We start from the raw sequence: 57671 nt of genomic DNA on the forward strand, positions 1-57671 counted from the left end.
GCTTCAACCCACCGAGCCTGGGTAGAGCCGTGATTGTTTCGAAGACGACCAAAAATGGATCCGTAATTCGAATTTCCGCTTCTCGCTGCGCTACGTCGGAAGCCGTCGATCGGGTAGGAGCCCTGGTTTTGCCGTCCGCCCCAGCGGAGAAAACCTCAGGTATTACCTACTTGGTGAGAAACTTGGCTCACAACGCTTGGCACGATCCTGATCGGAAGGCGGGAAGTAGAACTCCGCCAGTGGCGATTTATTCAGCGACCGCGTGGATGGAATGCGAGCAAGAGCATGCAAGCAATGAAGGCCGCGGAGAATCAAGCCACCAACCAAGGGTGTTCAAGGCCGAATGTCAGAACACCAAGGAGAAAGAACGTAAGGATGATAGCTCTCCAAGTCATGCCAAGACTTTTAGTTGATGGTCCGGATTTCGCAATCGCAGCATGAAAAAGAGGTCGAAGAAGTGAAGAACGATGATGTTTTTGCTACGGTTTTTGCTACGGGGCTGCGCCGCGCATGAAAAATATTAGTATGTGAAATCAAATATTTAGAGCGCAGTCGCGTAAATTTTGGCGGATGTCCGGAGATGTGTTCACGCGAGTCTCCGAGCGTGGATCGATATCTTGAGACGTCCTGAAACACCATGGGACGCGTGGCGAAGTCACGGCATCGCTGCGGACTGCCGCAATGTTTGTTGGCGGTCGCTGAATGGCGCTTGCCCCTTGCTGCAAATACTGCTGCAAAAACTGCCGCAGGGTGAAATTTTTCTTTCTTAAAAATCAATCACTTACGGTGGATGTACTGTTGGCGAAACGGACACCCTCTCCGCCATCATGTTTTTTAATTGTTAGTCTTCGCAATATTGTTTGACCTAGGAAGGCAGTCCGCCCTCCTATCGCTTCACATTCGTCCATGGCTTGGATCTTGATTTGTTCGTCAAGACGAGTTGTCGATCAGTCTATCTCCTGCTTGCTGGTGTAAGTGCGCGAGATCTGGGGCCGCCCTGAATTTGGCTGCCGCGACTCTTGGGATCGTCATCGCAAATCCGGAACTATTCCGCTGCAGACCGCGTTCATATCGACATACTTGTCGCGCGGGCGAGGCACATGAATATTCATAGTCAGGCTAAACGGCGTTCGAACTCGGACGCCGAGATTATCGATTCGAAATCACCTATTCGAACCAGTTTTCAGACTGCAGACGAGCTCGCCGTCCTTGGCCGCCAGCTCGCGTCACAGAAACAGACCACGCTGATTGGCTTCTTTGGATTGCGTTATCCAGGCCGCCTGGCCGAGAACGAGCGGGCTATCCTCGAAAACTACGAGGCCATTGCCGAAGCCTCCCGGCGCAAGGAGTTGATCACGCCAGCGGCAGAATGGCTGCTCGATCACCATCACACCGTCAAGGAAACCTTTCGGCAGGTCAGGCGAGACCTGCCGGTGAAGTTCTTTCGGCAGCTTCCCGAAATGGAAGTGGAAAACGGCGGGCACCTTCCCAGGACGTTCGCGCTGACATGGGACTATGCAGCGCACACCGACAGCACCTTCACACCTGACACGCTCACCGCAATTGTGGAGGGCTTCCAGGAAATCGAGACGCTTACGATCGGGGAGATCTGGGCCATCCCGGCCATCCTCCGCTACGTACTCCTCGAAAACCTTCGCCGTCTTTCCGACCGGGTCGATGTGTCGCGGCGCATGCGGGACAAGGCCAGCCGGTTTGCCGATTTTCTCTCTTCGGATCGCAAGGAAGCAAATCTTCACACTGCTCTTCAAAATCATCGGCAATATACGGCCGACGACAGTTTCTCCGCACAGTTGCTCTACCGTCTTCGGGAAGACTCCGGAGCAGCTTCCGAAGCGTTGAGCTGGCTCGAGGAAGCCCTGGAAGACCGGAACTGCGACGCCGAAGAGGTCATCGTGCTCGAGCACACCAGGATCTCGACCGGGAACCTGACCGTCGGCAATATCATTCGCAGCCTCAAGCGCATCGACGACTTCGATTGGGCCGTGTGGTTCGAGGATATTTCGAAGGTTGATGTCGCGCTTCGTGACGCGTCCGACTTTGCCGATCTCGATCCGCGAACACGAAACTATTATCGAACGGAGATCGAGCGTATTGCCCGTCGTTCTCCGAAGTCGGAACTGGAGGTCGCCAATCTCGCCCTGGAGATGTCCGTCGGTAGCAGATCGGGCGATGCTCGTCGGGATAATGTCGGCTTCTATCTCGCCGGCAAAGGCATTCCTCAATTGGAGGAAGCCGCTTCCTATCGCAGAAAACTTGCCGACCGGCTTTATCGCGGCATCCGAAGTGCAGGGCTTGCTGCACTGGTCCTGCCCATTCTCGCCCTGACGGCGCTCATCCTGATTTCGGTTGGGTGGGTCCTGTCGACGACGCTCTTGGGAGCGACGGGGATCGCCTTCATGATCGTGGCGCTGGTCCTGCCTGCGTGGGAAGCCTCGACTGCGCTCTACCGCGCAGTCATGAATTCTGTGCTGCCGCCCTCATACCTGCCCGGATATGAATTCAAGTCGGGAGTCCCAGCGGAAGCCAGGGCACTTGTCGCAATTCCCTGCCTGATCTCGAACCGCGATACGATCAGCGCATTGGTGCGAAACCTTGAAGTTCATTATCTTGCCAATCCCGACCAGGAGATTTTTTTCGCGCTGGTGACCGATTGGGCAGATAGTCCCACCGAGGAGGCACCAAACGATCGTGAGCTGCTCAACTTTGCCCAGTCGGAAATCGATGAGGTGGCCCTGAAATATGCGGCGGCGGGTCCGCGGCGCTTCTTCCTGGTTCATCGCCGCAGGCTCTACAATCCATCAGAAGCGTGCTGGATGGGCTGGGAGCGCAAGCGGGGCAAACTTCATGAGCTCAATCTTCTCTTGCGCGGCGACCATGACACGACGTTCTTCGATCCCGCCGCGCCATTGCCAGAGAACATCCAGTATGTGCTGACGCTGGATTCCGACACGCGGTTGCCGCGCGACTCGGCGCGGACACTGATCGGCAAACTCGCGCATCCGCTGAATGCTCCAGTGTTCGATCCCGTCACCCATCGCGTTGCCGAAGGTTACGGCATTCTTCAACCCCGCATCACGCCGTCGCTGACGACGGGTGACGAGGCGTCCGTCTTCCAGCGCATCTTCTCCCGCGACCGGGGATTGGACCCTTACGTCTTCGCGGTTTCCGATATCTACCAGGATCTGTTCGACGAGGGCTCGTTTACCGGGAAAGGCCTCTATCATGTTGACGCGTTCGAAGCAGCGCTTGAGGGACGAATCGAGGAAAACACCGTACTCAGCCACGACCTGCTCGAAGGCTCTTTCGCGCGTAGCGCCCTGGTGACGGATATTGCCTTCGTCGAGGATTTCCCCGTGCGCTACGAAGTCGAAGCCTCGCGGCAACATCGGTGGACGCGCGGCGACTGGCAGCTCCTGCCCTTTATCATCGGCTTGAACGCGGGCGTGACATCCTTGTCGCGCTTCAAGATGATGGACAATCTCCGCCGCTCACTGACGCCCGCTGCATGGATCGTCGCATCACTTCTGGGCTGGTGCCTTCTTGGGCCGGGTCACGCCGCCGCGTGGCAACTCATCCTGATCGCCACAATGTTCGTCGCGCCGGTCGTTTCGATGATCAGCGGTGTCGTCCCGAGGCAGGTGGGCGTTGCACCCGACAGCCACGCGCGCGCCGTGCTCGAAGACTTTACCGGCATGATGGCTCAGATCGCCCTGAGTGTTGCCTTCATGGCCCATACCGCGGGGCTAATGCTCGATGCCATCGGCCGCAGCTTGCATCGCATGTATGTCAGCCGGGCGAGCCTGCTCGAATGGCGGACAGCCCAGCAGGTCGGCGCGGCGAATACAAGCGGGTTCGGCCGGCACTTTGGCCTAATGTGGGTGTCTCCCATCATAGGCCTTGGTTTCATTGCGATCGTTCTGATCTCCAATCCGGCCAACGCATATTCCGCCGCAGTCATTGGCCTGATCTGGATCATCGCGCCGGCGCTTGCGTGGTGGACGAGCCAGACATTGGAGAATGAAGACCGTCTCCATGTCTCCGAATCTGATGCCCTGGCCTTGCGGGTCGTGGGCCGTCGCACCTGGCGCTTTTTCGAAAGCTTTGTGACCGCCGAGCACAACTTTCTACCCCCCGACAATTTCCAGGAACGTCCGGAGCCGTTTGTGGCGGCTCGGACGTCTCCGACGAATATCGGCCTCTACATGCTCTCCACGGTTACGGCGCGTGACATGGGATGGATTGGCTTTCTCGATTGCGTCGATCGGCTGCAGCGCACCATCGAAACGGTCGAGAAGATGGAGAAATTCCGGGGCCATCTCTTCAACTGGTATGACACCCGGGACCTGAGGGTGATGCATCCGCAATATGTCTCCGCGGTCGACAGTGGCAATCTCGCGGGTCATCTCATTGTCGTTTCGTCGACCTTGAAGGAGTGGTCTGCAGGTGTCGCCACCCACCTGATTGGCGACGTTCGTGGAATTGGCGACTCCGCGCGCGTCGTGCGCGAAACGCTTGCGGAGATTCCCGACGACCGTCGCAGCATCCGTCCCTTGAGGCGCCGCCTCGAGGAGCGCGTCGAGGGCTTTGATAAAACCCTGAACAGCTATCTGGCCGAGCCGGAATTGGCACCCGTGCGCACAATCGGTCTCTCGGTCGTTGCCAGTGAGATCGAAGGCTTTGCCGGGGACTTGGACAGGGAGATCGGAAGCGCCTCCACCGCCCTCCTGGTGGAATGGTCTCAGCACCTGCACAAGAATTGTGAAGCCCATTTCGCGGATGCTGTCTTCGATCGGGCCGGTCAGGACGCCTTGTGTGCTCGTCTGGCTGCTCTCGGAGAGCGCGCCCGGGCGCTCGCATTCGGGATGGACTTTGGATTTCTCTTCAATAGGGAACGGCGGCTGTTCTCGATCGGCTATCGTGCGGACGAGAACAAGATGGATGAATCCTGCTACGACCTGCTTGCTTCCGAGGCGCGGCTGACCAGCCTGTTTGCCATCGCCAAGGGCGATGTTCCGAGCGAGCATTGGTTCCGACTGGGCCGGCCGGTCACCGTGGTTGGCGGCAGGGCAACGCTCGTATCGTGGTCAGGTTCGATGTTCGAATATCTGATGCCACCGGTCGTCATGCATGAGCGGCAGGGTGGCATTCTCAACCAGTCCGACAATCTCTCGATCGAGCGGCAGATCAGCTATGGGAAATCGCTTGGCATTCCGTGGGGTGTCTCTGAATCCGCCTATCACGCGCGCGACAGGGAGATGAACTACCAGTACCACAATTTCGGCGTCCCCGGTTTGGGCCTGAAGCGCGACCTCGGCAACAATGTCGTCATCGCCCCCTATGCCAGCCTGCTCGCCAGCCAGTTCAAGCCACGCGAGGCGGTGGTCAATCTGGCAAGGCTAAACGCCTTCGGCGCGCTGGGCGTCTATGGCTACTACGATGCCGTGGATTTCACGGGATCGCGTCTCCCCGAAGGCAAGTCTTACGCCGTGGTGCATAACTATATGGCCCATCACCAGGGCATGTCGATCACCGCGATTGGCAACGCCATCCTCAATGGCAGGCTCCGAGACCGCTTTCATGCCGATCCCGTCATCGAGGCGGCCGAACTGCTGCTGCAGGAGAAGGCTCCTCGCGCTGCCATCCCGGTTCGTACGCCGGATGCAGGGGAGCCATTGACCGAAGTGACCGAGCGCCTCGGCGCGCAGAAATACAGGGTGATCGATGACCCGCTGCGCCGACCGCGCTCGATCTCCGTCATGTCGAACGGCCATTATTCGATCATGCTCACGGCGGCAGGTTCGGGATATGCGATGTGGAACGGCCTTGCCGTAACGCGATGGCGCGCCGACCCCACTGTCGATGATTGGGGCACGCATATCTTCCTCCGCGATACCAAGTCCGGCGAATGGTGGTCTGCCGCGCCGGGGCCTAGACCCCTCGCTGGAGAGGAGGCCCGCGCTGTTCTGACCGACGAGAAGGCGGAATTCGTCAAGTCGGCCGGGACGATCAGGACCAAGCTCGAATGTATTGTGGCCACCGAGGCCGATGCCGAGGGGCGTCGGCTGACGATCACGAATACAGGTCCTATCGATCGCCAGATCGAAGTAACGTCCTACGGTGAATTTGTGCTGTCTTCGGCCGACAGCGACACCGCGCATCCTGCCTTCTCGAAAATGTTCATCAAGACGGAAATTGGCGAGCGTGGCGACGTCATCTTCGCGCGCCGCAACAAGCGCAATCACGATGAGCCGGACATCGAGGTTGCCCATCTTATCGTCGGAGGCGCCAGTCGGGCGCCCATCCAGGCCGAGACAGATCGACGGGCCTTTATCGGCCGCGGCCGGCAGCTTTGCGATGCCCGCGCTTTCGATCGCGGTGCCAGGCTGGAAGGCAACCAGGGTTTCACGCTCGATCCGATCTTTTCGCTTCGCAAGACAATCCGGGTTCCCGCCGGCAAGGAAGCAACGATCATCTATTGGACGATCGCCGCGCCGAACCGTACCGTGCTGGAAGACCAGGTTGCGCGCTATCGGCATGCCGAGAACTTCGATCACGAAGCACAGCATGCCTGGACGCGATCACAGGTGCAGATGCGCCATCTCGACACGACCCATGCCGAAGCACTGCTCTTTCAAAGGGTTGCATCATATCTGGTCTATCCTGACACGCGGCTGCGGCAGACGCAGACGCCCGGCAATGTCGTGACCGCACCGCAGTCCTCATTGTGGCCGATGTCTATCTCGGGCGACTTCCCGATCTTTGCCCTGCGCATCGACGACGAAGGGGATCTTGCCATCATCCAGAAGGCATTCCGCATGCAGGAATATTTGCGCGCGCGAGGTGTGATCTCCGATCTCGTCATCATAAACGAACGCGCATCGTCCTACGCACAGGATGTCCAGCACGCGATCGACTTCATGTGCGACAACGCGCGCCGGCGCGGCTTGGCCTCGGGGCCTGCGCAGCACATATTCTCGGTTCGACGGGACTTGATGGAGCCCGCGACTTATGAGGCTCTTGTCAGCGCCGCGCGCATCGTTCTTCACACCAGGAACGGCTCGATATCGGAACAGATCGACCGTCTCGAGCGCATGACACAGGACGACGCGGAAAATCTCGATCGTATCAAGGTGGGCGGGGCTTCCTCGAGGTCCAAGCCGGTTGCCAGGACGGCCGGGGTTGCGGCCAATCAGAATGATATCTTCCCGATCGATGGCTCCGATCTCCTGTTCTGGAATGGCTATGGCGGCTTTGATCCCGCAAGCCGCGACTATGTCATCCGGCTTCGCGCCGGCACATCGACGCCTCATCCGTGGATCAACGTCATTTCGAATGGCTCATTCGGCTTCCATATTTCCGCCGAGGGTGCCGCCTTTACCTGGAGCTCCAATTCGAGAGACTACCAACTGACCCCGTGGTCAAACGACACTGTGGTCAACCGACCCAGCGAGGCGTTCTATGTCCATGACATCGGCAGTCATGAGGTCTTCTCGCCTTTTGCCGCCTTGGCGAAGAACGGGGAAGCGACCTATGAGGTCCGTCATGGTCCCGGTCGCTCCGTCTTCCGCAGTGAGGACAGGGGGCTTGAACTGGAAATGACGCAAATCGTGGCGGCAAAGGATCCCGCCAAGTTGATGCGGCTGCGGATTACCAACAAGACCGAGCAAGAGCGCAGACTGCGTGTCTACGCCTACGCCGAATGGGTGCTTGGCAACAACAGGGCAAGAACCGCGCCCTATGTCAGAAATTGGCATGAGCCTGCCATCAACGGTCTCATGGCCCAGAATCCGTTCTCCATCGACAACAGCAATCGCACGTCCTTCCTGGCGGTCAACCGACCCCTCCAGTCCTACACCGCTGCGCGAGGGGAATTTCTGTCAGGGCAAAGCGACACGTTTGAGCCGTCCGCCGTGATGTTCGGACACGGACTTTCCAATTCGGTCGAGAGTTCGGGCGATCCCTGTGCCGCACTCGCCGTGGATATCACCGTCAAGAGTGGCGGGACCGAGGAAGTCACATTTGTGCTCGGCGATGTCGAAACTGAGATGGATGCAGTGCCACTGATCAAGGCCCTCCTCGACGGTGGCTTCGAGCGGGAAAAGGAGCAAGCACAAGAGGAGTGGGAAAAGTTCCTCGGTACGCTCCAAGTGTCGACCCCGGACCCGGCCTTCGACCGAATGGTCAATACATGGCTGCCCTATCAGAACCTCGCCTGCCGCATCCGGGCGCGCAGTGCCTTCTATCAGGCATCGGGTGCGTTCGGTTTCCGCGACCAGCTGCAGGATACTTTGGCCTTGATGCTGCACGATCCGAGCCTGGCCCGCGCGCAGATCATCAATGCCGCCAGCCGGCAGTTTCCCGAGGGGGATGTCCAGCATTGGTGGCTGCCGAAATCGGGAGCGGGCGTCCGCACGCTGATTTCGGATGATGTTGTCTGGCTGGGCTACGCCATATCGCTCTACCTCTCGGTGACCGGCGATGCGACTTTGCTCGACGAGGAAATCGCCTTCCTCAAGGGGCCTGAGCTCGGAGACAAGCACGAGTCCTTCTTCCCGCCGGAAATTTCCGAGGAGAAGGTGAGCCTGTATGAGCATTGCGCGAAGGCATTGGACCTGGCAGTCGCCCGTACTGGTGAGCACGGCCTGCCACTCATCCTTGGTGGCGACTGGAACGATGGAATGAACAGGGTCGGCACGGAGGGCAAGGGCGAGAGCACCTGGCTCGGCTGGTTCCTGGCATTGACCTTGGATAGGATGATCCCGATTGCGGAGGGGCGGAACGATGCCTCGCACGCAAAGACATGGGCCAAGCATCGAAGGGAACTGGGCGCCGCACTGGAAGCAAATGCCTGGGATGGTGAATGGTATCGCCGCGGCTATTTCGACGACGGCTCGCCCCTCGGATCGAAGGACAGCGAGGAGTGCCAGATCGACTCCATTGCCCAGAGCTGGAGCGTGATCTCCGGCGCGGGCGATCCCGGCCGGCGCGAGATCGCGATGGCCAGTGTTGCGGAGAAGCTAATTGACGAGGAGGCGAAGATCATTCGACTCTTCACGCCGCCATTCGAGAACTCCGACAAGGATCCCGGCTATATCAAGAGCTATCCGCCGGGCGTTCGAGAGAATGGCGGGCAATATACCCATGCTGCGATCTGGGTCGCCTATGCCTTGGCCCGCATGGGTCGCGGCAATGAGGCTTATCGAGCCTTCTCGCTTCTCAACCCGATCAACCATGCACTCACGCAAGACGATGCCGAGCAGTACCGGGTCGAGCCCTATGTCGTTGCGGCCGACATCTATGGCGCTGCGGATCGAACGGGCAGGGGTGGCTGGACATGGTATACTGGGTCTGCAGGCTGGCTCTACCGGACGGCCGTGGAAGCAATTCTCGGCATCAGGAAGCAGGGCGACCGGATCGTGGTGGAGCCGGTATTGCCGGATGCCTGGCCTGGATTTGAAGCCGTCATCAATGTTGATGATCATCGCTACGAAATCAAAGTCGAGCGCGGCGACGCGGGCAGTTTCAAGATCTTCGCCAACGGCCAGTTGACGGAGAATGGCAGCATATCGCTGGGCGGACAGGATCGATCCTTGCCGGGTTAATCTTGGGACCGTCATCCGGATCCCCTGGTAATCCCCTGCGCGTTTCGATCGGATCCTGGCTACGGGTGACGATGGCGACGTCGTTCCTGGATTTCTGGCCGTGCCAGTTCGCCTCGGATTCGTCGTCGCAAACGACGAACGCATCGAGGTCGAGCTGCGTGGCGATGATTTCGCCGATATGGGCGATGCCGAGATCGCTCTTCGCGCAGAGGCATCGATGAGCAGCGCCGGTGGCACCGAACTCGATGCCCTAATTGACGAGGCCGGGTCGACCAGACACTGGATCAGCCGTAAGGCGAGTGCGCAGCAGAGGCGGAAATGCCCGAGCGCTTGCGTAGTTCGCTGCAGGACGGCATTCAACGCGCCGGCGACCGCGCCTGGATTTCCTTCAGATGCTCCTCGGCCTCGCTCGCTTCCCTCTGCCGGCTCCACATCGAGGCATAGAGCCCGCCCAGCACCAGCAGTTCGTCATGCCTGCCGCGCTCTGCGATCAATCCGTCCTTGAGCACGATGATCTCATCCGCGTTGACCACGGTCGACAGGCGGTGGGCGATGACCAGGGTGGTGCGGTTTTTCGAGACTTCATCGAGAGCGGTCTGGATCTCCTGTTCGGTGCGGGTGTCGAGCGCCGAGGTTGCTTCGTCGAGGATCAGGATCGGTGGGGATTTGAGGATGGTGCGGGCGATGGCGACGCGTTGCTTCTCGCCGCCGGAGAGTTTCAGGCCGCGCTCGCCGACAGTTGCGTTGTAGCCGTCCGGCAGGCTGCGGATGAAGCTGTCGACCTGGGCGATACGGGCGGCCGCCTCGATGTCTTCCTGTGCGGCGCCCGGTCGGCCGTAGCGGATGTTGTAGGCGATCGTGTCGTTGAACAGCACCGTGTCCTGGGGGACCATGCCGATGGCAGCGCGGAGGCTTTTCTGGGTAACGCTGCGCACGTCCTGGCCGTCGATGGTGATGGCGCCCTCCTGGATGTCGTAGAAACGGTAGAGCAGGCGGGAGATGGTCGATTTGCCGGCGCCGGAGGGGCCGACGACGGCGACGGTATGGCCGGCGGGGACGTCGAAGCTGATGCCTTTCAGGATCGGACGCTTCGGGTCGTAGGCGAAGTGGACGTCCTTGAAGGCGATGGCGGCTGAAGTGACGATGAGGTCGGTGGCACCTGATGTGTCCGATATCTCGGCGTCCATGTCGAGCAGGTCGAACATCTGCTCGATATTGGCGATGCCCTGGCGGACTTCGCTATAGATGAAGCCGACGACGGCGAGGGGAGCGGCGAGCTGCATCAGCAGCACATTGATGAAGACGAAGTCGCCGACCGTCTGGGTGCCCGTGCGGATCGCCAGCGCCGACATGATCATCATCGCCATCATGCCGAGGCTGAAGATCACCATCTGGCCGAAATTCAGCAGACCCTGCGAGGTCCAGACCTTGGTCGCGGATTTCTCATAAGCCGCCATCGACTGGTCGAAGCGCCGCGCCTCCATCTCCTCGTTGCCGAAATATTTGACGGTTTCGAAATTGAGCAGCGAGTCGATCGCCTTGTAATTGGCCTCGGCGTCCGACGCATTCATACTGCGGCGGATGTCGATGCGCCAGTGGCTGGCGCGGATGGTGAACCAGACATAGGCCATGACCGTCAGCGCGGCGACGGCGAGATAGGCCCAGCCATAGGTCCAGGCGAGGATGGCCGCGGTCATGGCGAATTCGATGATCGTCGGGACGGTGTTGAGAATGACGAAGCGGACGATCGACTCGATGCCCTTGGTGCCACGCTCGATGACGCGCGTCAGGCCGCCCGTGCGGCGTTCGAGATGAAAGCGTAGCGACAGCTGGTGCAGATGCAGGAAGGTCTTGAGCGAGAGCTGGCGGACGGCATGCTGGCCGACACTGGCAAAGAGCGTGTCGCGCAACTGGTTGAAGCCGGCCTGGATGATGCGGGCGATGTTGTAGGCGGCGACCAGCGTCAGTACGGCCATGGCGAAGGCGGCCACGCTGTCGCCGGCGTCGAGCTTGCCGCTCAGCGCATCGGTCGACCATTTGAAGAAATATGGGACCGAGAGCAGCACGATCTTGGAAAGAACAAGAAAGACCGTCGCCCAGAGCACGCGCAGCTTCAGATCCGTCCGGTCCGCCGGCCACATATAGGGCCAGAGGTTGCGGATGGTCTGGATGATCCGTCCGGACTCGGCCGAGACGGTCTTTTTCTGATCTGCCATGCTTGCTCCCGCGGCGCAGACGGCCATGCGTCCGCCCAACTCCCGGGATAGAGTCTCCCGCTGGTTTGCGCAATTGCAGGCGGATCGAGCGGTATTGTGGCGCCTGGACCGTGCCACTTGATTTCCTATCGGCTTTTGCGCATGCATATTGCGGTGCGGTATCACGCCTTGGCGATCCGCTTTTCCCGAAACTGTGGCAGCGGTCAATGAAGCCTAGCAGTCTCAACGTGCTGGTTATCGACGAGAACCGAATCCGCGCCTCGATCATCGAGGAAGGATTACGCGAGGCGGGCCATGAGAATGTGACCGTCGTGCACGAGGTCCATGGTATCGCGCGCATTATCGAGGCCACCGAGCCGGATGTCATCGTCATCGATCTCGAAAATCCGAACCGCGACATGATGGAGCATCTCTTCCAGCTGACGCGCACGGTGGCGCGGCCGATCGCGATGTTCGTCGATCGCTCCGATACGGCCTCGATCGAGGCTGCCGTCGAGGCAGGCGTTTCGGCCTATGTGGTCGACGGCTTGAGGAAGGAGCGGGTGAAGCCCATCCTGGATATGGCCGTCAGCCGCTTCAACGCCTTCAGCAAGCTGCGGCAGGAACTGGCCGAGGCGAAATCGGCGCTCGAGGAGCGCAAGACGATCGAGCGGGCCAAGGGAATATTGATGAAGATGCGAGGCCTGTCGGAGGAGGAGGCGTTCACGCTGCTCCGCCAGACGGCGATGAACGAGAAGAAGAAAATATCCGAAATCGCGCAAAGCGTCGTCACGGCGGCCGGCTTGTTGATGCGCTGAGAGGGCGGGGTGGATCCGATGGTAAAAGCAGAAATGATCGCGTCCGGCAAGGCCGATCTCGGCGCACCCGCAATGGTGCAATCCGAGGGCGCACGGACGATCCGTGCCGGCTTCATCCCGCTGGTCGATGCGTCGGTGCTGATCGCGGCGGCCGAATTCGGTTTCGCAGCGCGCGAGGGGCTGGCACTCACTCTGGTCAAGGATGTCTCCTGGGCCAATGTCCGCGACCGTCTCGCTTTCCGGCAGTTCGATATCGCGCATATGCTGTCGCCGATGCCTGTGGCGGCGATGCTGGAGCTCGGCTCAAACCCATCACCGACGATCACCCCGTTTTCGCTCGGTCGGGGTGGCAATGCGATCACGCTCGCGACGCGGCTTTACACGCGGATGCGTGATGCGGCGGGGTTGGAGGTCCATGCCGGTGCGCTGGAGAATGCCAAGGCCTTGGCGCTGGTGCTCCGAGAGATGCGCGCTGCCGGCGAGCCGATGCCGACTCTCGGCATGACCTATCCCTTCTCCTCGCACAATTACGAGTTCCGCTACTGGCTGGCGGCTGGCGGCATCGATCCGGATCGGGACGTCAAGCTGGTGGTGGTGCCGCCACCGATGACGTCGGATGCCCTGGCGGCCGGTGCGATCGACGGCTTCTGTGTCGGTGCGCCGTGGAACATGGTGGCGTCTGAGCGCGGCGTCGGCCGCATCGTCGCCGCCAAGCAGGATATCTGGCCCGCGGCGCCGGAGAAGGTTATCGGCATGCGGCCCGAATGGGCGGCCACACATCCCGAAACGGTTTCGCGGCTGATCGTGGCACTCGACGCGGCGGCGCGTTGGTGCGACCTGCCCGAAAACCACGACGCACTGGCCGGGATGATGGCGGAGAGCCGCTACCTCGCGGCTCCGGTGCATATCATCCGCAACGTCCTGTCGGGTGAATTCGGCCTGGATGCATCAGGCAACCGCCGGATCATCGAGCACTATTTCCGTTTCCATGAAGGCCACGCCAATTATCCCGATCCCGATCAGGCACTCTGGATCTACAGCCAGATGATCCGCTGGGGGCAGGTAGCCTATTCCGAGGACGGGATGATGAAGGCGGCATCAGCCTATCGCCCCGATCTCTATCGGCAGGCCTTGGGCGATGGCGCGATGCCGGCGCCAGCGGTGGCGAAGGATCAGCGTGCACACGATCAGTTCATGGACGGCCTTGGTTTCGACCCATCCACCATCCCTGCCTATGTCGATGCTTTTCCGGTCAAGAGCGCCTCTTCTGTCCGCCTTCCGGCCGGCGAAGCGTAAGCGGCTGCTTGCTGCTCTGCACAAATTCTCGCCTTTGATATCGCTGCATGGCACAAAGTTCGTGCAAAAATTCGGCATGATGAAAATCAGAGCAACTCGCGCTTCTCCGAAATAGGCGAACATATTCCGTAATTTAGCGATCCATTTGGAAACTGGCACGCCTATTGCATAGCAGTCGGTGCCCGGTCAATGGCGATCAGGCAGTAGAGCGCGCCATAGGCGCTTCACACAGACAACGACGTCGCAAGGTTATTGCAGCCGGGATCCTCCCATTCCCGAGGCGCAATCTCCGAGCGGCGTTTTTTTGTTTTCGGGCCAGGCCCGCAACGACAGGGGATGCTTGATGACCAATATTACGACCGCCGGCCTCACGCGCCGCAGCCTTCTCAAGACCAGCGCCACGGTGGCACTTCTTGGCGCGGTGAAGGCTGCTTTCCCATCGGGTGCATTTGCGGCGGCCTCGGGCCCCGAAGTCACCGGCGCCAAGCTCGGCTTCATCGCGCTGACGGACTCCGCAGCCCTCATCATCGCCAAGGAGAAGGGCCTGTTCGAAAAGCACGGCATGCCTGACGTGGAAGTCGGCAAGCAAGCCTCCTGGGGTGCCACGCGCGACAATCTCGTGCTGGGCGGCGAGGCAAACGGCATCGACGGCGCGCATATCCTGACCCCGATGCCCTATCTCATGCAGACCGGCAAGGTGACGCAGAACAACGTGCCGGTGCCGATGTCGATCCTCGCTCGACTCAACCTCGACAGCCAGGCGATTTCGGTTGCCAAGGAATATGCGGAGGTCGGCGCCGGTCTCGATTCCTCCAAGCTGAAGGCCGCCTTCGCGGCCAAGAAGGCCGCAGGCGGCGAGGTCAAGGTTGCCGTCACCTTCCCCGGCGGCACGCATGACCTCTGGATGCGCTACTGGCTCGCTGCCGGCGGCATCGATCCGGACAAGGACGTCTCGGTCATCGTCGTACCGCCGCCGCAGATGGTCGCCAACATGAAGGTCGGCAACATGGACGCCTTCTGCGTCGGCGAGCCGTGGAACGAGCAGCTCGTCAACCAGGGCATCGGCTTCACCGCCTGTTCGACCGGCGAAATCTGGAAGCGCCACCCGGAAAAGGCCTTCTCGATGCGCACGGACTGGGTCGAGAAGAACCCCAACGCCGCCAAGGCGATCCTCATGGCCATCATGGAAGCCCAGCAATGGTGCGACAAGATGGAGAACAAAGAGGAGATGGCCAAGCTCGTCGGCAAGCGCCAGTGGTTCAACGTGCCGCCGAAGGACATCCTCGGCCGCCTCAAGGGCGACATCAACTACGGCAACGGCCGGGTCGAAACCGGCACCGACCTCTACATGAAGTTTTGGGAGGATCACGCGTCCTACCCCTTCAAGAGCCACGACCTGTGGTTCCTCGCCGAGAACATCCGCTGGGGTAAGTTCACGCCGGACACCGATATCAAGGGTCTTGTCGACAAGGTGAATCGCGAGGACATCTGGCGCGGCGCGGCCAAGGATCTTGGCGTCGCAGCCGCCGACATCCCGGCCTCGGCTTCGCGCGGCAAGGAGACCTTCTTCGACGGCAAGGTCTTCGACCCCGAAAACCCCGCCACCTATCTTGAGAGCCTCACGATCAAGGCCTCGTCCTGATATCGCGCGGCCGGCGTCTTCCCGCGCCGGCCGACTGAAACATCTGGAGTGAATGATGACTGCACTCGCCCGCAAGGAAAAGCCTGTTTTGGCCGCTAAGCCGCAGACGCAAGGCAAGGTGTTGGCGCTGGCGCCACGGCCGGCCCGGAAATTCGATGCCATGGCCATGGCCACCGGTGTCGCAAAGGCGGTTCTGCCGCCGCTCGTCGTCCTCGCCATCCTGCTGGGCGTCTGGCAGATGCTCTGTTCGGCGCCCGGCTCGTCTTTGCCGCCGCCATCGCAGGTCTGGGAAGAGAGCTACGATCTGATCGCCTCTCCCTTCTTCGATCTGGGCTCGCAGGATATCGGGCTCGGCTGGCGGGTGCTGGTCTCGCTCCAGCGCGTGGCTTACGGCTTCGGTCTTGCGGCCGTCGTCGGCGTGCTTGTCGGCGCGGTCATCGGCCAGTCGGTCTGGGTGATGCGCGGGCTTGACCCGATCTTCCAGGTGCTGCGTACCGTGCCGCCGCTTGCCTGGCTGCCGCTCTCGCTCGCAGCCTTCCAGGACTCCAATCCCTCGGCGATCTTCGTGATCTTCATCACTTCGATCTGGCCCGTGATCATCAACACCGCCGTCGGCGTCCGCAATATTCCGCAAGACTACCGCAACGTCGCGCAGGTGCTGAGGCTCAACCACCTCGAATTCTTCTGGAAGATCATGCTGCCCTCGGCGGCGCCCTACATCTTCACCGGCCTGCGCATCGGCATCGGCCTCTCTTGGCTCGCGATCGTTGCGGCTGAAATGCTCACCGGCGGCGTCGGCATCGGCTTCTTCATCTGGGATGCGTGGAATTCCTCGCGCCTGCCCGACATCATCGTGGCGCTCGCCTATATCGGCATCACCGGCTTCATCCTCGACAAGCTGGTCTCGGCCGTTGGCAGGTTCATCACCCGCGGCGCAGCGACCAACTAAAGGAGGCGATCATGCAGGCCTATCTCAAGCTCGACCATATCGCCAAGCATTTCGATCGCGGCGGCAGCCGTTCCGAAGTCCTTCGCGACATCAACCTCACCATCGGCAAGGGCGAATTCGTCTCGATCATCGGCCATTCCGGCTGCGGCAAGTCCACGCTGCTCAATCTGATCGCTGGCCTGATCCGTGTCTCGACCGGCGCAGTGCTGCTCGAAAACCGCGAGGTCAACGCGCCGGGGCCGGAACGCGCGGTGGTGTTCCAGAACCACAGCCTGCTGCCTTGGCTGACGGTCTATGAGAATGTCAACATTGCCGTCACCAAGGTGTTCGGCTCGAAGAAATCCAAAGCCGAGCGGCATGACTGGATCATGCACAATCTCGACCTGGTGCAGATGGGCCATGCCAAGGACAAGCGCCCGGCGGAGATATCCGGCGGCATGAAGCAGCGTGTCGGCATCGCCCGGGCGCTCGCCATGGAGCCGAAGATCCTGTTGCTCGACGAGCCCTTCGGCGCGCTCGACGCGCTGACCCGCGCCCATCTCCAGGACGCGGTGATGGAGATCCACCATCGCCTCGGCAACACGATGGTCATGGTCACCCATGATGTCGATGAGGCGGTGCTGCTTTCCGACCGGATCGTGATGATGACCAACGGCCCGGCCGCCCATATCGGCGAGGTGCTGGACATCCCGCTCGCCCGACCCCGCAACCGGATCGAGCTCGCCTCGGACCGCACCTACCTCAAATGCCGCGAAGCCGTGCTCAAGTTCCTCTACGAGCGCCACCGCTTCGTCGAAGCCGCGGAGTAACCCATGACCGAGAAACTCGTCATCATCGGTAACGGCATGGCGCCGGGCCGCATGCTGGAAAACCTCTTCGAAAAGGCACCGGGCCAGTACCAGGTCACGATCTTCAACGCCGAGCCGCGGGTCAATTACGACCGCATCATGCTCTCCCCGGTGCTGTCGGGCGAGAAGACCTATGAGGAAATCGTCATCCACGGCGATGGCTGGTACATCGAAAACAACGTGACCCTCTACAAGGGCCACAAGGTGGTTTCGATCGACCGGGACAAGCGGACGGTGACCTCGGATCACGGCGTCACGGAAAGCTACGACAAGCTGGTGATCGCTACCGGTTCGGTTCCCTTCATCATCCCGGTTCCGGGCCACGACATGCCGGGCGTGCTCAGCTATCGCGATCTCGACGACGTCCAGGCCATGCTGCTGGCAGCTCAATCCCGCGCAAAGGCGGTGGTGATTGGCGGCGGCTTGCTGGGCCTCGAAGCGGCGGCCGGCCTCAATGCCCGTGGCATGGACGTCACCCTGCTGCATGTCATGCCGACGCTGATGGAACGCCAGCTCGACCCTGCCGCCGGTTATCTGCTGCAGAAGGCGGTCGAGGAACGCGGCATCACGGTAATGACCAAGGCGAACACCAAGGCGATCGTCGGCGACGGCAAGGTCGAAGGTGTCGAGCTCGCCGATGGCACGATCATTCCGGCGTCGCTGGTCGTCATGGCGGTCGGCATCCGTCCCAATGTCGGGCTCGCCCGCGACGCGGGTCTCGCCGTCAACCGAGGCATCGTCGTCGATGATGGCATGTCCACGTCGGACGGCCGGATCATGGCCTTGGGTGAATGCGCCGAAGTCGGCGGCCAGGTCTATGGCCTCGTTGCGCCGCTTTACGAGATGGCGCGCGTCGCGGCCTGCCATCTCGCGGGCGACACATCCGCCGTCTTCGTTCACTCGGATACGCCGACCAAGCTCAAGGTCACCGGCATTGATCTCTATTCGATCGGCGACTTCGCCGATGGCGACGATCGCGAGGAGATCGTGCTGCGCGATGCCACTGCCGGCGTCTACAAGCGGCTGATCATCAAGCAGGACAGGATCATCGGAACCGTCCTCTACGGCGAGACATCCGACGGCGCCTGGTTCAATGATCTCAAGAAGAAGGCGACCGACATCTCCGAGATGCGCGAGACCCTCATTTTCGGCCAGGCCTATCAGGGGGGCGCCCCCCTGGACCCTATGGCGGCCGTTGCAGCCTTGCCGGATGATGCGGAAATCTGCGGCTGCAACGGCGTCTGCAAGGGCAAGATTACTTCGACCATCACTGCCAAGGGCCTGACATCGCTTGACGATGTCAGGGCTCATACCAAGGCATCCGCTTCGTGCGGATCCTGCACCGGTCTCGTTGAACAATTGATGGCGATCACGCTTGGCGACAGCTACAATCCCGCCGCCGTCCAGCCGATGTGCGGTTGCACCCATCTCGGTCATGACGATGTCCGCCGCCTGATCATGGCCAAGGAGCTCAAGACCATTCCGGCCGTGATGCAGGAACTGGAATGGAAGACCTCGTGCGGCTGCGCCAAGTGCCGGCCGGCGCTCAATTACTACCTCGTCTGCGACTGGCCGGATGAATATGCCGACGATTACCAGTCGCGTTTCATCAACGAGCGCGTCCACGCCAATATCCAGAAAGACGGCACCTATTCGGTCGTACCGCGGATGTGGGGCGGGGTCACCAACTCGGGCGAGTTGCGCGCCATTGCCGACGTGGTCGACAAGTTCAACGTGCCGATGGTCAAGGTGACCGGCGGCCAGCGCATCGATCTGCTCGGCATCGAGAAGGAAGACCTGCCGGCCGTCTGGGCCGATCTCGGCAAGGCCGGTTTCGTCTCCGGCCAGGCCTATGCCAAGGGCCTCAGGACCGTGAAGACCTGCGTCGGCTCGGACTGGTGCCGCTTCGGCACGCAGGATTCGACCGGTCTCGGCATCCGCATCGAGCGTTTCATGTGGGGTTCCTGGACGCCGGCCAAAGTGAAGATGGCGGTGTCCGGCTGTCCGCGCAACTGTGCCGAGGCGACCTGCAAGGATGTCGGCGTGATCTGTGTCGACTCCGGTTTCGAGATCCATTTCGCCGGCGCCGCCGGACTCGACATCAAGGGAACCGAGGTTCTCGGTCTGGTGAAGACCGAGGACGAGGCGCTCGAACATATCGTGGCGCTGACCCAGATGTATCGCGAGCAGGGCCGCTATCTCGAACGCATCTACAAATGGGCCAAGCGCATCGGCCTCGCCGAGATCCGCCGCCAGATCATGACCGACCACGAGAAGCGCCGTGCCTATTACGACCGCTTCGTCTTCAGCCAGTCATTCGCCCAGGTCGATCCCTGGTCGGAGCGCGTCTCCGGCAAGGACAAGCACGAATTCCGGCCGATGGCGACGGTCGGCTATTCCGAGGCAGCTGAGTAATGGAAATGGATATGAACTGGGTAGCCATCGGCGACATTTCGGACATCCCGCTGCGCGGCGCCCGCTGCGTGAGGACCCCTCAGGGCAAGATCGCCGTCTTCCGCACGGCCGAGAACGAAGTCTTCGCCATCGAGGACCATTGCCCGCACAAGGGCGGGCCGCTCAGCCAGGGCATCGTCCACGGCGCGGCCGTGACCTGCCCGCTGCACAATTGGGTGATCTCGCTGGAGACCGGCAAGGCGCTTGGTGCGGACGAGGGCGAGGTGCGGACCATTCCCGTGCGGAACGAGTACGGGAAGCTATCGATAGCCCTAGAGTCTATGCTGATGGCGGCGGAATGAGAGGGATGCTGGTCGTGGCGATACCCCCCTCTGTCCTGCCGGACATCTCCCCCTCAAGGGGGGAGATTCGCAAGAGGTTCGCTCATCGATCTTCATGGGTCAATTGGCGCTCGACCATTGAGGCCTGTCTTGGGGCAGCAACCGTGCTGCATCACATCTCCCCCGTTGAGGAGGGGATGTCCGGCAGGACAGAGGGGGGTAAGCCAAACTCTCATACGCTGACGCATGCGAGATACCCCGATGCCGCATGAGGTCAAGACCACCTGTCCCTATTGCGGTGTCGGCTGCGGCGTGATCGCCATGACCGATGAGGCGGGAAAGGTCTCGGTCAAGGGAGATCCTGACCATCCCGCCAATTTCGGACGGCTGTGCTCGAAGGGTTCTGCACTGGCCGAAACGATCGACCTTGATGGCCGGCTGCTGCATCCCGAGATCGGCGGGGACCGGACTGATTGGGACACGGCGCTCGATCTCGTGGCGTCGAAATTCTCGGAAACCGTACGTGAGCACGGCCCGGATTCAGTTGCCTTCTATGTCTCCGGCCAGTTGCTGACCGAGGACTACTACGTCGCCAACAAGCTGATGAAAGGCTTCATCGGCTCGGGCAATATCGATACGAATTCACGGCTCTGCATGTCCTCCTCGGTCGCCGGCCATCGCCGTGCCTTCGGCTCGGACACGGTGCCTGGGACCTATGAGGATCTTGAACTCGCCGACCTGGTGATCCTCACCGGCTCGAACATGGCTTGGTGCCATCCGGTCCTTTATCAGCGCCTAGCCGCCGCCAAAGCCGCGCGGCCCGGGTTGAAGGTCGTGGTTATCGATCCCCGCCGGACGATGACCTCCGATATCGCCGACCTGCATCTTGCGATCCGGCCCGATGGCGACGTGGCGCTCTTCACCGGCCTGCTCGCTCATCTCGCCAAGACGCCGGCGATTGATGAAGCCTTTGTGGCCGAACATACGACCGGCTTCTGCGATGCCTTCAATGCAGCGATGCAGCTCAGCTTCGACGAGTTGATGGAGCGGACCGGCCTGCCGGCGATGCATCTTCGTCGCTTCTTTCAGATGTTCGAGACAACCGAGCGCGTCGTCACCTGCTACAGCCAGGGCGTCAACCAGTCATCGTCGGGCACCGACAAGGTCAATGCGATCATCAACTGTCATCTCGCCACTGGTCGCATCGGCCGGCCCGGCATAGGGCCGTTTTCGCTGACCGGCCAGCCCAATGCCATGGGCGGCCGCGAGGTCGGCGGGCTCGCCAACATGCTCGCCGCCCATATGGCGATCGAGAATCCGGAACATCGCGATCGGGTGCAGCGCTTCTGGCAATCGCCGGCGATCGCGACGAAGCCCGGCCTGAAGGCAGTCGATATGTTCAACGCCGTGGCCGATGGGCGGATCAAGGCGCTCTGGATCATGGCAACCAATCCCGTCGTTTCGATGCCGGATGCCGATGCCGTCGAAGCCGCGATCAAGGCATGCCCCTTCGTTGTCGTCTCCGACATGTTCGCCACGACCGATACTGCGCGGCACGCCGATGTGCTGCTGCCGTCGCTCGGCTGGGGCGAGAAGGATGGAACGGTCACCAATTCGGAACGGCGTATCTCGCGCCAACGATCCTTCCTGGCGCGCGTGGAGGACGCGATGCCGGACTGGTGGCAGATGACTGAAGTCGGCCGGCGCATGGGATTTGCTGCCGCCTTCGACTACCAGTCATCTGCCCAGATTTTCGCCGAGCACGCCGCGCTCTCGGCCTTTGAGAACGAGGGTGGACGGGACTTCGATATCGGTGCCCATGTGGAGATCGACGACGCGGCATATGATGCGCTCGCGCCTTTCCAATGGCCGCAACCGGCTGCCACGGCGCCCAGGACGAGTCGCTTTTTCGCCTCGGGTCGTTTCTACCATCCTGATGGTAAGGCGCGTTTTATCACCCTCGATCTGCCCGAAACGGAGCGGCGCGACGCGCGTTATCCGCTGACGCTCAACACCGGCCGCATCCGCGACCAGTGGCATACGATGACGCGGACCGGCCGGAGCGCGCGGCTCTCGTCGCATATCGCCGAGCCCTTTGCAGAGCTGCATCCGAAGGACGCGGCCGAACTCGGCATTGAAAGCGCTGCATTGGTGGAGATCGAGAGTCCGCATGGCCGGGTGATCGTCCGGGCGCTTGTGACGGACCGGCAGGCGGTCGGGAATGTCTTTGTTCCCATGCATTGGAACGACCAGTTTGCGGCCAAGGCGCGGATCGACGCGCTGGTGGCGCCGATCACCGATCCGCATTCCGGCCAGCCGGCATCGAAGAATGTTGCCGTGGCGGTCCGTCCCTATCGTGCCGATTATTACGGCTTTGCTGTCGCGGCCGAATGCTCCGGTGCACCCGATGCTGCCTATTGGGCTCGTGCCAAGGCCCAGGACGGCTGGCGCGTCGAGCTTGCCTTCGGCGTGGCGCCCGAGGACTGGGTGGCGTGGTGCCGGACCGCTTTTGCGATACCCGAGCATATCGAGCCGCTCGGTTACGCCGATCGACAGAGCGGTGACCTTCGCCTTGCATTCTTTGATGGTGAAAGGCTGTGGGCCGCGCTCTTCCTCGCCAAGCAGCCCGTCGGCGTTGCGCGCAACTGGGCAGTCGCGCAGCTCGCCACGAGTCACCAGGATCGCCGGCAGCGTCTTGCGCTGGTGGCGGGGCGCCCCGGTGCGGATCGGGTGGATCCCGGTGCGACCGTTTGCTCGTGCAATTCCATTGGCGTCAACCAGATCGTCACCGCAATCCGCGGTGGCTGCCACGATGTCGAATCTGTTGGCCGTCAAACCTCGGCCGGCACGAATTGCGGCTCCTGCCGCGCCGAAATCAGGAGGATCATCGATGGATGTCTCAGGGCAGCCGCGGAATAGCGGCGCAGCACGGATCGGCGAACTCGCGACGCTGCCGGTCTTTTTCGATCTCAAGGGCAAGCCGGTGCTGGTGGCCGGCGAGAGCGATGGCGCAGCCTGGAAGGCGGAGCTGCTGGCGTCATGCGGCGCCGAAGTCCATCTCTTCGCCCGCCTGGAAGAGGCCTCCGATGCGATCCGCGTCTTTGCTGCGCGCGCCGATGTGGTCCATCACGACTGCGGCTGGGAGGCAGCCTATTTCAGGCACTTCGCGCTGGCCATCGGCGATTGCGCACCGGAGGAGGCTCGAGCTTTCCATGATCGTGCCCGGGAGGCCGGTGTACCGGTCAACGTCATCGACCAGCCGGAATTCTGCCAGTTCAAGTTCGGCAGCATCGTCAACCGCTCGCCGCTGGTGATCGGTATCTCCACGGATGGCGCGGCGCCGATCCTGGCGCAAACCGTCCGTCGCAAGATCGAAGCCTTGCTGCCCCGGCAGTTGAAGCTGTGGGCGGAACTGGCCCAGGCAATGCGCGGCCGGGTGAACAAGATGCTCGAAACGGTGCCGGCGCGGCGCCAGTTCTGGGAGCGGTTTGCGGATCTCGCCTTTGACGGTTCGGCCGATACGATGCAGGCCGAGAAGCTGCTGAAGACGGCGAACCAGTCCTCGGACCGGAAGACAACGGGCCGAGTCAGCGTCGTCGGTGCAGGGCCGGGCGATGCAGAACTTCTGACATTGAAGGCCGTTCGTGCGCTACAGGCCGCCGATGTCATTCTGTTTGATGACGCGGTGCCGACGGAAGTGCTGGAACTCGCCCGGCGCGAAGCCCGACGTGTCTCCGTGAACGGGGCGTCCGCAGGCAGGCGCGGCAATGTCGCCACGATGGCGGTCGATCTGGCAATCGCGGGCAAGCGGGTCGTGCGGCTGGTCGCGGGCGATCCTGCCGCTTCCATCACCGCGCGTGAGGGGATTGCGGATCTCCGGCGCGAGGGCATTCCCGTTGACGTCATTCGTGGCGTCAGTGCTGGTGACGAAGCCGACCTTCCGGCAACGCGTCCTGCCCGCGTCGGGTCTGTCCATCTCTTTGCCGGACAGTATCATCGCGGCGGCGCGCCGCTGCCATCCGCGCCGGCCCAGGGCTAGCGGCGCCGATCTCTGTCGTAGCCGCCAACGGTGCAAGCTTTCGCCACGCCTGTGCCAGGCTCTGAATTCATCGCTCGCTTGCCAGCCAATGCCCGCTGGTCCATGACAGGAAAAATCACCGTGGACAGGTCATGGCAGGCAAGGACGTTGCGATCATCGGAGGTGGCCCGGCTGGCCTGATGGCGGCGGAGGTGCTCGGCGCGGCCGGGTGCAAAGTCACGGTCTGTGAAGCGATGCCGACTGTCGGCCGCAAGTTCCTGCTCGCTGGGAAGTCCGGGCTGAATATTACGCATGCCGAGGACTATCACCGCTTCCGCATGCGTTTCGGCGATGCCTCGGCGCGGCTGCGGGCAGCGCTGGATGCCTTCACGCCTGGGGATGTGCGGGCTTGGGCGGCTGGGCTTGGCACGGAGACCTTCGTCGGCTCGTCACAGCGGGTATTTCCGCGATCGATGAAGGCTTCGCCTCTTCTGCGTTCCTGGTTGCGGTATCTCGACGAAATCAGGGTCGAGGTGCTCACACGACATCGCTGGACGGGCTTCGACGGCGACGCGCTATGCATTGAGGGACCCGAAGGTGTGAAGCGCATTCAGCCGGCGGCCACCCTGTTTGCCCTTGGTGGTGCGAGCTGGCCGCGGCTGGGGTCGGATGCGGTCTGGACCGACTGGCTGGCGGAAAAGGGCGTGAAGATCGAACCTTTCCGACCGGCGAACTGCGGCTTCGATGTCGCCTGGAGCCACGTCATGCGCGATGGTTTTGCGGGCGCACCTCTCAAAGGCGTTACGGCGACGTCGTTGGCGGGGACGTTCCCAGGCGAGTTCGTGGTGAGCGCGCACGGCATCGAAGGCAGCCTGGTTTATCATCATGCGGCGAGCCTACGCGAAGGACTCGAGCGGGACGGCCATGCCGAACTCATAATTGATCTCGCGCCAGGGCGCAGCATCGAGCGTCTGACGGCCGACCTTGCCAAGCAGGATCGGAAGGCCAGTTTTTCGACCCGGCTGCGCAAAGGTGCTGGCCTTGAAGGTGTGAAAGTCGCACTGCTCCGCGAACTGGCTCCAGGTTCGAGCACCGGCAGTCCGGCCGAACTCGCACAGCACATCAAGCATCTGGCAATTCCCGTCATCCGGCCGAGGCCTATCGCCGAAGCGATTTCCTCGGCGGGCGGTATCAGCTTCGAAGGCGTCGATGAGCACTACATGCTCAATGCTCTTCCAGGAATGTTCGCCGCAGGCGAGATGCTCGACTGGGAGGCGCCGACGGGCGGCTATCTGCTGACGGCCTGTTTTGCGACCGGAAGGGCCGCCGCGTGGGGTATTCTCGATTGGCTGGAACGTTGAGCTGGTTGCGCGCGTTCACTGCGTGGGAGCGAGCTAAAGTAAGGGGACTGCCTCATGAGACATCCGTTCACCTCGATCTATTTCGATCTCTTCCGGCTCGGCTGCGAGTCGTCCATGGTCGTCGGCCTTCGGATGATGACACTCGCCGCGGGCGGCACGAAAGCGATGTCCGAAGCGCATCTGATGACGGTCGAGAAGCTGCAGGCGGCTTCTTTCGTTACTGTCGACGGCCTGTTCGGGCTCGCCGGCGGCAGGTCGGCCGAGTCGATCGGGCGGAGCGCTATTGCGCATTATCAACGAAAAGTGGTCGCCAATCGAAAGCGGCTGCTCCGGTAGCGTTAAGCTGTCACCTATGAAACATCCGAGATCGGGCGCGACGTGCGAATGAAACACCAACGGCATACACATCTGCCAACGGAGGGATTTCATATGTCGCACCTGCTCGTTCTCGCCTTCATCGCAGTCCTCGCTTTCGGCACCTTGCCGCAGCCGATTGCCCTGGCCAAGCGCATCAGCCGTCGATAACGGAATAGGCCCGGCCCAATCGTCACGCAGCTGAACGCCTAGGGACTTTTGCGGTCCACCATCCCCATCGGGAGATACGCCCATGTCATTGGGCGAAGTTAAGCAGTTCACCGACAGGATCGATGCCGGCCGGCAGCTTGCGGAAGCGCTGGTCCGCGAGATTCCGCGTGATCCGGTCGTCCTCGCTTTGCCGCGCGGCGGCGTGCCGCTCGGCCTCGAAATAGCGCGGCGCCTGCGGGCGCCACTCGATCTGCTGCTGGTGCGCAAGATCGGAGCGCCCGGCAACAGCGAGTATGGCATTGGCGCGGTAATCGAAGGGCCGCCGCCGCAGCGCGTCATCGATGAAGACGCTCGTCGATATGCGGGGGCGAGTGACGCCTACATCGAAGCGGAAACGCAACGCCAGATCGGCGTCATCGCCAAGCGCCGCGAACTCTATCTCGCAGATCGCAAATCCATTGCGTTGAAGGACCGCAATGTCATCGTCGTCGATGACGGCATCGCCACGGGCAGTACCGTCCGGGCGGCGCTCAAAGGTCTGCGCGGAATGGGCGTGGCTTCGGTGACGCTCGCCGTGCCGGTCGCGCCGGCTGAGGTGGTGGTGACGCTCAAAAGCGAAGTCGACAGCTTGATCTGCCTGAAGGCGCTCGGCGACTTCCGTGCCGTCGGCGATCATTATCGCGATTTCGGGCAATTGACGGATGAAGAGGTCATCGCGTCCCTGGCAGAAGCCGTTCAGCCGGAACGCGGGACGTTGTCCTCGCTGTCGAGGTCCTCGTAGGCCTTCTTGATCTCATCGATGCTCTCGGGATCGGCGCTGGGCGGATCACCCGGCGTACCGAATGACGGGCCTTGATCGATCGCCTTGGCCGCATTCTCGACCTCGTCTTTTTCGAGGTGCGACTGCCCGAGATGAGGCGTAGACGGGCCAACATGCTGGTCCCGGGGTTTGAAGTTTTCCATGGATCACTCCTCTTCCCCGGGACCTGTCCGCCGCGGGTCGTACATTGAATGCGCGAGGGCAAAGGAAGGTTCCAACAAAAAGGGCGCCGTGAACGGCGCCCTCAAGTACTTGAAAATCAAGCGGGATCAGAATTTGTAGCCGATGCCGATGATAGCATTGTGCTGCTGGAAATCGGCCTTCGTGCCCGAGAAGTTCTGCTTGCCGAAATCGTTGAAGCGGTATTCGGCACGGGCAAAGATATTGTCGGTAAACTTGTAGTCGACGCCGGCGCCGACGGTCCAGCCGTTGATCAACTTTTCCTTGGTGTTGTTATTGCCGGCCGGATCGACGAAGGCATTCGCCGCGGCCCAGCCACCTGTGCCGTAGATGAGGGCATTGTCAAAGGCGTAACCGACGCGAACACGCGCGCTGCCACCCCAGTCGGTACCCGTCTCGATGCCGCTGTATTTCTTTTCGTTCCATTCGTATTTCAGATCGCCTTCCAGACCGAAGACGATGTTGTTGTCGAGCTGCTTGTTCCAGCCGACAAACTTGCCGACCGTGCCGCCGGTCGTGGTGCCGTTGCGGGTGAGCGTACCGTCGTCGAGGTCGCTGCGCAGCCAATTGGCACCGCCAAAGATGCCGAGATAGGCACCGTCCCAGGAATAGACCTGCGTCTCTTCCATCACGGTCTCAGGTGCCGCGGGAACAGGCTCCACAAGATCGGCCGCCATCGTGGTGGTGGCCGTACCCGCCAGCAGAGCGGAAACGAGGATTGTCCTGATCATTTATTGTTACTCCTTCGACTTGTCCCATCGGGGAAACCCCAAAGCCCCTGATAACGCCTGGTGCTTTTGGTTCCGTTCAAATAGGCGGGAAACGAGGTCATTCCATGGCACGGGCCTCTTCGTGCGACCTCCCGCCGCATCCGGGCAATGAAGCCCGGAGGAAGAATTCAGTTATTTCAACGGCTTAGTCGCCCAATGAGAAAGCCCGCAAAAGCCGCCCAAAGCGCTGCCTTGACGGGATTCTGTGCGATCAAATCGGTCGAATTTTCGGCAAGGCGACGTTTGACATAATGCGATGTCGCCTCCGCAATATGGGAAACCGACTCCTTGATCTGTTCGATCTCCGCGCCGATAGCAGCGATCTCGGCACTGTTGTCTGCGGTTGCTGCCTCCGCCGCGTCGACCCCTTCTCCGGCAAGTGTCGAGGCCTCTTCTTCGGGTGTGCTGGCGTGGTTGGGCATGTCCTGATGTGGTTGAGCCATGGCGATCGTCCTCTCTATGGTGCCGCCAGAACGCTCGGTCGCCGCATCCGTTCCGCCCTGGCGGCTGACGTTCACAGATTTTGCAAAGTCGCCAGTTATGTGCTTTGAGGCCAAATGAGGCGCGGCATCCGGCCGCCCACGAATCAGAAAGGTGAAAACGTCATGATCGAACCGATCGGAGTCCTGTTGTATGGAGAGAACGATGACGACATCGCCGTCATCGTTGGAGACGAGCATGACGACATCCAGTTCCGCTTCATCATGCTGGTTGGCGGGCGCACGGGCGAGACGCTGAAATTCCAGCCGAGTGACCAGATGACCGTCGGCGAATTCTTCGAATCCATGGATGAGGCACCCGGCAATCCGAGCGAAGACGCGATCCTGCAACTCCTCAAGCGCGAGGAAAATGCTGCGGTGCTGGTGGCCTTCGATGGCGAGCCGCGCACATTTGATCTCGACGAGATCAACTGATCGCTGAGATATTTTGCCCAAGGCGCGCCGGAAGGAACCTTCCGGTGCATCACCCCGACCGAGCTAGTTGGTGTCGGCCTTCGGATTCGTCGCTTGCATCGCCTTTGTGGCGGCGATGATCTCGGACAGAAGTGCATGCAACGCGTCGCGATGGCCGGTGCGGGCGGAGTTCGACGTCTCGTCCGATGTCATCACCACCGTGAGTTCCAGACGCGGCACGATGTAGAGCATCTGCCCTCCATAACCCCAGCCGTAGCGTATCTGCTCGCCGCCGATCTCTCGCGTGAACCAGCCATAGCCGTATTCGTCACCGGTGAAGCGCGAATTCGTGCGCGGCTTCCACGACTCGTCGATCCATTCCTTTGAGATCAGCCGCTTGCCTGAGGGCGTGACGCCGCCTTTGCGATAGAGTTCGCCAAAGGCGAGCAGCGAGCGTGGGCTCATCGACATCAGGTTGCCGCCGACATAGATGCCCTGCGGGTCGCGATCCCAGGAGGCGATGCGGAAGTCTTCAAGTGGGCCAAGCCATTCAGACGCGAGCGATCGTGTCGAGCGGCCGGTCTTCTTGGTCAGGATTGCCGAGAGCAGGTGGCTGGAACCGGTCGAATAGATCATCCCGCCGCCGGGACTGTCTTCGAAGGGTTGGGAAAGCACGGAGCGAACCCAATTCCTGCTTTCCGTCCAGGCGCCATAGTGTTCGCCGGAAATAGAACGCAGCCCCGACTGCATCGAAAGCAGGTTGCCGATCGTGATCTCGGACAGGCGCGGATCGGCATTGTCAGGCATATCGAGGGCAAGCACGGTAATGATCTTCTGGTCCGTGCCTTCCAAGATGCCCTTGTCTATGGCGATACCCACCAGCGCCGAAATGATCGACTTGGAGGCCGACATGATGCTGGTCGGGTCCTTCGAGGTATAGCCGCGATATCCATGCTCGGCGATGATCTTGCCATGATGAGCGACGACCACCGTCCGGAGCGGTTTGAGCGCCTCCGCCTCTTCCAGCGCTGATGTGATCGAAGCGGTATCGGCCGCCTGCGCCAGGGCCGCGGGCGATACCAGCAGCGAGACGGCAAGAATGGCGGATCGTAGAAACATGCCCCGGCTCCTGTCCTTAAACTCGACTTTGCGGCAAGTCGGCCTATGGGGCAAGACTTGGCCTCTTTCGGGACGGCGCCGGCGTGCTATGGATCACGATATTGTCATATCAGGGTTGAAATCATGCGCTCTTCCAAGGTCATCCATGTCGTCACCTGCCATGCGGAAGGGGAGGTGGGCGACGTGATCGTTGGCGGGGTCGCGCCGCCACCGGGTGATACGATCTGGGAGCAGAGCCGCTTCATCGCCCGCGACCAGACGCTGAGAAATTTCGTGCTCAACGAACCGCGTGGTGGCGTCTTCCGCCATGTGAACCTGTTGGTGCCGCCCAAGAACCCCAAGGCGCAGATGGGCTGGATCATCATGGAGCCCGAGGACACGCCGCCGATGTCGGGCTCCAATTCGATCTGCGTTGCGACAGTATTGCTCGACAGCGGCATCCTGCCGATGACCGAGCCGGTGACACGTGTTGTGCTGGAGGCGCCTGCCGGGCTTGTCGAGGTTGTGGCGGAGTGCAGAAACGGCAAGGCCGAGCGCGTTACCGTTACCAACGTGCCGAGCTTCGCCGCGAAGCTCGATGCTATCATCGAAGTTCCGGGGCTTGGTAAGCTCACAGTCGATACGGCTTATGGTGGCGACAGTTTTGTCGTGGTTGATGCCGAGAGGCTCGGCTTCAAGCTCGTCGCGGACGAGGCACGGCAACTGGCTGAAACCGGTATCCGCATCACCAAGGCGGCGAATGAGCAGCTTGGCTTCTCGCATCCGGAAAACACGGGTTGGGACCACATTTCCTTCTGCGCCTTCGCCGGGCCGCTCTATCGCGAGGACGGCAAGCTGGTGTCGCGCTCGGCGGTGGCGATCCAGCCCGGCAAGATCGACCGATCGCCGACCGGTACGGCGATTTCGGCGCGGATGGCGATTCTCAACGCACGGGGCCTGCTGAAGGAGAGTGAGACACTGACCGGTGTCTCGATCATCGGTTCCCGCTTCACCGGGACGGTGGTGCGGGAGACAACGGTCGCCGGCCAAAAGGCGATCATCCCCTCGATCTCCGGACGGGCCTGGATCACCGGCACGTCGCAGCTGATGCTTGATCCGGCCGATCCCTGGCCGGGTGGGTACAAGCTGTCGGACACCTGGCCGAAGATCAGCTGAGGGTGATTTCGGCGTCTTTGCCCGCAATGCTGATCGCAACCATCTGGCCATGCGCGATCGCGTCGATCGGCGCTACGACGACCGGGCAGACGATGCCATAGAGCGAGCGCGCCACCATGGCGCCTGCCGTCACGATCGGGTCCGGCCGTTCCATGACGATGGCGATCGGACCGTTGCCGTTGCGGAGGGTCTCGGCGAGCACTGAGGAAGCCGAGGACGAGCCGCGGCCGGAGGGCATGACAAGCACGTGGCCTTGAAGCGTCGCGCCGAAATGCGGTTGCGAATGGTCGATGATCTTCCCCGTCTCAGCCTCGACGCCACCCCAAAAACTGAGCGGTGTCGGCAGCCTCAGAGCCGGACCGGACGCTGCGCCGCGGACATGAAAGACACCCTTCATCGGCCCGGCCTCACGATGCGGCCTAGGACCGCCGAGGCGACGCAATCCTCCATCGAGCCGAAGCCGACCTGCACGCCGATATTGGAAGGAGCGTAATGCGCCCACTTCCCGGAATTGGTCATGACCGTGCCGTCCAGCCGTTCGAGGATGGCGGTCAGGTAGGTGCAGGTATCGGTGACGACCTTGAGCCCATAAGCGTCTAGCCCATTGAGCAGGCCGTCGCGGAGGAGGCTGTCATGCACCTCGCGGCCAGTGTTCACATAAATCGGGATGCCGGCGCGTGGTTCGGCCGCGCGGATCAGCGGCACAAGCCGCTCCCATTCAGCGCGGGAAAAATGCGGCGTGCCAAGACAGACGGCCGTGATCGGTGTGCCGTCTGATGACGTCGAGAGATGGGCGAGCGTGTCCCGGATATCGGCCGGCGTGACAACGATCGTCTCTTCCGGCGCATAGCCGTGGAATGCATCCTTCAACGTCGGCGCTTCCGGCGTGATACCGACAGCATGGAACAGGCCGACGGCGCCGGACGAGGCCGAGGCCGCGCCGAGCGCTTTCAACTGGTCCTCGTCGCGTGGAGTTGGGAGGCCTTCGATAACCGGGACGCGATCACCGGATTTGAGCCCGATGATCAGACCGATGGCGACATAGAGCTGGTCCAGTTCGAACTGGCCATCACCAAAACCTTCGAGCCGAAAGAGGATACGCCCGCGACGGTTCGCATCGAGATGCAGTCCATAGGCCGGCGCGCGGCCGGTGATGGCGCAACACAGGTCGATGAAATCGCCGTAGCGGTTGGTGCGGGCGCCGATCACCGAATTGGCGAAGACGATGGCGTTTGATTCGCCCCAGGCGATCTGCTCGCCGAAGCGCGGCCGGAACATGGTCTGGTAGGGCGCGCAGGTGAAGCTCGGCATGCAGCCGAGTTCTTCATGCGCCCGCATCAACCGGGCCAGCGGCTGTTGCTCGGCCTGTGGCATGAGCATGATTTCGGGGTGGATGAGGTCGACCGAGCCGACATTGAGCGTCGTCGGCACCGCGACCTTGCCGCTGAGCGAGACCAGCCGCTCGACGAAATCGAGGCTGACCTGGCCGTGATAGAGACAGCCGTCGATATGGCTGCCGGCGATGTCGACGAATCCTTCTGCGCCGACTGACCCCGCGAAGGCATGGAGGATTTCGAAGGCGAATGCCTGGGCAGGTCCCGCCTCGCCTTTGAGGCGTGCGCGGTCTTCCGCTGAAAGTGTCAGTGCCACAGCCCCTTCTCCGTGATGATCCGGGTCATGGGTATGTCATGCGGCTGGGGATGAATAGTGGGAATGTGCTGGCTCGAATAGCCGACGCCGATCACCAGCGGCTTACCTGGATGGGCGGCGAGTGTGCGATCGAAGAAGCCGCCGCCATAACCGAGCCGGTAGAGTTGCGGGTCGAAGCCGACCAATGGCGAGATGACGATGTCGGGCAGCATTTCGACACCCGCCGCTGGGATCGGGATGTTCCAGATTCCCCGGTCGAGCTTCTCGCCCTGTTTCCACGACTTGAAGATCAACGGCTTGCCCTTTTCAACCACGATGGGAAGGAGGCAAGTCGCGCCACGGGCCGTAGCACGCTCGATCCAAGGGCGCAGATCCGGTTCTCCGCGGAAAGGCCAATAGAGGCTGATCGCCTTGCCGGCGATGTCGTCGAGTTCACTGTCGAGCGCATCGGCAATGGCTTGGGAACAGGCAGTGCGGGTTTCTGCCGGGATGGCGAGCCGGGCGGCGATCAGTTCTTCGCGGCGCGCCTTGCGCCATGCCGGTACGCCCTCCGGCGGGGCAGGCGGCGCAAGCCCGGCATAGGCCGGATCGATCTCGTGCAGCATGCAAGCCGGCGAGGAATAGTCGCCGGGGTTGTCGTCTTCATCATGCGGCATGATGACCTCCCATCGCCCGAGAGATGACCAGAACGCCAACGATATCGCAACGCCGCGTCGCGCCACCCTATGTCGCAGCCACCGACACATCATCAGAATTGATGGCAGGTATGACTTTATTCAGTTTGTTTGACGCTGCGCCCAGCCGATATGATCAGCAGAAGGAATATCCGATGACGCTTGATATGGCTGCAGCATCCACAAACAAATCAACTGAGGCGCTGGTGGTTGCGCTGGCCGGGGCGCTGTCGCTCTCGGTCGCCATGGGCATCGGCCGTTTCGCCTTCACGCCGCTCTTGCCGATGATGCTGCATGATGGCGTCGTCGATCTGCATGGTGGCAGCACGCTCGCGACGGCGAACTATCTCGGCTACCTGGCTGGTGCCATCCTCTGCATGACGCTGCCGGGCTTCCTGCGACGCTTTGGCCGGTCGATGCCCGACAATGCCCGGCTCGTGCGCTTCTCGTTGGTCATGACCGCCCTGCTGACCTTGGCCATGGCCTACCACGCCGCGGCGCTTTGGCCCGTCTGGCGGTTCGCCTCTGGTGTCATAAGTGCGGTGGCATTCGTCTATACGTCCGGCTGGTGCCTGGGGCGATTGGCGGCACTGCAGCAGGGGCATATGAGCGGCGTGATTTATGCCGGCCCGGGCATCGGCATCGCGCTATCCGGTCTCGGCGCCTTCGCCATGACGAATGCCGGCGCCAACTGGATGCTCGGTTGGACCGTATTGGGTCTGGCGGCGCTGGCGCTGAGCATTGCCATCTGGCCAATCTTCGCGCCTGCTCCGACCGCTTCTTTGCAACCTGCTCGTTCCGAGAGTGCCGCGCATCACGCAAGAAAGGGTTGGACGCCCGAGGAAATTCTCCTGACCCTAGCCTATGGCCTTGCCGGCTTCGGTTACATCATAACGGCAACCTTCCTGCCGGTTATCGCCCGGGCCGCGCTACCCGGTTCTGGCTGGGTGGATCTGTTCTGGCCGCTGTTCGGCATCGCCGTGGCGATCGGCGCACTGTTGACCCGAATGATTTCCGCCTCGGTCGATCGCCGCACTTTGCTAGCGATCTGCTATGTGTTGCAGTGCCTCGGTATCCTCTCGTCGCTCCTGGTGCCGACGATCGCCGGCTTCGTCGTGGGCAGCATCTTGCTCGGCCTGCCATTCACCACGATCACACTCTTCGCCATGCAGGAAGTGCGGCGTTTGCGACCGAACGAACCCACGGCGTTCATGGGACTGATGACGGCTGCCTACGGCATTGGCCAGATCGCCGGGCCGCCGCTTGTCTCCGCCATCCTGGCGCGTGCGGTGTCATCAGATGCGGGTTTCGCGCTTTCACTCGAAGTGGCATCCGGAAGCCTGTTTTTCGGCGCGCTCGTCTTCCTCTTCATGAAATTTCGTTTCCCTATCACTGATATGTGAAGTGAGATGAAGGTCGATTCTGGCCGTTCGTCTTGGAAATGCCGCGATCCCAAACCCATTTCATTGAAAGAGGCTGTTACCTGGAGAATAACCGGTCGATTGGAACCGTATTAACTTCAGAACATTATGATTGCGAACTTGGCTCGAAAAAGGAGGCCGCAATGAGTGCATTGAATTCCGGTCTGTTCCTGGTCTCGGCGGTCGCATCCGGTTCCGGCCTCAGCGGGCTTTCTCAGGAAACGTTCAAATTGCGTACGCCGAAGCGGTTGAAAAAGCTGGTGAAACGGGTCGATCCGACCTATACGCCGCTTTCAGCGCGCAAGAAGGAGGAACTCATGCAGAGTATCCTCCATGACGATTGGCACGAATAGGCCGCGCGATCAGGCGGCCTGTTCCAGTCCCCCATAATTGGTAAGATAATCGACGATCTCGGCGACGCCATCGCCGCGCTTCATATCCGTGAAGAGAAAGCGCTTTCCGGCGCGCATGCGCGTCGCATCCCGTTCCATGACATCGATATCGGCGCCGACATAGGGCGCGAGGTCCTTCTTGTTGATGACAAGCAGATCCGACTTGGTGATGGCTGGGCCGCCCTTGCGCGGGATTTCTTCGCCCTGGCAGACCGATATGACGTAGATCGTCAAGTCCGCGAGATCAGGCGAGAAGGTCGCTGCGAGGTTGTCACCGCCCGATTCAATGAAGACGATGTCGAGATCCGGGAATCTGCGATTGAGATCGGCAATGGCCGCGAGATTGATCGAGGCGTCTTCGCGGATCGCGGTATGCGGGCAGCCACCCGTCTCGACGCCGACGATACGGTCGGACGTCAGAGCCTGCATCCGTACCAGCGCCTCGGCGTCTTCCTTGGTGTAGATATCGTTGGTCACCACGGCGACCGAGTAGCGTTCGCGCATGGCCTTGCAGAGCTTCTCTGTCAACGCGGTCTTGCCCGATCCGACGGGGCCGCCGATGCCGATGCGAAGAGGTCCGTTGCGTGATGTCATGGCTTTGTCCTTGGGTCTTGCGCTATCAGGATCGGAAGAGGCGGGAATGCAGCTGTTCGTGGCGCGCCGACATGATGTCGGCGATGACGGTGGAGCTGCCGAGGTCTTCGAGGGTCGAGGTGGTCGCCATACGTGCAGCCTCCAGAATTGTCGGTTCGAGTCCGGCGAGGAGCGCCATGGCATCGCGCTGCCCCAGCACGCTCAGCCGGATTGCGGCCGATACGGTCTGCGAGCTAAAGGCATGCAGCCAGGCGACGAGCGTGTCCTGCAGGCCAATACCATTTGCAGCCGCGACAGCGCCGACGGCCACGGCGTAAGGTGTATCTTGAGCCACCGCGCCAGCCGCATCAGGCGACCAGGGCCGTGCGGCCTCGAGGAAGGCATCGCCCTGCGCGGTCGCTTCGAGATAGCGCTCGGCTGAGCCGGCCAGTGCGCGGGCGAGGTCTGCGACCTCTGTTAGCCGCCCGGCATCGCCATAGGCATTCCAAGCCTCAGCAAGCAGCACTGCGTCATTGTGGAACTGCCCACGGTTGATCGCGCTCTCCAGCCATTCTCCGAGTTCTGCTGCATCGTTGATATGCCCTTCCCGCACCGCGGCTTCGAGCCCAGCCGAATAGGCGAATCCGCCTACCGGAAAGGCGGGCGAGAGCCATGTCAGGAGCCGAAGCAGCGATAGGTTGTCAGTGGTCATGGTGGTCGTGATGATCATGGCCATGGTGGTCATGCTGGCCATGCGAGCCGTGGCTATGATAGGCGCCATGCACCGGCTGGAAGGGTTCCGTCACTTCGGTCACCGTGGCGCCCAGACCTTCGAGCATGGATTTGATGACATGGTCGCGCTCGATGAGGATGCGCTTTTCCTCGATCTGCGCCGCGAGATGGCGGTTGCCGAGATGCCAGGCAAGTTCGATCTGGTGGACGATGTCTCGGGGTCGAATTTCCAGCAGCGGCTCCTCGGCGGCAATCACCTCGACATGACCGGCATCATTTTCGAGTTCGAGGAGATCGCCATGCTCCAGCACAATCGGTTCCTTGAGGTCGAGCATCACGACGTCATCATGCGCCATATGCAGCAGCTTGCGGCGCAAGTGGCGGCCGTCATGGGTGAGAACGACGACGTCGATCGGCTTCGTGCTGACTGTACCGGGTTTGACGACTCGGGTTGAGCGGTAGGGCATGGCATTCTCTTTCCAGTTGGCGGGATCATGACTCCGCGAGGGCGTCCGGGGCAATGCGTAAAAGCGGAACCTCGGCCCTAAAGTCCGTGCGGGAAATAACGAAGATAGATCTGGTTCAATCGTCCACTTCTCGACAGCGCGAGAAGTGCCGCATCCATGCCCTGGGCGATCAGCGGCGCATCCTTGCGGGTGACGAGCGTCAACCCATCACCGAGAATGGCGCGCGAATAGTAGGGACCGCCAAGGAAGCGGCAGCAGCCAGCGGCTTCGGTCGATTCCAGCCAGAAGGCGAGTTGCAGGCCATCGCCGAAAGCGGCCTTGACCTCGCCCTTCTTGAGGGCCGCCAACAGGTCTTCGCGTTTCGGATATGCCTTCGGCTTGAAGCCAGGGAAAAAGTTCGTCAGTATGGCTTCATGCGCCGTCCCCGCCACGACACCGGCCTCGCCCGGCTGAAGGGCGGAAGGCTCGGTCAACTTCGTCTGGCCGACCACCGTCACGAAGCGCGCCGGCAATTGCATGAAGGGCCGCGACAGGCTTGCTTTCTCCCGGAGATCCGGGGTGACTCGAAGACCGGCCGCAATCACATCGCCCTGATCCTTCTCCAACGCCGTCATCAGGTCCTTGTAGGGCAGCGCTTCGATCTGGCAGCGCTCGAGAACATTGAGTTCGCGGCAGATCTCGCGTGCAAGGTCGACATGAAACCCGGAAAGCTTGTTGGACTGATCGATAAAGTTGAGTGGCGGAAAGTCGACCGTGGTAAGAAAGCGGATGCGAGGCACTGAAGCCAGGTCAGGTCTCTGCAAGCGTTCACGCGGGTCGAACATCAACGGAAGCTCGACAGTATTGGCCGTTTGTGCCGACGCGCCGTGCGGGCTCGACAGCAATGAAAGGTACATAAGCGCAAGCGCGAAAAAACAACGTGACACAACCATGAGCTTCTGTATTATCATTAGAAGTTTAGCCAGTTTCGAACGTTTCTTATTGTGCGATTTCCATGCTGGACCGGTGGGGACACGACCGCTCAACACAAGGGATTGCTCCTTCCCGGCCCGTCCGGATTGAAGGCGATCCGGCGTCGCCTTCAAGACTTATAGCTGAACAGGGAAACGAGGAAGAGAGATTTCTCCTGCGGCTCGGCTTTTCCAAGCCGCTGGTTGCGGCGATGAAGGCGCGGGCGGCAAGCAACGGAACGACGATCGAAGCGGAACTGCTGGCTTGCGGGCATGTTCAGGAAGCCGCCTACTATGGCGCATTGGCGCGGGTGCTCGGCGTGCGTTTTGTCGAGAGCATCGAGCCGGTCGATGTCAACGACAGCACGACACTCGACAGCCAACTCGTCAAGCCGGGCGTTCTTCGGGTGACACCACCCGATAGTTCCGCCTTGACGCTGGTGGTGCCAGAGGCGCGCGACATCGCGAGGTGGGTGCAGCGTATCCGGAATTCCGACACGCTGGCATCGATCATGGCGGTGACAACGCCTTCGGCGTTGAGACGCGCGGTGTGGAAGGCGGGCGAGCGCCGGCGGGTCGATGTGGCGGCCGACAGCCTGTTCGACGATCAGCCGCGTCTGAGTGCGCGGTCTGTTCTGACCGGAGGTCAGGGGTTCCTCGCCGGATCCTTGTTGATGGCGTTTCTCTGCTGTTTCCTGCTCTTTCCTTTCGAGACCCTCGACGCGGTGCACATCTGTCTGTCCGCTGCGTTCTGTATCCTGATTCTTCTGCGCGGCCTGGCACTTGGTCGATCGCAGCCGTCGAAATCGCTGGCACCGATTGCCGACGATCAGCAGCTGCCAGTCTACACCGTTCTCGTGGCGCTCTACCGTGAGAAGGAAATGGTGCAGCAGCTCAGCAATACATTGATGCGGCTCGACTGGCCCACTTCCCGTCTCGACATCAAGCTGATTTGCGAGGCAGACGATCGTGAGACGATCGATGCGCTTCAGGGACTGAATCTTCCGCCGCAGTTCGAAATCGTCGAGGTGCCTGATAGAGCACCGCGGACGAAACCCAAGGCACTCAATTATGGCCTGGCCGGCGCCCGGGGTCGGTTCGTCGTCATCTATGACGCCGAGGACAGGCCGGAGCGGCAGCAGTTGCGCGAGGCCTATGGGCGTTTTCGCGACGCGCCGGAGGACGTCGCCTGCCTGCAGGCGCCGCTGATCATCTCAAATGCCGGCGACAGCTGGCTGTCTGGTCTGTTTGCGCTCGAATATGCCGGTCTGTTCCGCCGGCTTTTGCCTTATCTCGGCAACCGGCACCAGCCGATGCCCCTCGGTGGCACATCCAACCATTTCCGCATCGACGCTCTTCGGGCCGTCGGTGCCTGGGATCCGTACAATGTGACCGAGGATGCGGATCTTGGCATGCGCCTTCATCGCTTTGGCTACCGCGTCGAGACGCTGACCCACTACACCTTGGAGGATGCACCAACAGAACACTCGGTCTGGCTGGGTCAGCGAACCCGCTGGTTCAAGGGCTGGATGCAGACCTGGCTCGTGCTGATGCGCCAGCCGGTTCTGCTGACGCGAGAACTCGGCCTGCGCGGCACGCTGATGTTCCACATCCTCGTGACCGGCATGCTCGTCTCGGCGCTCGGCCACCCGCTGATTCTGCTCTTCATCGCGATGACGATGTGGAACCTTGGCTTCGCGCCTCACGCAACGACGTTCGAAATCGTGATGTTCGTGCTGGACTGGTTCAATATTCTTGCCGCCTACACGGTTTTCATCCGGCTCGGCTGGCGGCCAATGGGAAGGAACGAGCGGCAGCGAGTGGGCAATCGATGGCTGCAGGTGCCGGCATACTGGATGCTGATGTCGGTGGCGGCCTGGAGAGCGGCGATCGAGCTCTATCGAAATCCGTTCTTCTGGAACAAGACGCCACATGTGCCGAGCAAGAGCGGGCCGAGGTCGTCAAATGCCGAGGACGATGCAAGTACGGCTCCTCGGTGAATCTCAGTCGATAATGTCGAGCCTTTGCTTGATGCGGCTGACCTCATTGGTCAATCGATCGATGCGAGCTTCCAAATGCGCGACCCCCTCCGCATCTGACGCTTGGTCGCGACGCAACGAGGCAATCGATATCTCGATGCGCGTCAGGCGGTGGCCGTGTTCGCGGAGCATATCTTTCATTTCGTGCATATCTCCGCGCATCGCGCGCAGATGTTCAAGCACAATATTTGTCGGATCGTCGGCCATACGAGGCTGTGTTCCAAGGATCGTCTCTTGAAAATAGTCGCATCGCAGAGTTTTGCAACTCAGAACAGGAAATACCGCTGCGCCATCGGCAGCACAGTCGCGGGCTCGCAGGTCAGCAGCACGCCGTCGGCGCGGACTTCGTAGGTCTCGGGATCGACCTCGACATGTGGCGTCAGGTCGTTGAGGATCATCGACTTCTTCGAAATGCCGCCGCGGGTGTTCTTGACCGCCACCAGATTCTTGGCGACGCCAAGGCGCTGGGCAAGCCCGCCGTCCAGCGAAGCCTGCGACACAAAGGTCACCGAAGAGTTGGTGCGCAGCTTGCCATAGGCCGCGAACATTGGACGGTAGTGCATGGGCTGCGGCGTTGGGATCGAGGCGTTGGGGTCGCCCATGGGCGCAGCCGCGATGGAGCCGCCCAACAGCACCATTTCCGGCTTGACGCCGAAGAAGGCTGGCGACCAGAGCACGAGGTCGGCGCGTTTGCCGACTTCGACGGAGCCGATCTCGTGGCTGAGCCCCTGTGCGATCGCCGGGTTGATCGTATATTTGGCGATATAGCGGCGAACGCGGAAATTGTCGTTGTCGCCCTTCTCATCGGGCAGGCGGCCGCGCTGGCGCTTCATCTTGTCCGCCGTTTGCCAGGTGCGGATCGCGACTTCACCGACTCGACCCATGGCCTGGCTGTCCGACGAGATGATTGAAAACGCGCCCATGTCGTGGAGGATATCTTCCGCGGCGATCGTCTCCTTGCGGATACGGCTTTCGGCGAAGGCGATGTCCTCGGGAATCGACGGCGACAAGTGATGGCAGACCATCAGCATGTCGAGATGCTCGGCCAAAGTGTTGACCGTGTAGGGCCGCGTCGGGTTGGTCGAGGAGGGGATGACATTGAGCGACCCGCAGACCTTGATGATGTCAGGCGCGTGGCCGCCGCCGGCGCCTTCCGTGTGAAAGGCGTGGATCGTCCGACCCTTGATCGCGTCGATCGTGTCCTCGACGAAGCCGCTCTCATTGAGCGTGTCGGTATGGATCATCACCTGGATGTCGTATTCGTCGGCCACCGACAGGCAGTTGTCGATCGCGGCCGGCGTCGTGCCCCAGTCCTCATGAAGCTTCAGGCTCGATGCTCCCGCGAGCACCATCTCCACCAGCGGTGCCGGCAGCGAAGCATTGCCCTTGCCTGCCAGCGCGAGGTTCATCGGAAAGCCATCGAAGCTCTCGATCATACGCTCGATATGCCAGGCACCTGTACAGGTGGTGGCGAGCGTGCCATGCGCCGGGCCGGTGCCGCCGCCGAGCATGCAGGTCACGCCGCTCATCAGCGCTTCCTCGATCTGCTGCGGGCAGATGTAGTGGATATGCGCATCCATGCCGCCGGCGGTCAGAATCTTGCCTTCGCCCGCAATCGCCTCGGTCGAGGGGCCGACGATGATGGTGACGCCAGGTTGCGTATCCGGATTGCCGGCCTTGCCGATCGCGACAATTCGCCCATCCTTGAGGCCGACATCGGCTTTGACGATGCCCCAATGGTCGATGATCAGCACATTGGTAATGACGGTATCGACGGCGCCCTGCGCCCGCGTTGCCTGGCTCTGGCCCATGCCGTCACGGATGACCTTGCCGCCGCCGAACTTCACTTCCTCGCCATAGGTCGTAAAATCCTTCTCGACCTCGACGAAGAGCTCGGTATCGGCCAGCCTCACCTTGTCGCCGGTCGTCGGGCCGAACATCGAGGCATAGGCGGCGCGGGACATCTTGTAGGACATGGGATCAGGCTCCTTGGACGTAGTGTCTTGAATATTTGATCGAAAGCCGGGCGAGTTGGCCGCGCTGTATCAGATCGTCCACCCATCTCCGCTCGGCTTCCCAAGGATGACCGTCCCAGCCCTGATGGCCGAATCCAGCAAGGAAGATTTCGTCATCGGGCTTGCGGTAGTGGGCGAGAAATTCGGCGACAGCCACGGCGCCGGTCGAAGGCACGACATAGGGCTCCGGCTCGTGGGCTGCCAAGGTGCGGTCGAGTGCTTCGTGGGTGGCGGCGGGTATGATGTGGAAGTCCTTGCCGTTCTGTCGGGCGTAGTCAGCAAAACCGTCCGTACAGTCGTCGCAGAAATCGTCGAGTTCGGGATGGTCACGCAGGATGTCGGGGCGCATGGACCTGAACTTCGCGGGGTCGCGGACGCACCAGATCGAGGAGGCGAGCCAAACGGATTTGTTGCAGGCCCAACTGGCCCCTTCCGTCATTGCCTTACCTGGCCGGCCCGTGTTGCAAACCGCCACGATATCGGTTTTGCCACCGCCGACGCCGACGGAACGGCAATCGTTGAAGCGCATCACGAGGCCGGCGGCATCGATGATATCGGCGAGCCCTTCACCGATTTCTCCATTGCCGACGATCATGATGCTGCGCGCCATCTCTATTCCGATTCCGCGATCTTGTTGAGTTCAGCGATGCGGTCGCGGGTGACCCTTTCCTGGCAATGGCCAACCATCATCGGCTCCATCGAGCCGCCGCGCTCGTCGAAGCCCTCGATGAAGCAGCGGCCCTCGCGATATTGCAGCCAGCCCTGCTGCGACAATTCCAGCGCTTCGACGCCACCGGCCGGATTGGGGCGGGCCTCGCTCACGTCCTTGTCGATCGCCTCCATTGTCTTCATCGCCCTGGCAAGGGCGATGGCCATGTCGGCATCGGCCTTGTCGGCTTCCTGCCAGGCGCAGGCGGTGAGTTCATTCTGGCTCACCGGATCCTTGCAGGCGTCGGCAGGCGCGTCCTGCGCCGTGGCAGCAGGCGCCCAGGCGAGCATCAGTCCAGTGGCAAACGCGCCAACCGGGCGCACAAGTCGATGCGTTGGCCCGATTGGCAATCTCGCAACCGCCTGCACGCCATGAGCCATCTCGTCAGTCCTCCAGGCTCGTCATGAGATCCTTGAGTTCCTTGATTCGGTTCTTCGTCAGCTCGATCTTGCAGTTGCCGACGAGCAGTGGCTCGAGCGTGCCGCCGCGGGCCAGGTATCCCATGCCATCGCAATGAGCGTCCCGGTATTGCAGCCACGCCGTTTCGGCGGTGGTCAGCGCCTCGGTTTCGGTCTTGAGGTCGGGGGCCTCCGGCCGCGGGGCACTCTGGTCCATCTTCTTGGCATAGGCCAGCGCCTCTTCGTAAGCCTTGGTCAGTTCACCATTGAGCTTCCAGAATTCCTGGGCGGCGCAGTAGTTCATCTCCTGTTGCGCCTGAGGGTCGGCGCATTTGTCTTCCGGCGTGGCGGCTACGACCACGGCTGGGCCACTTGCCATGAGCATGAGCGCCGTGATGGAAAACAAGATCGCGCGGCAGATCGTCTTTCTTGAATGGATGGTGCTGCCTTCCATCAATTGACCCTCATCGCCTCAATCAGTTCCCGCAGTTCCTTGGTGCGGGCCTCCGTCAGCCGCGCCTGACAGCCGCTGATGAGCATGCCTTGCATCGAGCCGCCCACGGCCTCGTAGCCCATGCCGTCGCAATGGCCGTCACGATAGTCGATCCAGGCGCGTTGTGCCTTCTTCAACGACTTGACGGCGCCGACATAGGCTTCATTCATATCCGCGGCCTGCACATCCGCCTCTGCCGCGGTCTTGAGTGCATCCTTGTAAACGGTGTTCAGCTCCTTGTCGGCCTTCTCGAAGTCCATATAGGAGCACTGGTTCATATCTGCCTGCGACATGGCGTTGGCGCAGTCGAGTGGGGGGTCTTCCTGAGCGAAAGCCATGCCGGATGACGCGAGGGCGAATACGGTCGCGAGGGTGAAAATTCTCATTGAGACTTCCCTTGCCGCCACTTCAAAGCTTGCCCATCACCTGTTGGCGGAAACCGTAGACTTCACGCTTGCCAGACAAGGGGATGAGTTGCACCGTGCGCTTCTGGCCGGGCTCGAAGCGGACGGCTGTGCCGGAGGGGATGTCGAGGCGCATGCCGCGTGCCTTGTCACGATCGAAATCGAGACCCTTGTTGGTCTCGAAGAAATGATAATGCGAGCCGACCTGGATCGGCCTATCGCCGGTATTGGCGACGTCGATCGTCACGGTCGGCGCGCCGGCATTGAGTTCGATGTCGCCTGGTGCTGCAATGATTTCACCGGGTTTCATATGGCCTCTCCTCCTCTAAGCGGCTTTGAGAGGGCCGCAGCCCTCGGCCTTCAGGATACGTTTGGTCGAGGCCGGATATTTGGCCAGCTTGCCGGCCGGGCGGATCGGGCGTCGGACGAGGTCACCGCCGCAATTGGGGCAGATGCCGCCGAGCTTTGTCTCGGCGCAGTCTGTGCAGAAAGTGCATTCGAAGGTGCAGATCACGGCATCCCGGCTCTCGGGCGGAAGATCCCTGTCGCAGCATTCGCAATTGGGGCGGAGTTCAAGCATGGCGCACCTCAGCGGATCGGTTCGTGGACGGTCACCAGCTTGGTGCCGTCGGGGAAAGTCGCTTCCACCTGCACGTCGTGAATCATCTCGGCGATGCCCTCCATCACCTGGTCGCGGGTGATGACATGGGCGCCGGCTTCCATGAGATCGGCGACCGAACGGCCGTCGCGCGCGCCCTCGACAACATAGTCGGAGATCAGCGCGATCGCCTCGGGGTAGTTGAGCTTCACGCCGCGCTCCAGGCGCCGGCGCGCCACAATAGCGGCCATGGAAATCAACAGCTTGTCTTTTTCACGAGGTGAAAGGTTCATCAAAGGCTCCGCGACGATCAGGCGACATATCAGGAGGTTGAAGGGCCGGAGGCAATACGGCAAATGACGGTGCCGCCGACGGTTCAGATGTTCCACACTTTCGGCGGCGGCTCTCCGTTTCGCAAGAGCGAAATGGTCGGCACCAGTATTTTCCTCAGGGCAAAGCCATCTTCGGCCGCCATGCGGATGACGAGCTTGTCCTTCCATTGGCTCGACCCAGCGACCTTCTCGCCAAGCAGGGCGTGCAGGTTTGCCATGACCGCCTCGGCGCGCGCGCCGACATAGAGCAGCGTGGCGAAGGCGAGATTGCCGGCGAGGGTCGCGCGGCCACGGATGACGCGGTCGATTTCGCCGGTGAGACGCAGGTCTTCGGCGTGGATCAGCCGGCCGTTGCGGCGGATGCGCCAGCGGTCGCGCAGGCTGCCGTAGGTCACAGTCTCGCCCATCGCCTTGCGTCCAAGGAGGATGGCTTCGAGCGCGATCAGTTCGGCATGCTCGGCGAGATCGGCATCGAGTGTGCGGTAGAGAGCGCCCTGGTCGAACAGAATGGTTTCCTGCGGCAGCCAATGCAGCACCGCGCCCGGCCCGGCCGACAGGCGCGCTGCGATATGCGCGTCGCCACCCGAGGATTTGTAGATCCGCTCGCAGGCCTGGGTGGTGACGGTGACCTTGGTGTCCGCGCCGGCATTCACCTCCCAGTCGATCCGGTCGCCGCCGGTGAGGCCGCCGGAGGTATTGATAAGGACGGCTTCCATGCCGCCATCGAAGGATTCGGGGATCCGGATCTTGCTGCAGCCTTCCTGGTAGAAGACGTCGATACGGCTGCGGTTGGCGACAAGCTTGGTCGCGAGGCGGGCCACGCCCTTGGCGCGTTGGGGGAGGATGGTGGGAGCGATGTCAGGGTTAGGAGCAAGCATCGATACCCCCCTCTGCCCTGCCGGGCATCCGCCCCTCAAGGGGGGAGATCCGCCAAAAGCTTTTTGCTGGTCCCAACCCGACGCCGAGGGCTGAGCGTTCGACGCTGGCCGTCAGCGAGGCATTGCTCCATCGAATCTCCCCCCTTGAGGGGCGGATGCCCGGCAGGGCAGAAGGGGATACCTGCATAACTCGAGTCAAAAATCACACCGTCAAATGCCGGCGGGCCTCGGGCGTGTCGAGCGTTTCCGCCGGTCCCTGATGCACGATCTCGCCGCGGTCCATGATGTAGACATGGTCGGCAAGTTCGCGGCAGAAATCAAGGTATTGTTCCACAAGCAGGATCGCCATGCCGGTGGAGTCGCGGAGATAGCGAATGGCGCGGCCGATATCCTTGATGATCGAGGGCTGGATGCCCTCGGTGGGCTCATCCAGCACGAGGATGCGCGGGCGGGTCACCAGCGCCCTGCCGATGGCGAGCTGCTGTTGCTGGCCACCTGAGAGGTCGCCGCCGCGGCGGCCGAGCATGGATTGCAGGATCGGAAACAGGCTGAAGATATCGTCGGGGATAAAGCGCTCGGAGCGCTTGATCGGCGCGTAACCAGATTCCAGGTTTTCCTTCACTGTCAGGAGGGGAAAGATCTCGCGGCCCTGCGGGACATAGCCGATGCCGAGCTTGGCGCGGCTGTAGGGCGCCATGCCATTGAGTTCCCTATCCTCGAAGCTGATCCTGCCCGATGACAGTGGATGCTGACCGGTGACGGCGCGGAGCAGGGACGACTTGCCGACGCCGTTGCGGCCGAGGACGCAGGTGATTTTGGCCATCTCGGCCTTGATCGAAATGCCGCGCAGCGCCTGGGCGGCGCCGTAATGCAAGTTGGCGTTCTCGACGGTCAGCATGTCATGTTCCCTTGCTCAATTCAGCAATGACCTCTTCAGCTTCTGAAGGGCGTCGGTCTGTTGCGGTGTCGGCTCGCCGCCAACTTCGGCGATTTGTTCGCCCATATCGATCAGCTGACGGCGTTCGGCGTCATCCAAAGCGTTCAGCCAGAGATCGCGGAAGCGGCGTACCGGATCGTCGAGATTTATGACGCTCTTGGCGGTCCAATCGGCGAAGATCAGCACCTCATCCATATCCTTGACCGCGATGATGTCCTTCATCCGCTCGCGTATAATTTCCTTGGCGAGGTCCTTCTGCATCGGCTTTTCGTTGGCGAGCACGAGAAGGAACACGACTGCGGCGATAGCCGGGTTCTGGATCGAGGCCAGCGGCGCAGCCTCGGCCGCCTTGCGGAACTGCCGGCGCTTGTAGGCGCCGCGCATCCGCTCGACCGAGTCGATGACCTCGCTTCCTGCTTCCTTCACCATCTTCAATCGCCACCACCAGACAGCCGCACCGGCCGCCACCATCAACAACAATCCGAGAAAGGGCATGATCGAACTCCAGAATGAAATTTGCCGGGAAGGACATTATTCAATCTGACGTTCGATCGCCTCCTTCTATTTTCACGCCGGCCTCAACGGCCGAGATAGTTTTCGATCACCTTGGGGTCCGAGCTGACGAAGTCGATCGAGCCTTCGGCCAGAACAGAGCCTTCGGCCAGGCATGTCACCTTGACGCCGAGGTCGCGGATGAAACCCATGTCGTGTTCCACGACCACGACCGAGCGGGTCTTGGCGATGTCCTTGAGCAGGATTGCGGTTTCCGACGTTTCTGCGTCCGTCATGCCGGCCACGGGCTCGTCGACCAGCAGCAGCTTCGGTTCCTGGGCCAGCAGCATGCCGATCTCCAGCCATTGTTTCTGACCGTGCGAGAGGTTGGCGCCATAGTCATCTTTGCGGTGCGTCAGGCGGACGGTCTCGAGAATTTCCTCGATGCGTGCTTTGTCCTCGCCGGACAGCCGATAGAACAGTGTGCCGAACACGCCGCGATTGCGATTGAGCGCCAGTTCGAGATTGTCCCAGACCGTGTGACTTTCGAAGACCGTGGGCTTCTGAAACTTGCGGCCGATGCCGAGCTGAGCGATCGAGGCCTCGTCCTTCTTGGTCAGGTCAATATCGCCGTTGAAATAGACTTCGCCCGAGTCGGGTCGGGTCTTGCCGGTGATGATGTCCATCATCGTCGTCTTGCCGGCGCCGTTGGGGCCGATGATGGCGCGCAGTTCCCCGGGCTCGACGACGAAGGAGAGCGAGTTCAGCGCCTTGAAGCCGTCGAAGGAGACGGAAACGCCGTCAAGATAGAGGATGGACTTCGGCTTCATGTCCTTGTTGACGGCGTTCATTCAGCGGCTCCCGGTTCTGCGACGGCGGTGGGAATGGGCGCCACGCGGGACTTTTCCTTGGTGGCGGCATCGGAATACTCCTTCCGCCGCGCGTAGAATTGCTGGACGGTGCCGACGATGCCCTTAGGCAGGAACAGCGTCACCAGCACGAAGAGTGCCCCCAGCGCAAACAGCCACACTTCGGGGAAGGCGCCGGTGAAGAAGGTCTTGCCGGCATTGACCAGCACCGCGCCGATGATCGGCCCGATCAGCGTTCCGCGGCCGCCGACGGCGGTCCAAATGACAACCTCGATCGAGTTGCCGGGTTCGAATTCGCCCGGGTTGATGATGCCGACCTGCGGCACGAAGAGTGCACCGGCGATGCCGGCCATCATGGCGGAGACGACGAAGGTGAAGAGCTTGATGTTCTCGACGCGGTAGCCGAGGAAGCGGGTACGGCTTTCGGCATCGCGGACCCCGATCAGCACCTTGCCGTATTTCGAGCGCACGATAGCCGAAGAGATCAGCAGGCAGATCGCCAGCATGATGGCGCTGGCAGCGAAGAGAGCGGCCCGGGTGCCATCGGCCTGGACGGAGAAACCCAGGATTTCCTTGAAGTCGGTCAGGCCGTTATTGCCGCCGAAGCCCATATCGTTGCGGAAGAAGGCGAGCAACAACGCATAGGTCATCGCCTGGGTGATGATCGAGAGGTAGACGCCGTTGACGCGGGAGCGGAAAGCGAACCAGCCGAAGATGAAGGCGAGCAGACCGGGCACCACCACGACCATGATCGCGGCGAACCAGAACATGTCGAAGCCATGCCAGAACCACGGCAGTTCCTTCCAATTCAGGAACACCATGAAATCAGGCAGGATAGGGTTGCCATAGACGCCGCGTGGGCCGATCTGGCGCATCAGATACATACCCATCGCATAGCCGCCGAGCGAGAAGAACGCGGCATGGCCGAGCGAGAGGATGCCGCAATAGCCCCAGACGAGGTCGAGCGTCAGTGCCAGCAGGGCATAGGTGAGGTATTTCCCCATCAGCGACATGACGTAGGTCGGGATGCGGAAGGCGCTATCTACGGGCAAGAGCAGGTTGGAGGCCGGCACCAGGACGGCGACCGCGAGGATGACCGCGATGGCGATGATAATTCGCTGGTCGAGGGCGCGAAGGAAAAAACCGGTGATCATGCTTCGATCGCCCTTCCCTTGAGTGCGAAGAGACCGCGCGGCCGCTTCTGGATGAAGAGAATGATGAGGACCAGCACCAGGATCTTGCCGAGGACGGCTCCGACCGTGGGTTCGAGGAACTTGTTGAGAATGCCGAGCGACAGAGCGCCGACCAGTGTGCCCCAGAGATTGCCGACGCCACCGAAGACCACGACCATGAAGCTGTCGATGATGTAGGACTGGCCGAGATTGGGCGAAACGTTGTCGATCTGGCTCAGTGCAACGCCCGCGATGCCGGCGATGCCGGAACCGAGCGCGAAGGTCAGCGCATCGACCCAGGGCGTGCGGATGCCCATGGACGAGGCCATGCGGCGGTTCTGCGTCACCGCACGCATCTGCAGGCCATAGGCCGAACGCTTCATCAGCACCAGCAGGGCGAAGAAGACCGACAGCGAGAAGAGCACGATCCACATGCGGTTCCAGGTGATCGTCATGCCGCCGAGCGGGAAGGAGCCCGCCATCCAGGACGGATTGCCGACTTCCTGATTGGTCGGGCCGAAGATCGAGCGGACGAGCTGCTGCAGGATCAGCGAGATGCCCCAGGTGGCGAGCAGGGTTTCAAGCGGCCTGCCATAGAGGAAGCGGATCACGCCGCGTTCGATGACGAGGCCGACAGCTCCGGTGACGAGGAAGGCGACGGGCAACGCGATCGCGAGCGACCAGTCGAAGAGGCCTGGATAATTGTTCCGGATCACCTCCTGCACGACAAAGGTGGAATAGGCGCCAAGCATGACCATCTCGCCATGCGCCATGTTGATGATGCCCATAACGCCGAAGGTGATGGCGAGACCGATGGCCGCAAGCAGCAGCACCGAGCCGAGCGACATGCCGTACCAGACATTCTGGCCGAGATCCCAGAATGCCAGATTGCCTTGGATGGAGGCGATCGCGGCGTCGATGTCGGGCTTGACCGATGGATCCGCTTTGCCGGCAGCGGCCATCAGAATACCGATCGCGTCGCGGCCGCCGATCTTGTCACGGATGTTCTCGATCGCTGCCTTCTTCTGGTCGCCGCCGAGGTCTGAGGTCAGCACGGATACCGAGCGCGCGGTCTCCATGCGCGCCTTTACGACAGCGTCGGTTTCCTTCGATATCGCGGCATCGAGCAGGCCCAGATTTTCGGCGCTCGGCGATTTCAACACCGCGTCGGCGGCCTGGAGGCGCACGCTGCGGTCCGGGCTCAACAGCGTCAGCCCGCCGAGAGCGGAGCGGATGGCGCGGCGGAGATTGTTGTTGACCTTGATCTTGGTCAGCGCGCCCTTGGCTTCCTCGCCGACCGTTTCGCCCGTGACCGGGTCGATGAGCGAAAAATTGGCGCCGGCCGGCTTGGTCAGGAACACGGCATTATCGGATTTGCGGAAATAGAGATCACCTTCACCAAGCGCCTCGAGAACTGGCACCACCTTGGGATCGCCCGTCGTGGCCAGCGCCTGAATCTTGGCGGGCAGCTCGGGCAGCTTGGCTGTGGCCAGTGCGTTGATCTGGGTCTTGAGATCTTCCGCGGCGAAAGCCATCCGGCCGAAGAACGAAAGGCCCAATAGGAGCGCCAGCATGATGGTTCTTAGTGCGCGCGACATCTCGATCAATCTTCCATCTCATGTCTGGAAATAAGAGCGGGCAGCTCGTCACTGCCCGCTCCAGATCTCATCCATTGGGGTTCAAGGATGATCAGGAGCCCTTGCCACCGCACTTGCCTGTCGCGACGTTGAAGTTGCCGCAGGACATCGGCTTGCGCCAATCGGAGATCAGGTCCTTGGAGTCCGGCAGGTAGTCGGACCATTCGTCACCGACGACAGCGGCTGTCTGCTGGACGATGTCGAACTGGCCGTCGGCCTGGATCTCACCGATCAGCACCGGCTTGGTGATGTGGTGGTTCGGCATGACGGTAGAGGTGCCGCCCGACAGGTTCGGAACCGAGACGCCGATGATGGCATCGAGAACCGGATCGGTGTCGGTCGTGCCGGCAGCTTCGACGGCCTTAACCCAGGCGTTGAAGCCGATATAGGCGGCTTCCATCGGGTCGTTGGTCACGCGCTTGTCGTTCTTGGTATAGGCCTTCCAGGTCTTGATGAATTCGGCATTGACCGGCGCATCGACGGACTGGAAGTAGTTCCAAGCCGCCAGGTGACCGACGAGCGGGGTCGTGTCGAGACCTGCGAGTTCTTCTTCGCCGACCGAGAAGGCGACGACCGGAATGTCCTCGGCCTTGATGCCCTGGTTACCGAGTTCCTTGTAGAACGGCACGTTGGCGTCACCGTTGATGGTCGAGACGACGGCGGTCTTCTTGCCGGCCGAGCCGAACTTCTTGATGTCGGAGACGATCGTCTGCCAATCGGAATGACCGAACGGCGTGTAGTTGATCATGATGTCCTCTTCCTTGACGCCCTTGGACATCAGGTAGGCCTTCAGGATCTTGTTGGTCGTCTGCGGATAGACATAGTCGGTGCCGGCGAGAACCCAGCGCTCGACGCCTTCCGTGGCGGCGAGATAGTCGACGGCCGGGATGGCCTGCTGGTTCGGAGCAGCGCCGGTGTAGAAGATGTTGCGCGAAGACTCTTCGCCTTCGTACTGGACCGGGTAGAACAGGATCGAATTGAGCTCTTCGAAGACCGGCAGGACCGACTTGCGCGACGACGAGGTCCAGCAACCGAACACGGCGGCGACCTTGTCCTTTTCGATCAGGTCACGGGCCTTTTCAGCGAAGAGCGGCCAGTCGGAAGCCGGGTCGACGACGACAGCTTCGATTTTCTTGCCGAGGAGGCCGCCCTTCTTGTTCTGCTCTTCGACGAGCATCAGCATGGCGTCTTTCAGCGTGGTCTCGGAGATCGCCATCGTGCCGGAGAGCGAGTGGAGGATGCCGATCTTGATCGTGTCGTCAGCGGCGTAAGCGCCCTGCAGGCTGGCTGCGGAGAGCATGGCCGCCGCGAGCGATCCCATCATCAGGTTTTTGAATTTCATTGGATTTCCCCTCTGTTCAGCAGCAGGCCGCAGATTAAGAAAGGCTTAATGCCCGCTGTCTGAGGGGACTATCCGACCGAATTGTGCACCGCGACATACGTCATTCGACGTACCGCGAGGGGGGAAATGTGCGCAGGTTCTTCTTGGCGAATTGGGCGTCGTCATTTCTCTCATCTTGCAAATTGTCCACGCCGTGCAAGATTTGCAGGGAAAACGCCCGCCGCGCGCTCTTGCCGCCCCGGCCCGTTCATGCTTTTCATATCGAATGAACGAATTTTCGCCACATCTACGCTCTGCCTCGGAAATAGGCAGCGACGGAGCGGGGGAACCAGCCACCGGCGCGCGCCAGCGCATCGTGCCGGTACGGCGCGCCTATAATAGATGGGTGGCCAACCAGACGCTTGAAGACTATGCGCTTCGCTTTACTGCCAAGAGCGCTCGGCAATATTCTCCCACCCGCATTTCGCAAACGGCGATCGGCGCGATTTCCTTCTTGGCGCTCGAAGCCGTGGGCGGCGCGATCACGCTCTCCTACGGCACGACCAATGCGATCTTCGCCATCGTCGCCGCATCGATCCTGCTGCTGCTCATCGGGATGCCGATTGCCAAATATGCGATCAAGCATGGTGTCGACATCGACCTGCTCACCCGCGGTGCCGGCTTCGGCTATATCGGCTCGACCATCACATCGTTGATCTATGCGAGCTTCACCTTCATTCTGTTCGCGATCGAAGCCTCGATCATGACGGGCGCGCTGGAGCTGGTCTTCGGCATTCCGCTCTGGCTCGGCTACATCATCTCGGCCGTGGCAGTGATCCCGCTGGTGACCCACGGCGTGAAGATGATCTCGCGTTTCCAGATCATCACCCAGCCGATCTGGATCATCCTCAACATCCTGCCCTTCATCTTCATCGCCTTTTCCGACTGGGAGAAGTTCGATTTCTGGCTCAGCTATGCCGGCAAGGGACAGCAGTCCGGCGAACTCGGTACCATCGCGCCTTTCGATCTCGCCATGTTCGGTGCTGCCTCGGCGGTGATCCTGGCGCTGATGGCGCAGATCGGCGAGCAGGTCGACTTCCTGCGCTTCCTGCCGGCGGACCACACGCCGCCGAACTGGCGCCAGCGCTTTGCCCGTTTCCTTGCAGGCCCCGGCTGGGTCATTGTGGGGGCGCCGAAGCTGCTGGCCGGGTCATTCCTGGTCGTGCTGGCGCTCAGCTCAGGGATTCCTGCGAGCCAGGCCGCCGATCCGGCGCATATGTATGTCACTGCCTTCGGCTACATGGTGCCGAACCACACGCTGGCGCTGGTGCTCACGGCCGCTTTCGTCGTCGTGTCGCAGCTCAAGATCAATGTGATGAATGCCTATGCCGGGTCGCTTGCCTGGTCGAACTTCTTCTCGCGTCTGACTCATAGCCATCCGGGGCGCGTCGTCTGGCTGTTCTTCAACGTGGCGATCGCGCTCCTGCTGATGGAACTCGGCATCTACAAGCTGCTCGAGGAAACGCTCGGCGTCTTCTCGATCATCTCGGCCGCATGGCTCTGCTCGATATCCGCCGATCTCTTCATCAACAAGCCCCTGGGCCTCGCACCGCCGGGCATCGAGTTCAAGCGCGCGCATCTCTACGACATCAATCCCGTCGGTGTCGGCGGCATGACGATCAATGTGACCATCGCGCTTGCCGCGCATTTCGGCCTGTTCGGCACCTATGCCGCCTCGCTTGCCATTTACATGACGCCGGTCGTGGCGGCGATTGCCGTGCCCGGGATCGCCTGGGCGACGAAGGGCAAATTTTACCTCGCGCGCAAACCGCGCCAGCAGTGGAAGAACCTTGCCACCATCACCTGCTCGATCTGTGAGCATCCCTTCGAGCCCGAGGATATGGCCTGGTGCCCGGCCTATGCGGCGCCGATCTGTTCGCTCTGCTGTTCGCTCGACAGCCGCTGCCACGATCTCTGCAAGCCCAAGGCGCGGTTGAAGTATCAGGCCAGCGAAGTGGCCAAGGCGATCCTGCCCGAGCCCGCGCTCCGAACGCTATCGAGCCGCCTTGGCCGCTATGGGGTGATGACGACGCTTGCGATCGGCCTGATCGGCCTTGTGCTTTGGGGTATCGCAGAACGGGCGGGGACGGCCATCCCGGAAGCCGCGGAGGCCGTGGGCCTCACGGTCTGGGTCGTTTTCCTCGTCTTTTCGATTCTCACTGGCATTGCCGTCTGGTTTTTCGTGCTCGCCCATGACAGCCGGGTGGTCGCGGAAGAGGAGTCGTCCCGCCAGAACACGCTGCTGCTCAAGGAAATCGCCGCGCACAAGAAGACGGATGCGGCCCTTCAATACGCGAAGGAAACAGCAGAATCCGCCAACCGCGCCAAGAGCCGGTACGTCGTCGGCCTGACGCACGAACTCCGAACGCCACTCAACGCCGTGCTCGGCTATGCCCAGCTTCTCGAGCGTGACGAGAGCATACCCGACACGCGCCGTTCGGCAATCAAAGTCATCAAGCGAAGCGCCGACCATCTGTCGGGCCTGATCGATGGCCTGCTCGACATTTCCAAGATCGAAGCCGGGCGGCTTCAAGTTTACTCCGACGAGATCAACATCCGCGATTTCCTCGACCAGGTGACGGGGATGATGCGGCCGCAAGCGGAGGCCAAGGGGCTGCTCTTCAACACGTCGGTCGACGCGGCACTTCCGCATTATGTGCGTACCGACGAAAAACGGCTCCGGCAGATCCTCGTCAATCTCTTGTCCAACGCGGTGAAGTATACGACGGAAGGCACCGTCTCCTTCGGCCTGACCTATCGCGGCCAGGTCGCCACCATCACCATCTCCGACACTGGCCCCGGCATCCCCGCAACCGATCTGCCTGTCATCTTCGAACCCTTCCAGCGTGGCTCCGGCGAACAGGCCAGGCTCGCTCCAGGGCTTGGCCTTGGCCTGACGATCACCCGGCTGCTGACCCAGACGCTGGGCGGCGAAATCACCGTCGAGAGCGAAGAGGGGCGCGGCACGACCTTCCGCGTGCGGCTGATGCTCTACGGCCTGAGCAAACCCGGCGCGCCGGCACTCGACCGCAAGGTACTGACCTATACCGGCCCCCAACGGACGATCGTCGTCGTCGACGACAACGAGGAGCATCGCGAACTGATGCGCGAGGCGCTGGCGCCGCTCGATTTCGTCGTGCTGACTGCAATTTCCGGACCAGACTGTCTAGCGCTGATCGAAGGCGCGCGACCAGATATCTTCCTTGTCGATATTTCCATGCCAGGTATGAATGGCTGGGAGCTTGCGGCAAAACTCAGAGAGACCGGCCAGACGGCCCCCATCGTCATGCTGTCGGCCAATATCGGCGATGGTGGCGCCGGCGCAATCGCTGGCAGCGACCATAACGACACGCTGGCCAAGCCCGTGAACTTCCGCCAGTTGCACGACAGGCTGGCCACCTGGCTCGGGCTCGAATGGGTCTATGCGACGATTCCCACGGCCGCGGCGAACGGCAAGACAGAGCCCGGTTTCCGCAGCCCTGGCGCGGGCCATATCGAAGAACTTATCCGGCTCGGCGAGATCGGCTATGTGCGCGGTATCGAGGCCAAGCTCATCGACCTTGCCAAGGATGCGAAAAACCGGCATTTCGCCGAGGTCATGACCGCACATATCAAGGCTTTCAACATCGACGCCTATCTCGCCGACCTTCGCAAGCTCGAGCGCGAGGAGGCGGAGACATGAACGCCGTGGAGAACCCGCGCGACATCGTGCTGCTCGTCGACGACAGCCCGGATTCGCTCTCCTTCCTCACCGAGGCGCTCGAGGAGACGGGCTACTCCGTTCTGATCGCAACGTCGGGCGCCTCGGCGCTCTCGATCGCCGATCGCATCACGCCCGACCTCATCCTTCTCGACGCCGTCATGCCGGGAATGGACGGGTTCGAGACCTGCCAGCGGCTCAAGGCGCATGGCGGGGTTGCGCAGGTGCCCGTGATCTTCATGACGGGGCTCACCGAGACCGAGCATGTCGTCCGAGCGCTCGGGGCAGGGGGCGTTGACTATCTGACCAAGCCGATCAATGTCGATGAACTCAGGGCGCGCATCCGCGTCCATCTCGCCAATGCCCGCTCGGCCCAGAGTGCACGCGTGGCGCTCGACGCCGCCGGCCGGCATCTGCTGGCGGTCCGCGGCAATGGCAAGGTCCTGTGGTCGACGCCGCAGGCGATTCGACTCGTCAATGCCGCGACCGGCAGCGACGAGGGTATCGAACTGGTCGTTACCCGCATCCGCACCTGGATGGACGAGCGCCGGCTTTCCGGCCCGCAGAAGGATCCAGGCTTTGTCGTCGAGACCGGCGGCGAGGCCAGTCTCGCGCTCTCCTTCCTTGGCTCGATCGGCCAGGACGAACATCTCTTCCGCCTCACTGGCCAGACGCAGGCGAGCGACAGTGAAAGGCTGAAGCAGCATTTTGTGCTGACGTCGCGCGAATCCGAAGTGCTGGCCTGGATCGCCAAGGGCAAATCCAACCGCGATATTGGCGAGATTCTGGGGCTCTCGGCACGCACCGTGAACAAGCATCTCGAGCAGATCTATGTGAAGCTCGGGGTCGAGAACCGCGCTTCGGCCGCGGTCAAGGCCGCCAATCTCTTGATGCAGGGATGAGCCGTCTTCGGCCTCAGTAGCAGGCCCAGGAATAGGGGTCGCCGCGATCGCCGAGACTTGCCGAATAGCTCGGATTGTATTGCCGGTCGCAGGCGTCCTCGATCGACATCTCGAACATATCGTCCCCCTGGGTGCAGCGCCAGGTATAGGCGTCCCTTTCATCCAGCAAGATCGCATTGGAACTGCCGCCATAGAGGGATTGACAGTAGGACTGCAGATCGAGGCCTTGGCTATAGGCGGGAGCGGAGAAAGACAGGGAAAATATAGTCGTCGCAACAAAAACCCAGGCCAGTGACTTCATGTTTCTCCCCACATCCAGTGGTTACTTACAATGGTTGCATGCGATTTTCGTGATTTGGCCGACGATCGCATGATTTGACCATATTGTTTCGACATCGGCTAGGTAACGGCATAGTATATCCACGGGATTTATCCGAAACGCAAGGCGCGTCGGCGGCATTTTTGTTTGTTTTATGGCGTTGTGCATTCCTGGGCGTAACGCATGCGGTACAGCCCGCGCAAACGCGCGAAAAGTGCGGCTTGACAGCCGTCACTACGATTAATATAGCTATATAGAAATATAGCTATATAGGATCATTAGATGCAGACCGGTGCCCAACTCGATCTCGTTTTTGGCGCGCTTGCCGACGCCACGCGTCGCGCAATCCTCGCCCGACTTGCCGAAAAGGAATCGACAGTCAATGAGTTGGTTGAACCCTTCAGGCTCGCCCAGCCGACCATTTCCAAGCACATCAAGGTGCTGGAGGCGGCGGGCCTCGTGTCGCGAGGCCGAGAGGCACAGTTCCGCCCGGTCAAACTCAATGCAGCACCACTCAAGGAGGCTTCGATGTGGATCGGCAACTACAAGCGCTTCTGGGACGAGAGCCTCGAACAGCTCGACACTTACGT

At 61.5% G+C, this 57671-nt stretch carries 51 protein-coding genes and 1 pseudogene (1 of these 52 running past the window's edge); 22 read left to right on the forward strand and 30 right to left on the reverse strand.

Annotation, left to right across the window (positions count from 1 at the left end; genetic code table 11):
* On the forward strand, positions 1-413 hold a 413-nt coding region (locus AC2YI2_RS22130; protein WP_487388667.1), incomplete at its 5' end, for a hypothetical protein.
* Positions 414-1100: 687 nt separating this feature from the next.
* A complete protein-coding gene (locus tag AC2YI2_RS22135; protein WP_487388668.1) occupies positions 1101-9623 on the forward strand; it encodes a glycoside hydrolase family 94 protein in 8523 nt (2840 codons plus the stop codon).
* A gap of 10 nt (positions 9624-9633) precedes the next feature.
* On the opposite strand, the pseudogene AC2YI2_RS22140 reads toward AC2YI2_RS22135, so the two are convergent.
* A pseudogene (locus tag AC2YI2_RS22140) lies at positions 9634-9735 on the reverse strand (exodeoxyribonuclease III); the annotation flags it as partial.
* Positions 9736-9979: 244 nt separating this feature from the next.
* On the reverse strand, positions 9980-11839 hold the full coding sequence (locus AC2YI2_RS22145; protein WP_487388669.1) for an ABCB family ABC transporter ATP-binding protein/permease: 1860 nt from the start codon (positions 11837-11839) through the stop codon (positions 9980-9982).
* Positions 11840-12045: 206 nt separating this feature from the next.
* Here AC2YI2_RS22145 and AC2YI2_RS22150 point away from each other — a divergent pair, with 206 nt between their 5' ends.
* From AC2YI2_RS22150 to AC2YI2_RS22205, 12 genes are all read left to right on the forward strand, one after another.
* Positions 12046-12636, forward strand: a complete 591-nt coding sequence (locus AC2YI2_RS22150; protein WP_487388670.1) for an ANTAR domain-containing response regulator — start codon at positions 12046-12048, stop codon at positions 12634-12636.
* 9 nt (positions 12637-12645) lie between these two features.
* Complete coding sequence (locus tag AC2YI2_RS22155; RefSeq protein ID WP_487388671.1) at positions 12646-13932, forward strand: CmpA/NrtA family ABC transporter substrate-binding protein; 1287 nt, start codon at positions 12646-12648, stop codon at positions 13930-13932.
* Positions 13933-14275: 343 nt separating this feature from the next.
* Positions 14276-15574: a CmpA/NrtA family ABC transporter substrate-binding protein gene (locus tag AC2YI2_RS22160; protein WP_487388672.1), complete on the forward strand. Its 1299-nt coding sequence runs from the start codon at positions 14276-14278 to the stop codon at positions 15572-15574.
* Between the two features lie 55 nt (positions 15575-15629).
* Positions 15630-16523, forward strand: coding sequence for a nitrate ABC transporter permease (ntrB, locus tag AC2YI2_RS22165; RefSeq protein ID WP_487388673.1), 894 nt, complete (start codon positions 15630-15632; stop codon positions 16521-16523).
* Positions 16524-16534: 11 nt separating this feature from the next.
* A complete protein-coding gene (locus AC2YI2_RS22170) occupies positions 16535-17332 on the forward strand; it encodes an ABC transporter ATP-binding protein (protein WP_487388674.1) in 798 nt (265 codons plus the stop codon).
* A gap of 3 nt (positions 17333-17335) precedes the next feature.
* Positions 17336-19786 (forward strand): nitrite reductase large subunit NirB, encoded by a 2451-nt coding sequence (gene nirB / locus AC2YI2_RS22175; RefSeq protein ID WP_487388675.1) that lies wholly within the window; start codon positions 17336-17338, stop codon positions 19784-19786.
* 5 nt (positions 19787-19791) lie between these two features.
* Positions 19792-20127: a nitrite reductase small subunit NirD gene (gene nirD / locus AC2YI2_RS22180; RefSeq protein ID WP_487388876.1), complete on the forward strand. Its 336-nt coding sequence runs from the start codon at positions 19792-19794 to the stop codon at positions 20125-20127.
* A 240-nt stretch (positions 20128-20367) separates the two neighbouring features.
* Positions 20368-23025, forward strand: a complete 2658-nt coding sequence (locus AC2YI2_RS22185) for a nitrate reductase (RefSeq protein WP_487388676.1) — start codon at positions 20368-20370, stop codon at positions 23023-23025.
* Positions 22997-24145 (forward strand): siroheme synthase family protein, encoded by a 1149-nt coding sequence (locus tag AC2YI2_RS22190; protein WP_487388677.1) that lies wholly within the window; start codon positions 22997-22999, stop codon positions 24143-24145. Before AC2YI2_RS22185 ends, AC2YI2_RS22190 begins: the two co-directional genes overlap by 29 nt.
* A gap of 131 nt (positions 24146-24276) precedes the next feature.
* Positions 24277-25485: a TIGR03862 family flavoprotein gene (locus tag AC2YI2_RS22195; protein ID WP_487388678.1), complete on the forward strand. Its 1209-nt coding sequence runs from the start codon at positions 24277-24279 to the stop codon at positions 25483-25485.
* A gap of 54 nt (positions 25486-25539) precedes the next feature.
* A complete protein-coding gene (locus AC2YI2_RS22200; protein WP_487388679.1) occupies positions 25540-25821 on the forward strand; it encodes a hypothetical protein in 282 nt (93 codons plus the stop codon).
* Between the two features lie 271 nt (positions 25822-26092).
* On the forward strand, positions 26093-26791 hold the full coding sequence (locus AC2YI2_RS22205; RefSeq protein WP_487388680.1) for a phosphoribosyltransferase: 699 nt from the start codon (positions 26093-26095) through the stop codon (positions 26789-26791).
* Here AC2YI2_RS22205 and AC2YI2_RS22210 read toward each other — a convergent pair.
* The 3 genes from AC2YI2_RS22210 to AC2YI2_RS22220 all read right to left on the reverse strand — a co-directional run bounded on the left by AC2YI2_RS22210 (position 26746) and on the right by AC2YI2_RS22220 (position 28298).
* The gene (locus AC2YI2_RS22210; protein WP_487388681.1) at positions 26746-26973 is read right to left on the reverse strand and encodes a hypothetical protein; all 228 of its coding nucleotides are present in this window, start codon (positions 26971-26973) and stop codon (positions 26746-26748) included. The two genes, AC2YI2_RS22205 and AC2YI2_RS22210, sit on opposite strands and share 46 nt — an antisense overlap.
* 126 nt (positions 26974-27099) lie before the next feature.
* Complete coding sequence (locus tag AC2YI2_RS22215; protein WP_487388682.1) at positions 27100-27741, reverse strand: outer membrane protein; 642 nt, start codon at positions 27739-27741, stop codon at positions 27100-27102.
* A 176-nt stretch (positions 27742-27917) separates the two neighbouring features.
* Positions 27918-28298 (reverse strand): hypothetical protein, encoded by a 381-nt coding sequence (locus AC2YI2_RS22220; protein ID WP_487388683.1) that lies wholly within the window; start codon positions 28296-28298, stop codon positions 27918-27920.
* Between the two features lie 87 nt (positions 28299-28385).
* Here AC2YI2_RS22220 and AC2YI2_RS22225 point away from each other — a divergent pair, with 87 nt between their 5' ends.
* Complete coding sequence (locus tag AC2YI2_RS22225) at positions 28386-28694, forward strand: hypothetical protein (protein ID WP_487388684.1); 309 nt, start codon at positions 28386-28388, stop codon at positions 28692-28694.
* A gap of 63 nt (positions 28695-28757) precedes the next feature.
* Here AC2YI2_RS22225 and AC2YI2_RS22230 read toward each other — a convergent pair whose 3' ends face one another.
* Complete coding sequence (locus AC2YI2_RS22230) at positions 28758-29792, reverse strand: serine hydrolase domain-containing protein (protein WP_487388685.1); 1035 nt, start codon at positions 29790-29792, stop codon at positions 28758-28760.
* Between the two features lie 123 nt (positions 29793-29915).
* Here AC2YI2_RS22230 and AC2YI2_RS22235 point away from each other — a divergent pair, with 123 nt between their 5' ends.
* A complete protein-coding gene (locus AC2YI2_RS22235) occupies positions 29916-30947 on the forward strand; it encodes a trans-3-hydroxy-L-proline dehydratase (RefSeq protein ID WP_487388686.1) in 1032 nt (343 codons plus the stop codon).
* Here the strand turns inward: AC2YI2_RS22235 and AC2YI2_RS22240 are convergent.
* Genes AC2YI2_RS22240 through AC2YI2_RS22250 form a run of 3 tightly spaced genes read right to left on the reverse strand, consistent with a single transcriptional unit; the run spans position 30940 to position 33253 of the window.
* Positions 30940-31344 (reverse strand): aconitase X swivel domain-containing protein, encoded by a 405-nt coding sequence (locus tag AC2YI2_RS22240; protein WP_487388687.1) that lies wholly within the window; start codon positions 31342-31344, stop codon positions 30940-30942. The genes AC2YI2_RS22235 and AC2YI2_RS22240 overlap by 8 nt on opposite strands.
* The gene (locus AC2YI2_RS22245; protein ID WP_487388688.1) at positions 31341-32597 is read right to left on the reverse strand and encodes an aconitase X; all 1257 of its coding nucleotides are present in this window, start codon (positions 32595-32597) and stop codon (positions 31341-31343) included. Before AC2YI2_RS22245 ends, AC2YI2_RS22240 begins: the two co-directional genes overlap by 4 nt.
* On the reverse strand, positions 32588-33253 hold the full coding sequence (locus AC2YI2_RS22250; RefSeq protein WP_487388689.1) for a 5-formyltetrahydrofolate cyclo-ligase: 666 nt from the start codon (positions 33251-33253) through the stop codon (positions 32588-32590). The genes AC2YI2_RS22245 and AC2YI2_RS22250 overlap by 10 nt, the downstream gene beginning before the upstream one ends.
* A gap of 173 nt (positions 33254-33426) precedes the next feature.
* On the opposite strand from AC2YI2_RS22250, the gene AC2YI2_RS22255 reads away from it, so the two are divergent.
* Positions 33427-34674: a YbfB/YjiJ family MFS transporter gene (locus AC2YI2_RS22255; RefSeq protein ID WP_487388690.1), complete on the forward strand. Its 1248-nt coding sequence runs from the start codon at positions 33427-33429 to the stop codon at positions 34672-34674.
* Between the two features lie 161 nt (positions 34675-34835).
* Positions 34836-35045 carry a hypothetical protein gene (locus AC2YI2_RS22260; protein WP_487388691.1) on the forward strand — a complete coding sequence of 70 codons (210 nt, stop codon included), beginning with the start codon at positions 34836-34838 and terminating at the stop codon, positions 35043-35045.
* Positions 35046-35054: 9 nt separating this feature from the next.
* Here AC2YI2_RS22260 and ureG read toward each other — a convergent pair whose 3' ends face one another.
* The 4 genes from ureG to AC2YI2_RS22280 form a co-directional block, all read right to left on the reverse strand.
* Complete coding sequence (ureG, locus tag AC2YI2_RS22265) at positions 35055-35678, reverse strand: urease accessory protein UreG (protein ID WP_487388692.1); 624 nt, start codon at positions 35676-35678, stop codon at positions 35055-35057.
* A gap of 25 nt (positions 35679-35703) precedes the next feature.
* Positions 35704-36393 carry an urease accessory protein UreF gene (locus tag AC2YI2_RS22270; RefSeq protein WP_487388693.1) on the reverse strand — a complete coding sequence of 230 codons (690 nt, stop codon included), beginning with the start codon at positions 36391-36393 and terminating at the stop codon, positions 35704-35706.
* Positions 36359-36856: an urease accessory protein UreE gene (gene ureE, locus AC2YI2_RS22275; protein ID WP_487388694.1), complete on the reverse strand. Its 498-nt coding sequence runs from the start codon at positions 36854-36856 to the stop codon at positions 36359-36361. Before ureE ends, AC2YI2_RS22270 begins: the two co-directional genes overlap by 35 nt.
* A gap of 77 nt (positions 36857-36933) precedes the next feature.
* Positions 36934-37806 carry a transporter substrate-binding domain-containing protein gene (locus AC2YI2_RS22280; RefSeq protein WP_487388877.1) on the reverse strand — a complete coding sequence of 291 codons (873 nt, stop codon included), beginning with the start codon at positions 37804-37806 and terminating at the stop codon, positions 36934-36936.
* A 212-nt stretch (positions 37807-38018) separates the two neighbouring features.
* Here AC2YI2_RS22280 and AC2YI2_RS22285 point away from each other — a divergent pair, with 212 nt between their 5' ends.
* Positions 38019-39806 carry a glycosyltransferase family 2 protein gene (locus tag AC2YI2_RS22285; protein WP_487388695.1) on the forward strand — a complete coding sequence of 596 codons (1788 nt, stop codon included), beginning with the start codon at positions 38019-38021 and terminating at the stop codon, positions 39804-39806.
* Between the two features lie 3 nt (positions 39807-39809).
* Here AC2YI2_RS22285 and AC2YI2_RS22290 read toward each other — a convergent pair whose 3' ends face one another.
* The 16 genes from AC2YI2_RS22290 to urtA all read right to left on the reverse strand — a co-directional run bounded on the left by AC2YI2_RS22290 (position 39810) and on the right by urtA (position 52103).
* Positions 39810-40052: a hypothetical protein gene (locus tag AC2YI2_RS22290; protein WP_487388696.1), complete on the reverse strand. Its 243-nt coding sequence runs from the start codon at positions 40050-40052 to the stop codon at positions 39810-39812.
* A 59-nt stretch (positions 40053-40111) separates the two neighbouring features.
* Complete coding sequence (gene ureC, locus AC2YI2_RS22295; protein ID WP_487388697.1) at positions 40112-41821, reverse strand: urease subunit alpha; 1710 nt, start codon at positions 41819-41821, stop codon at positions 40112-40114.
* Positions 41822-41825: 4 nt separating this feature from the next.
* On the reverse strand, positions 41826-42470 hold the full coding sequence (locus AC2YI2_RS22300; protein WP_487388698.1) for a Urease operon accessory protein: 645 nt from the start codon (positions 42468-42470) through the stop codon (positions 41826-41828).
* 2 nt (positions 42471-42472) lie between these two features.
* Positions 42473-42949 (reverse strand): lysozyme inhibitor LprI family protein, encoded by a 477-nt coding sequence (locus AC2YI2_RS22305; RefSeq protein ID WP_487388699.1) that lies wholly within the window; start codon positions 42947-42949, stop codon positions 42473-42475.
* A gap of 4 nt (positions 42950-42953) precedes the next feature.
* Positions 42954-43421, reverse strand: coding sequence for a lysozyme inhibitor LprI family protein (locus AC2YI2_RS22310; protein WP_487388700.1), 468 nt, complete (start codon positions 43419-43421; stop codon positions 42954-42956).
* Positions 43421-43846 carry a lysozyme inhibitor LprI family protein gene (locus AC2YI2_RS22315; protein ID WP_487388701.1) on the reverse strand — a complete coding sequence of 142 codons (426 nt, stop codon included), beginning with the start codon at positions 43844-43846 and terminating at the stop codon, positions 43421-43423. The genes AC2YI2_RS22310 and AC2YI2_RS22315 overlap by 1 nt, the downstream gene beginning before the upstream one ends.
* 22 nt (positions 43847-43868) lie before the next feature.
* Positions 43869-44174: an urease subunit beta gene (locus tag AC2YI2_RS22320; protein WP_487388702.1), complete on the reverse strand. Its 306-nt coding sequence runs from the start codon at positions 44172-44174 to the stop codon at positions 43869-43871.
* A 15-nt stretch (positions 44175-44189) separates the two neighbouring features.
* On the reverse strand, positions 44190-44444 hold the full coding sequence (locus AC2YI2_RS22325; RefSeq protein WP_487388703.1) for a DUF1272 domain-containing protein: 255 nt from the start codon (positions 44442-44444) through the stop codon (positions 44190-44192).
* Positions 44445-44452: 8 nt separating this feature from the next.
* Entirely contained in the window at positions 44453-44755 is a 303-nt protein-coding gene (locus AC2YI2_RS22330; RefSeq protein WP_487388704.1) for an urease subunit gamma, read from the reverse strand.
* A gap of 83 nt (positions 44756-44838) precedes the next feature.
* Entirely contained in the window at positions 44839-45672 is an 834-nt protein-coding gene (locus tag AC2YI2_RS22335; protein ID WP_487388705.1) for an urease accessory protein UreD, read from the reverse strand.
* A 202-nt stretch (positions 45673-45874) separates the two neighbouring features.
* Positions 45875-46570, reverse strand: a complete 696-nt coding sequence (gene urtE, locus AC2YI2_RS22340) for an urea ABC transporter ATP-binding subunit UrtE (protein ID WP_487388706.1) — start codon at positions 46568-46570, stop codon at positions 45875-45877.
* 15 nt (positions 46571-46585) lie between these two features.
* The gene (locus AC2YI2_RS22345) at positions 46586-47104 is read right to left on the reverse strand and encodes a hypothetical protein (RefSeq protein WP_487388707.1); all 519 of its coding nucleotides are present in this window, start codon (positions 47102-47104) and stop codon (positions 46586-46588) included.
* Positions 47105-47187: 83 nt separating this feature from the next.
* Positions 47188-47952 (reverse strand): urea ABC transporter ATP-binding protein UrtD, encoded by a 765-nt coding sequence (urtD, locus tag AC2YI2_RS22350; RefSeq protein ID WP_487388708.1) that lies wholly within the window; start codon positions 47950-47952, stop codon positions 47188-47190.
* Positions 47949-49124 (reverse strand): urea ABC transporter permease subunit UrtC, encoded by a 1176-nt coding sequence (gene urtC, locus AC2YI2_RS22355; protein WP_487388709.1) that lies wholly within the window; start codon positions 49122-49124, stop codon positions 47949-47951. The genes urtD and urtC overlap by 4 nt, the downstream gene beginning before the upstream one ends.
* Positions 49121-50740: an urea ABC transporter permease subunit UrtB gene (gene urtB / locus AC2YI2_RS22360; protein ID WP_487388710.1), complete on the reverse strand. Its 1620-nt coding sequence runs from the start codon at positions 50738-50740 to the stop codon at positions 49121-49123. The genes urtC and urtB overlap by 4 nt, the downstream gene beginning before the upstream one ends.
* A 91-nt stretch (positions 50741-50831) precedes the next feature.
* Positions 50832-52103, reverse strand: a complete 1272-nt coding sequence (gene urtA, locus AC2YI2_RS22365; protein ID WP_487388878.1) for an urea ABC transporter substrate-binding protein — start codon at positions 52101-52103, stop codon at positions 50832-50834.
* A gap of 283 nt (positions 52104-52386) precedes the next feature.
* Between urtA and AC2YI2_RS22370 the strand changes: the two genes are divergently transcribed.
* Together AC2YI2_RS22370 and AC2YI2_RS22375 are read left to right on the forward strand one after the other, a co-directional pair.
* Entirely contained in the window at positions 52387-55842 is a 3456-nt protein-coding gene (locus tag AC2YI2_RS22370) for a hybrid sensor histidine kinase/response regulator (RefSeq protein WP_487388711.1), read from the forward strand.
* Complete coding sequence (locus tag AC2YI2_RS22375; protein WP_487388712.1) at positions 55839-56762, forward strand: response regulator; 924 nt, start codon at positions 55839-55841, stop codon at positions 56760-56762. Before AC2YI2_RS22370 ends, AC2YI2_RS22375 begins: the two co-directional genes overlap by 4 nt.
* Positions 56763-56775: 13 nt before the next feature.
* Here the strand turns inward: AC2YI2_RS22375 and AC2YI2_RS22380 are convergent, their stop codons facing one another.
* Positions 56776-57063: a hypothetical protein gene (locus AC2YI2_RS22380; protein ID WP_487388713.1), complete on the reverse strand. Its 288-nt coding sequence runs from the start codon at positions 57061-57063 to the stop codon at positions 56776-56778.
* 300 nt (positions 57064-57363) lie between these two features.
* On the opposite strand from AC2YI2_RS22380, the gene AC2YI2_RS22385 reads away from it, so the two are divergent.
* Positions 57364-57671, forward strand: the 5' portion of a protein-coding gene (locus tag AC2YI2_RS22385; protein WP_487388714.1) for an ArsR/SmtB family transcription factor. It continues 28 nt past the right edge of the window; 308 of the gene's 336 nt are visible here — the first part of the coding sequence; the start codon lies at positions 57364-57366; the stop codon falls past the right edge of the window.

This window comes from Rhizobium sp. SRI_017 (genome assembly GCF_057586295.1).

Bases quoted from the DNA above. Each gene is read 5' to 3' on its own strand.
- AC2YI2_RS22200 (WP_487388679.1), top strand. From the start codon at position 25,540: ATGAGACATCCGTTCACCTCGATCTATTTCGATCTCTTCCGGCTCGGC.
- AC2YI2_RS22280 (WP_487388877.1), bottom strand. From the start codon at position 37,806: ATGATAATACAGAAGCTCATGGTTGTGTCACGTTGTTTTTTCGCGCTT.
- urtE (WP_487388706.1), bottom strand. From the start codon at position 46,570: ATGCTGACCGTCGAGAACGCCAACTTGCATTACGGCGCCGCCCAGGCG.
- urtA (WP_487388878.1), bottom strand. From the start codon at position 52,103: ATGATGGGATCGCTCGCGGCGGCCATGCTCTCCGCAGCCAGCCTGCAG.
- AC2YI2_RS22285 (WP_487388695.1), top strand. From the start codon at position 38,019: ATGAAGGCGCGGGCGGCAAGCAACGGAACGACGATCGAAGCGGAACTG.
- AC2YI2_RS22215 (WP_487388682.1), bottom strand. From the start codon at position 27,741: ATGATCAGGACAATCCTCGTTTCCGCTCTGCTGGCGGGTACGGCCACC.
- AC2YI2_RS22240 (WP_487388687.1), bottom strand. From the start codon at position 31,344: ATGAAGGGTGTCTTTCATGTCCGCGGCGCAGCGTCCGGTCCGGCTCTG.
- ntrB (WP_487388673.1), top strand. From the start codon at position 15,630: ATGACTGCACTCGCCCGCAAGGAAAAGCCTGTTTTGGCCGCTAAGCCG.
- urtC (WP_487388709.1), bottom strand. From the start codon at position 49,124: ATGATCACCGGTTTTTTCCTTCGCGCCCTCGACCAGCGAATTATCATC.
- AC2YI2_RS22235 (WP_487388686.1), top strand. From the start codon at position 29,916: ATGCGCTCTTCCAAGGTCATCCATGTCGTCACCTGCCATGCGGAAGGG.
- AC2YI2_RS22250 (WP_487388689.1), bottom strand. From the start codon at position 33,253: ATGCCGCATGATGAAGACGACAACCCCGGCGACTATTCCTCGCCGGCT.
- AC2YI2_RS22185 (WP_487388676.1), top strand. From the start codon at position 20,368: ATGCCGCATGAGGTCAAGACCACCTGTCCCTATTGCGGTGTCGGCTGC.
- AC2YI2_RS22205 (WP_487388680.1), top strand. From the start codon at position 26,093: ATGTCATTGGGCGAAGTTAAGCAGTTCACCGACAGGATCGATGCCGGC.
- AC2YI2_RS22320 (WP_487388702.1), bottom strand. From the start codon at position 44,174: ATGAAACCCGGTGAAATCATTGCAGCACCAGGCGACATCGAACTCAAT.
- AC2YI2_RS22315 (WP_487388701.1), bottom strand. From the start codon at position 43,846: ATGAGAATTTTCACCCTCGCGACCGTATTCGCCCTCGCGTCATCCGGC.
- AC2YI2_RS22335 (WP_487388705.1), bottom strand. From the start codon at position 45,672: ATGCTTGCTCCTAACCCTGACATCGCTCCCACCATCCTCCCCCAACGC.
- AC2YI2_RS22325 (WP_487388703.1), bottom strand. From the start codon at position 44,444: ATGCTTGAACTCCGCCCCAATTGCGAATGCTGCGACAGGGATCTTCCG.
- AC2YI2_RS22160 (WP_487388672.1), top strand. From the start codon at position 14,276: ATGACCAATATTACGACCGCCGGCCTCACGCGCCGCAGCCTTCTCAAG.
- AC2YI2_RS22150 (WP_487388670.1), top strand. From the start codon at position 12,046: ATGAAGCCTAGCAGTCTCAACGTGCTGGTTATCGACGAGAACCGAATC.
- AC2YI2_RS22305 (WP_487388699.1), bottom strand. From the start codon at position 42,949: ATGGCTCATGGCGTGCAGGCGGTTGCGAGATTGCCAATCGGGCCAACG.
- nirB (WP_487388675.1), top strand. From the start codon at position 17,336: ATGACCGAGAAACTCGTCATCATCGGTAACGGCATGGCGCCGGGCCGC.
- AC2YI2_RS22270 (WP_487388693.1), bottom strand. From the start codon at position 36,393: ATGGCCATGATCATCACGACCACCATGACCACTGACAACCTATCGCTG.
- AC2YI2_RS22190 (WP_487388677.1), top strand. From the start codon at position 22,997: ATGGATGTCTCAGGGCAGCCGCGGAATAGCGGCGCAGCACGGATCGGC.
- AC2YI2_RS22135 (WP_487388668.1), top strand. From the start codon at position 1,101: ATGAATATTCATAGTCAGGCTAAACGGCGTTCGAACTCGGACGCCGAG.
- AC2YI2_RS22255 (WP_487388690.1), top strand. From the start codon at position 33,427: ATGACGCTTGATATGGCTGCAGCATCCACAAACAAATCAACTGAGGCG.
- AC2YI2_RS22145 (WP_487388669.1), bottom strand. From the start codon at position 11,839: ATGGCAGATCAGAAAAAGACCGTCTCGGCCGAGTCCGGACGGATCATC.
- nirD (WP_487388876.1), top strand. From the start codon at position 19,792: ATGGATATGAACTGGGTAGCCATCGGCGACATTTCGGACATCCCGCTG.
- ureC (WP_487388697.1), bottom strand. From the start codon at position 41,821: ATGTCCTACAAGATGTCCCGCGCCGCCTATGCCTCGATGTTCGGCCCG.
- AC2YI2_RS22195 (WP_487388678.1), top strand. From the start codon at position 24,277: ATGGCAGGCAAGGACGTTGCGATCATCGGAGGTGGCCCGGCTGGCCTG.
- ureE (WP_487388694.1), bottom strand. From the start codon at position 36,856: ATGCCCTACCGCTCAACCCGAGTCGTCAAACCCGGTACAGTCAGCACG.
- AC2YI2_RS22290 (WP_487388696.1), bottom strand. From the start codon at position 40,052: ATGGCCGACGATCCGACAAATATTGTGCTTGAACATCTGCGCGCGATG.
- AC2YI2_RS22225 (WP_487388684.1), top strand. From the start codon at position 28,386: ATGATCGAACCGATCGGAGTCCTGTTGTATGGAGAGAACGATGACGAC.
- AC2YI2_RS22310 (WP_487388700.1), bottom strand. From the start codon at position 43,421: ATGGAAGGCAGCACCATCCATTCAAGAAAGACGATCTGCCGCGCGATC.
- AC2YI2_RS22300 (WP_487388698.1), bottom strand. From the start codon at position 42,470: ATGGCGCGCAGCATCATGATCGTCGGCAATGGAGAAATCGGTGAAGGG.
- AC2YI2_RS22370 (WP_487388711.1), top strand. From the start codon at position 52,387: ATGAACGAATTTTCGCCACATCTACGCTCTGCCTCGGAAATAGGCAGC.
- AC2YI2_RS22345 (WP_487388707.1), bottom strand. From the start codon at position 47,104: ATGCCCTTTCTCGGATTGTTGTTGATGGTGGCGGCCGGTGCGGCTGTC.
- AC2YI2_RS22375 (WP_487388712.1), top strand. From the start codon at position 55,839: ATGAACGCCGTGGAGAACCCGCGCGACATCGTGCTGCTCGTCGACGAC.
- AC2YI2_RS22230 (WP_487388685.1), bottom strand. From the start codon at position 29,792: ATGTTTCTACGATCCGCCATTCTTGCCGTCTCGCTGCTGGTATCGCCC.
- ureG (WP_487388692.1), bottom strand. From the start codon at position 35,678: ATGACATCACGCAACGGACCTCTTCGCATCGGCATCGGCGGCCCCGTC.
- AC2YI2_RS22330 (WP_487388704.1), bottom strand. From the start codon at position 44,755: ATGAACCTTTCACCTCGTGAAAAAGACAAGCTGTTGATTTCCATGGCC.
- AC2YI2_RS22210 (WP_487388681.1), bottom strand. From the start codon at position 26,973: ATGGAAAACTTCAAACCCCGGGACCAGCATGTTGGCCCGTCTACGCCT.
- AC2YI2_RS22170 (WP_487388674.1), top strand. From the start codon at position 16,535: ATGCAGGCCTATCTCAAGCTCGACCATATCGCCAAGCATTTCGATCGC.
- AC2YI2_RS22380 (WP_487388713.1), bottom strand. From the start codon at position 57,063: ATGAAGTCACTGGCCTGGGTTTTTGTTGCGACGACTATATTTTCCCTG.
- urtD (WP_487388708.1), bottom strand. From the start codon at position 47,952: ATGAACGCCGTCAACAAGGACATGAAGCCGAAGTCCATCCTCTATCTT.
- AC2YI2_RS22260 (WP_487388691.1), top strand. From the start codon at position 34,836: ATGAGTGCATTGAATTCCGGTCTGTTCCTGGTCTCGGCGGTCGCATCC.
- urtB (WP_487388710.1), bottom strand. From the start codon at position 50,740: ATGTCGCGCGCACTAAGAACCATCATGCTGGCGCTCCTATTGGGCCTT.